49 protein-coding genes and 1 pseudogene (1 of these 50 only partly in view) are annotated in these 57671 nt (G+C 30.1%); 8 read left to right on the forward strand and 42 right to left on the reverse strand.

The annotated features are described in order from the left end of the window. Positions 1-197 carry the start of an aldo/keto reductase gene (locus P3X86_RS07915; RefSeq protein WP_483292127.1) on the reverse strand. Its footprint begins 940 nt before the window's first position, so 197 of the gene's 1137 nt are visible here — the first part of the coding sequence; the start codon lies at positions 195-197; its stop codon lies beyond the left edge, outside the window. Positions 198-556: 359 nt separating this feature from the next. On the opposite strand from P3X86_RS07915, the gene P3X86_RS07920 reads away from it, so the two are divergent. After that, the gene (locus tag P3X86_RS07920; RefSeq protein ID WP_483292128.1) at positions 557-799 is read left to right on the forward strand and encodes a FeoA family protein; all 243 of its coding nucleotides are present in this window, start codon (positions 557-559) and stop codon (positions 797-799) included. A 23-nt stretch (positions 800-822) separates the two neighbouring features. Further along, positions 823-2962 (forward strand): annotated as a pseudogene (feoB, locus tag P3X86_RS07925) (ferrous iron transport protein B). Between the two features lie 416 nt (positions 2963-3378). Here the strand turns inward: feoB and P3X86_RS07930 are convergent. Further along, complete coding sequence (locus P3X86_RS07930) at positions 3379-3822, reverse strand: metal-dependent transcriptional regulator (RefSeq protein WP_483292129.1); 444 nt, start codon at positions 3820-3822, stop codon at positions 3379-3381. 163 nt (positions 3823-3985) lie between these two features. On the opposite strand from P3X86_RS07930, the gene P3X86_RS07935 reads away from it, so the two are divergent. Further along, the gene (locus tag P3X86_RS07935) at positions 3986-4534 is read left to right on the forward strand and encodes a manganese efflux pump MntP (RefSeq protein WP_483292130.1); all 549 of its coding nucleotides are present in this window, start codon (positions 3986-3988) and stop codon (positions 4532-4534) included. A gap of 158 nt (positions 4535-4692) precedes the next feature. Beyond that, complete coding sequence (locus tag P3X86_RS07940) at positions 4693-4908, forward strand: alpha/beta-type small acid-soluble spore protein (RefSeq protein ID WP_483292131.1); 216 nt, start codon at positions 4693-4695, stop codon at positions 4906-4908. A gap of 93 nt (positions 4909-5001) precedes the next feature. Here the strand turns inward: P3X86_RS07940 and P3X86_RS07945 are convergent, their stop codons facing one another. The 16 genes from P3X86_RS07945 to mnmA all read right to left on the reverse strand — a co-directional run bounded on the left by P3X86_RS07945 (position 5002) and on the right by mnmA (position 24025). After that, positions 5002-5508 carry a ferritin gene (locus P3X86_RS07945; protein ID WP_483292132.1) on the reverse strand — a complete coding sequence of 169 codons (507 nt, stop codon included), beginning with the start codon at positions 5506-5508 and terminating at the stop codon, positions 5002-5004. A 72-nt stretch (positions 5509-5580) separates the two neighbouring features. Further along, positions 5581-6261, reverse strand: coding sequence for a L,D-transpeptidase family protein (locus tag P3X86_RS07950; protein WP_483292133.1), 681 nt, complete (start codon positions 6259-6261; stop codon positions 5581-5583). Positions 6262-6427: 166 nt separating this feature from the next. Further along, positions 6428-6781 carry a hypothetical protein gene (locus P3X86_RS07955; RefSeq protein WP_483292134.1) on the reverse strand — a complete coding sequence of 118 codons (354 nt, stop codon included), beginning with the start codon at positions 6779-6781 and terminating at the stop codon, positions 6428-6430. A gap of 16 nt (positions 6782-6797) precedes the next feature. After that, on the reverse strand, positions 6798-7814 hold the full coding sequence (locus P3X86_RS07960) for a 3-oxoacyl-ACP synthase III family protein (RefSeq protein WP_483292135.1): 1017 nt from the start codon (positions 7812-7814) through the stop codon (positions 6798-6800). A 115-nt stretch (positions 7815-7929) separates the two neighbouring features. Continuing rightward, positions 7930-8766, reverse strand: coding sequence for a 4Fe-4S binding protein (locus P3X86_RS07965; RefSeq protein WP_483292136.1), 837 nt, complete (start codon positions 8764-8766; stop codon positions 7930-7932). Then, positions 8759-8890 (reverse strand): CD1871A family CXXC motif-containing protein, encoded by a 132-nt coding sequence (locus tag P3X86_RS07970; protein ID WP_483292137.1) that lies wholly within the window; start codon positions 8888-8890, stop codon positions 8759-8761. The genes P3X86_RS07965 and P3X86_RS07970 overlap by 8 nt, the downstream gene beginning before the upstream one ends. 1 nt (position 8891) lies before the next feature. Then, positions 8892-9518 (reverse strand): TlpA family protein disulfide reductase, encoded by a 627-nt coding sequence (locus P3X86_RS07975; RefSeq protein ID WP_483292138.1) that lies wholly within the window; start codon positions 9516-9518, stop codon positions 8892-8894. A gap of 371 nt (positions 9519-9889) precedes the next feature. Then, positions 9890-11662, reverse strand: coding sequence for a peptidoglycan D,D-transpeptidase FtsI family protein (locus P3X86_RS07980; RefSeq protein ID WP_483292139.1), 1773 nt, complete (start codon positions 11660-11662; stop codon positions 9890-9892). Between the two features lie 145 nt (positions 11663-11807). Then, positions 11808-12638 (reverse strand): YjjW family glycine radical enzyme activase, encoded by an 831-nt coding sequence (locus tag P3X86_RS07985; protein ID WP_483292140.1) that lies wholly within the window; start codon positions 12636-12638, stop codon positions 11808-11810. Then, positions 12631-14118 (reverse strand): YjjI family glycine radical enzyme, encoded by a 1488-nt coding sequence (locus P3X86_RS07990; protein ID WP_483292141.1) that lies wholly within the window; start codon positions 14116-14118, stop codon positions 12631-12633. The genes P3X86_RS07985 and P3X86_RS07990 overlap by 8 nt, the downstream gene beginning before the upstream one ends. Before the next feature lie 64 nt (positions 14119-14182). Further along, positions 14183-15445, reverse strand: coding sequence for an NAD(P)/FAD-dependent oxidoreductase (locus tag P3X86_RS07995; RefSeq protein WP_483292142.1), 1263 nt, complete (start codon positions 15443-15445; stop codon positions 14183-14185). An 88-nt stretch (positions 15446-15533) separates the two neighbouring features. After that, positions 15534-16274 (reverse strand): TIGR03915 family putative DNA repair protein, encoded by a 741-nt coding sequence (locus P3X86_RS08000; RefSeq protein WP_483292143.1) that lies wholly within the window; start codon positions 16272-16274, stop codon positions 15534-15536. Continuing rightward, positions 16271-17566: a putative DNA modification/repair radical SAM protein gene (locus tag P3X86_RS08005; RefSeq protein ID WP_483292144.1), complete on the reverse strand. Its 1296-nt coding sequence runs from the start codon at positions 17564-17566 to the stop codon at positions 16271-16273. Before P3X86_RS08005 ends, P3X86_RS08000 begins: the two co-directional genes overlap by 4 nt. Positions 17567-17673: 107 nt before the next feature. Next, positions 17674-19797, reverse strand: coding sequence for a methyl-accepting chemotaxis protein (locus P3X86_RS08010; RefSeq protein WP_483292145.1), 2124 nt, complete (start codon positions 19795-19797; stop codon positions 17674-17676). A 180-nt stretch (positions 19798-19977) separates the two neighbouring features. Beyond that, positions 19978-22233 carry a methyl-accepting chemotaxis protein gene (locus tag P3X86_RS08015; RefSeq protein WP_483292146.1) on the reverse strand — a complete coding sequence of 752 codons (2256 nt, stop codon included), beginning with the start codon at positions 22231-22233 and terminating at the stop codon, positions 19978-19980. A gap of 733 nt (positions 22234-22966) precedes the next feature. Beyond that, positions 22967-24025 (reverse strand): tRNA 2-thiouridine(34) synthase MnmA, encoded by a 1059-nt coding sequence (mnmA, locus tag P3X86_RS08020; protein WP_483292147.1) that lies wholly within the window; start codon positions 24023-24025, stop codon positions 22967-22969. A gap of 150 nt (positions 24026-24175) precedes the next feature. Here mnmA and P3X86_RS08025 point away from each other — a divergent pair, with 150 nt between their 5' ends. Further along, positions 24176-25525: a chitinase gene (locus tag P3X86_RS08025; protein ID WP_483292148.1), complete on the forward strand. Its 1350-nt coding sequence runs from the start codon at positions 24176-24178 to the stop codon at positions 25523-25525. Positions 25526-25623: 98 nt separating this feature from the next. Here the strand turns inward: P3X86_RS08025 and P3X86_RS08030 are convergent, their stop codons facing one another. The 4 genes from P3X86_RS08030 to P3X86_RS08045 all read right to left on the reverse strand — a co-directional run bounded on the left by P3X86_RS08030 (position 25624) and on the right by P3X86_RS08045 (position 29820). Continuing rightward, positions 25624-25818 carry a hypothetical protein gene (locus tag P3X86_RS08030; protein ID WP_483292149.1) on the reverse strand — a complete coding sequence of 65 codons (195 nt, stop codon included), beginning with the start codon at positions 25816-25818 and terminating at the stop codon, positions 25624-25626. Between the two features lie 61 nt (positions 25819-25879). Further along, positions 25880-28447 carry a sulfatase-like hydrolase/transferase gene (locus tag P3X86_RS08035; RefSeq protein ID WP_483292150.1) on the reverse strand — a complete coding sequence of 856 codons (2568 nt, stop codon included), beginning with the start codon at positions 28445-28447 and terminating at the stop codon, positions 25880-25882. A gap of 25 nt (positions 28448-28472) precedes the next feature. Continuing rightward, positions 28473-29321 (reverse strand): metallophosphoesterase, encoded by an 849-nt coding sequence (locus P3X86_RS08040; RefSeq protein WP_483292151.1) that lies wholly within the window; start codon positions 29319-29321, stop codon positions 28473-28475. A 19-nt stretch (positions 29322-29340) separates the two neighbouring features. After that, positions 29341-29820 carry a YaiI/YqxD family protein gene (locus tag P3X86_RS08045; protein ID WP_483292152.1) on the reverse strand — a complete coding sequence of 160 codons (480 nt, stop codon included), beginning with the start codon at positions 29818-29820 and terminating at the stop codon, positions 29341-29343. A 260-nt stretch (positions 29821-30080) separates the two neighbouring features. Here P3X86_RS08045 and P3X86_RS08050 point away from each other — a divergent pair, with 260 nt between their 5' ends. Further along, positions 30081-30209, forward strand: coding sequence for a hypothetical protein (locus P3X86_RS08050; protein WP_483292153.1), 129 nt, complete (start codon positions 30081-30083; stop codon positions 30207-30209). A gap of 44 nt (positions 30210-30253) precedes the next feature. Here P3X86_RS08050 and pbp4b read toward each other — a convergent pair whose 3' ends face one another. Beyond that, entirely contained in the window at positions 30254-31897 is a 1644-nt protein-coding gene (gene pbp4b / locus P3X86_RS08055; RefSeq protein ID WP_483292154.1) for a penicillin binding protein PBP4B, read from the reverse strand. 109 nt (positions 31898-32006) lie between these two features. Further along, positions 32007-33590, reverse strand: coding sequence for a DEAD/DEAH box helicase (locus tag P3X86_RS08060; protein WP_483292155.1), 1584 nt, complete (start codon positions 33588-33590; stop codon positions 32007-32009). A 540-nt stretch (positions 33591-34130) separates the two neighbouring features. Here P3X86_RS08060 and arcA point away from each other — a divergent pair. Continuing rightward, positions 34131-35369 carry an arginine deiminase gene (gene arcA / locus P3X86_RS08065; RefSeq protein WP_483292156.1) on the forward strand — a complete coding sequence of 413 codons (1239 nt, stop codon included), beginning with the start codon at positions 34131-34133 and terminating at the stop codon, positions 35367-35369. 61 nt (positions 35370-35430) lie between these two features. On the opposite strand, the gene P3X86_RS08070 is transcribed toward arcA, so the two are convergent. The 16 genes from P3X86_RS08070 to P3X86_RS08145 all read right to left on the reverse strand — a co-directional run bounded on the left by P3X86_RS08070 (position 35431) and on the right by P3X86_RS08145 (position 55515). Next, the gene (locus tag P3X86_RS08070; RefSeq protein WP_483292157.1) at positions 35431-35901 is read right to left on the reverse strand and encodes a GNAT family N-acetyltransferase; all 471 of its coding nucleotides are present in this window, start codon (positions 35899-35901) and stop codon (positions 35431-35433) included. Between the two features lie 156 nt (positions 35902-36057). Then, on the reverse strand, positions 36058-36792 hold the full coding sequence (locus P3X86_RS08075; protein ID WP_483292158.1) for a hypothetical protein: 735 nt from the start codon (positions 36790-36792) through the stop codon (positions 36058-36060). A gap of 275 nt (positions 36793-37067) precedes the next feature. Further along, complete coding sequence (locus P3X86_RS08080) at positions 37068-38756, reverse strand: S8 family serine peptidase (RefSeq protein ID WP_483292159.1); 1689 nt, start codon at positions 38754-38756, stop codon at positions 37068-37070. A gap of 318 nt (positions 38757-39074) precedes the next feature. Beyond that, positions 39075-40727, reverse strand: coding sequence for a S8 family serine peptidase (locus P3X86_RS08085; RefSeq protein ID WP_483292160.1), 1653 nt, complete (start codon positions 40725-40727; stop codon positions 39075-39077). A gap of 244 nt (positions 40728-40971) precedes the next feature. Further along, positions 40972-42627, reverse strand: a complete 1656-nt coding sequence (locus tag P3X86_RS08090; protein WP_483292161.1) for a S8 family serine peptidase — start codon at positions 42625-42627, stop codon at positions 40972-40974. Positions 42628-43131: 504 nt separating this feature from the next. Next, positions 43132-43260, reverse strand: a complete 129-nt coding sequence (locus P3X86_RS08095; RefSeq protein ID WP_483292162.1) for a hypothetical protein — start codon at positions 43258-43260, stop codon at positions 43132-43134. A gap of 110 nt (positions 43261-43370) precedes the next feature. Then, the gene (locus tag P3X86_RS08100) at positions 43371-44699 is read right to left on the reverse strand and encodes a helix-turn-helix domain-containing protein (protein WP_483292163.1); all 1329 of its coding nucleotides are present in this window, start codon (positions 44697-44699) and stop codon (positions 43371-43373) included. Between the two features lie 483 nt (positions 44700-45182). Next, a complete protein-coding gene (locus P3X86_RS08105) occupies positions 45183-45281 on the reverse strand; it encodes a MetS family NSS transporter small subunit (protein ID WP_483292164.1) in 99 nt (32 codons plus the stop codon). Beyond that, positions 45281-46789: a sodium-dependent transporter gene (locus P3X86_RS08110; RefSeq protein WP_483292165.1), complete on the reverse strand. Its 1509-nt coding sequence runs from the start codon at positions 46787-46789 to the stop codon at positions 45281-45283. Before P3X86_RS08110 ends, P3X86_RS08105 begins: the two co-directional genes overlap by 1 nt. Before the next feature lie 482 nt (positions 46790-47271). Next, entirely contained in the window at positions 47272-48942 is a 1671-nt protein-coding gene (ilvD, locus tag P3X86_RS08115) for a dihydroxy-acid dehydratase (RefSeq protein ID WP_483292166.1), read from the reverse strand. Positions 48943-49119: 177 nt separating this feature from the next. Beyond that, entirely contained in the window at positions 49120-49845 is a 726-nt protein-coding gene (locus P3X86_RS08120) for a response regulator transcription factor (protein ID WP_483292167.1), read from the reverse strand. Further along, positions 49838-51403 carry a PocR ligand-binding domain-containing protein gene (locus tag P3X86_RS08125; RefSeq protein ID WP_483292168.1) on the reverse strand — a complete coding sequence of 522 codons (1566 nt, stop codon included), beginning with the start codon at positions 51401-51403 and terminating at the stop codon, positions 49838-49840. Before P3X86_RS08125 ends, P3X86_RS08120 begins: the two co-directional genes overlap by 8 nt. A 511-nt stretch (positions 51404-51914) precedes the next feature. Next, on the reverse strand, positions 51915-52832 hold the full coding sequence (locus P3X86_RS08130; RefSeq protein ID WP_483292169.1) for a class I SAM-dependent methyltransferase: 918 nt from the start codon (positions 52830-52832) through the stop codon (positions 51915-51917). A gap of 195 nt (positions 52833-53027) precedes the next feature. After that, positions 53028-53810, reverse strand: coding sequence for an ABC transporter permease (locus P3X86_RS08135; RefSeq protein WP_483292170.1), 783 nt, complete (start codon positions 53808-53810; stop codon positions 53028-53030). 12 nt (positions 53811-53822) lie between these two features. Continuing rightward, complete coding sequence (locus P3X86_RS08140; RefSeq protein ID WP_483292171.1) at positions 53823-54617, reverse strand: ABC-2 family transporter protein; 795 nt, start codon at positions 54615-54617, stop codon at positions 53823-53825. Beyond that, positions 54601-55515 carry an ABC transporter ATP-binding protein gene (locus tag P3X86_RS08145; protein WP_483292172.1) on the reverse strand — a complete coding sequence of 305 codons (915 nt, stop codon included), beginning with the start codon at positions 55513-55515 and terminating at the stop codon, positions 54601-54603. The genes P3X86_RS08140 and P3X86_RS08145 overlap by 17 nt, the downstream gene beginning before the upstream one ends. A 188-nt stretch (positions 55516-55703) precedes the next feature. On the opposite strand from P3X86_RS08145, the gene P3X86_RS08150 reads away from it, so the two are divergent. After that, positions 55704-56558, forward strand: a complete 855-nt coding sequence (locus P3X86_RS08150; protein WP_483292173.1) for an aminoglycoside 6-adenylyltransferase — start codon at positions 55704-55706, stop codon at positions 56556-56558. A 377-nt stretch (positions 56559-56935) separates the two neighbouring features. On the opposite strand, the gene P3X86_RS08155 is transcribed toward P3X86_RS08150, so the two are convergent. Together P3X86_RS08155 and P3X86_RS08160 are read right to left on the reverse strand one after the other, a co-directional pair. Then, positions 56936-57076: a hypothetical protein gene (locus P3X86_RS08155; protein ID WP_483292174.1), complete on the reverse strand. Its 141-nt coding sequence runs from the start codon at positions 57074-57076 to the stop codon at positions 56936-56938. A gap of 254 nt (positions 57077-57330) precedes the next feature. After that, on the reverse strand, positions 57331-57642 hold the full coding sequence (locus P3X86_RS08160; RefSeq protein ID WP_483292175.1) for a cupin domain-containing protein: 312 nt from the start codon (positions 57640-57642) through the stop codon (positions 57331-57333). Between the last annotated feature and the right edge of the window lie 29 nt (positions 57643-57671).

Here is a 57671-nt window from a genome sequence, read left to right on the forward strand (position 1 = left end):
TCTTCACTCTTTTCGCCATGGTAGTTATAAGCTGTATCAACATAGTTTAGTCCGTTATCTATTGCATAATAAAGCATTTCTTTAGATTTCTTTTCATCTATTACAGAATTATCATTGTTTAATGTAGGCAACCTCATCGCCCCAAAACCTAATTTTGAAAGCTTAATTTCCGTATTACCAAATTTGCTATACTGCATTAGATCACACCCTTCTTTTGTTTTAAAAAATCTATTTTTCATTTTATATTAACATCATCCATTTGTAAACCAATTTATATTTACAATTTAGAGTTTAATAATATGTATATTGCTTTTTATGAAAGCTCTCCTCTGATTTGTTAATATTATATACATTATATCAAAAAAGCCATTTTAAATACATAACAAAGAAATTTAGTAACAATTTTTAAATATTAATCATAATATGAAATTATCCTAAAATATTCGTGGAAACTTCAATAAATATATTGTAGTTTCATATTAATGATTTTGAGGTTAGTATTAATTTAACGTCCAATTGTTAGCCTAGGCTAACAATTAGAGCTGGAGGTGAAATATTGAATAAAAATGAAATACCTTTATGTAGCTTACAAGTAGGAAAAAAAGCTATGGTTAAAAAACTGATTTGCCAAGGCTTATCAAAACGAAGATTACTTGATTTAGGAATTACTAAAAACACTACTATAAAAGCTGTTAGGAAAAGTCCTTCTGCTAATCCTATTGCTTATAATATAAGAGGAACTATTATTGCTTTACGTAATCAAGAAGCTAATAACATTTTAGTTACACCTATAGATTGAATTCTGAAACTAAGGAGGTAATTATGGGCTTAACAAGTAAATCGAGTGGTTTTTCACTGCTAAAAGAGAAATTTAACCTCAAACTAAGCTATGATAATCAACCTATTATAGCACTAGCTGGAAATCCAAACACAGGTAAAAGCACTTTGTTTAATTATCTAACAGGGCTAAACCAACATACTGGCAACTGGCCAGGCAAGACAGTGTCAAACGCCCAAGGATATTTTACCTATAATAACGTTAAGTATTTGTTAGTTGACCTACCAGGAACTTATTCATTGTTAGCAAATTCAGCTGAAGAAGAAATAGCTAGGGACTTCGTATGCTTCGGAGAACCTTCTATAACTATTGTTATAGCTGATTCTACTTGTCTTGAGAGAAATTTAAACCTTACCCTTCAAATTATGGAACTTACTAGCAATACTATATTGTGCCTAAATTTAATTGATGAAGCTATAAGGAAAGGTATACACATAGATTATGATGTTTTAGAGCATGATTTAGGTATACCCGTTATACCAACAGTAGCACGTAGCGGTAAAGGGGTAGATAAACTACTACTTACTATAGACAATATGATAACAAAAAACATCACTACCAAACCATATAAAATAACCTATGACGAAATTATAGAGCAAAAAGTAAGTACTATTGAAGCTAAACTCAAAAAACACATTGGTAATAAATACAATACTCGTTGGTTAGCACTTAGAATTATTGATGGAGATAAACACATTGTCGATTCTATCGGAAATATTATTTTAAATAAAACTATAATGTAAAAGAGGTGATTAATTGTCTAATAATGATTTAAATCTTATACATAAAGAACTCTATAATGATAATAATGATTATGGTGATATGATAGTATCCACCATATACAATAAAGCTTCTCAAATATCTAAAAATGCTGTGACCGTGGATGGAAAAAGCAAACCTCACTTAGAAGACAAAATAGACAACATACTTACCAGCAAACTACTTGGCTATCCAATAATGTTACTTCTATTAGGTTTAATTTTTTGGATAACCATTGAAGGAGCAAATGTCCCATCTGCTATGCTAGCTAATTTGCTATTTTCACTTGAAACAAAAATATCATCTCTTTTCACTATGTTAAGCGCTCCAAGCTGGCTACATGGTATAATTGTTCTAGGCATATATAGAACACTAGCATGGGTTGTATCTGTTATGCTACCACCTATGGCTATATTCTTTCCTATGTTTACTCTACTAGAAGATTTGGGTTATTTACCGAGGGTAGCTTTTAATTTAGATAATGCTTTTAGAAAATCAGGTACTCATGGAAAGCAAGCTCTTACGATGAGTATGGGTTTTGGATGTAATGCTGCAGGCGTAATTGCTTGTCGCATAATTGACTCTCCTCGAGAAAGATTAATAGCTATACTTACTAATAATTTCGTACCATGTAACGGTAGATTTCCTACTCTAATAGCTATATCTATGATTTTTTTAGGTCTATATTCTTCTAAGTATGGTTCTATGATGGCATCTCTGTGTCTAGTTGCAATGATTTTAATAGGGATAGTGGTAACTTTACTGATCTCCAAGTTTCTATCAGTTACCTTTTTAAAGGGCATTCCTTCGTCTTTTACTTTAGAACTTCCACCTTACAGAAAGCCACAACTTGGTAAGGTTATTGTACGCTCTATATTTGATAGGACATTGTTTGTATTAGGTAGGGCAGTAATGGTAGCTGCACCAGCAGGAGCAATCATTTATATAGTTGCTAATGTTACGATAGGAGATATTAGTTTGTTAAATCATATCGCAACTTTTTTAAATCCATTTGGAAATTTACTTGGTCTTGATGGAATTATACTTATGGCTTTCATACTTGGTCTACCAGCTAATGAAATAGTTTTACCTATTTTAATAATGTCTTATATGTCTAAAGGTGCTATGCTCGAATTGGATAATTTAAACTCGCTAAAAGATTTATTACTCTCAAATGGTTGGACTTTTATAACTGGATTGAACTTCATGCTGTTTTCTCTGCTACATTTTCCTTGTGGTACTACTCTGCTTACTATAAAAAAAGAAACGAATAGCACTAAATGGACTGTATTCGCTTTTGCGCTGACTACTACAGTTGCTATTCTTGTGACTTTTGTTATAAATACTATCTATACTTTACTTTAAAGGTATTACTTTGGATAACGCTTTAGGATTAAGACATACGGTTTTTTAATGGTTTATTACTTATTGATGAGAATCATATCCTTATTTCCTATGGACTTCAATAAGAGCTTGTTTCTATTGATTATATAAAAACGTTGTTGAAACAAACTCTTATAGTCGCTTCATCGGAAAAACGGATATGCTTCTTTTTGGCTTAATTAGTTATCTTTTATTATTTTAGATTATCTTTGTGGCCCCTATTTTATTGGTTTAACCTTGGTTAGATGATGTCTTTTTAAGCTCTGTTCTTATATTTATATGCAAATTTATTATATTATAAAAGTCTGACCTCACTGTTCTAAGCAAAAAACAAAAGCCACACTCAAAAGCATGACCCGATTTTAATTTATTTCTTCAAAGCAATAACAAGTATGTATTTACTCTTCTACTTCATTTGATAAAACCTCTAATTTACTCTTATACTCGTATGATTTGTAGAGATTGTAAATCCTAGTATTGTCCTCAAAAAAGGATACTAACTTTTCAATACATTTTATAGTTTCTATAGTAAAATAATGTTCCATTGCTTCTGCTTCTTTGATAGCATCACTTTCAGATCCTATTATTACAATAAAACTCTTTAGTAATTTGTTTCTTTCACATAAAAATTTCCCTAAAGCAATCCCTTTCTGCTCTATTTTTATCCTTTCATAAGGCTTATAGTCTATATATCCATTTTCTTTAAGTTTTCTTAGTCCTTTTACTACAGAAGGCTTGGATACTGACAATACTCTGGCTATATCCATAACTCTAATTTCTTTCTTTGTTATTGACATTCTATATACTTCTTCTAAATAATCCTCTAGACTTGGGGATAACATAATCTTTTTACTCCTCATATACTTTTTTAACTACAATATATTTATTCATATAATGCTTCAATTATTCTAGACATTCTGTTATAAATATGTGTTCTTTTTCTATATACTGTTATATAATATTACTTGCGTTAGTATAACAAGTATATTAAAAGGAGGACTGATTTTGACTATCTTCAATTTGTTATCTATTTCTACTGCATTAGCTTTAGATGCATGTGGAGTATCTTTTTCGATTGGTCTAAACAAAAAAATAAGTACATTAAGCGCTAAATTTTACATATTTAGCTTTGCTATATTTCAGTTTTTATTCGCTTTTATTGGAGGCTTTTTAGGTTTAGCATTTAATAGATATATATTTTCGTTGCCAACTTCCACTGGAGGAATAGTGCTTATAATAATAGGGGTTTTTATTTTTCTGGGATTATTCTCTAAAAATGAATCAATAAAAATTGCAAATTGGTACATGATTATAGGTATGGGAATATCTGTGAGTATTGATGCTTTATTAATTGGTTTTTCTGTATTTAATTCATTTGATATATTTTATTTGTTTCTTTATAGCTGTATTATAGGTTTAATTACAGCAGTATTGTCTTCTCTTTGTTTTGTATTATCTCATTATGTCAAACATTTACCTTTTATAGAAGATAAAAACGATTATATTAGTGGCATTATTTTGATCTTGATTGGAATCAAAATAATTTTTTGTTAAAAAATTTCAATTTATCATAAATATTTTATTTTTTTTATAAACTGTTTTCATTTCTATGTAAACCAAGTAGTAGATAATATTACTTGGTTTATCTTTTTGCATAATTCACATAATATTAACGTAACACAAATAAAAAAAACTTGAAAGGAGACTTAAACATGACTTATAATGGTTCAGGAAGAAATGGTATCGTTGTTCCAGAAGCTCGTCAAGCATTAAACCAAATGAAAAATGAAATAGCTAGCGAACTAGGATTAACAAACTATGACTCAATGGATAAGGGAAATTTAACTGCTAGAGAAAATGGTTATGTAGGTGGATACATTACTAAAAGATTAGTTGAGCAAGCTCAAAGAAGTTTAAGCGGTAAATAATTCAGGGCTTTAAGTCTTTTATGAGTATCTTAGGATAGTAATATCCTAACTATAAAAACAAAGATAGGTGAAATCACCTATCTTTGTTTTTTGTCAAGCAGTAGGTGGTGTGAAAACTCTTTGGCCTAACTGAGTGTCTAACATAAATATACCGTGACTGTTGTCTTTTAGCCTACTGAGTTTCTTAATTATACTCGTCATTGTTGCTTCTTCTTCTACTTGTTCATCTATAAACCATCTCAACATACTACTTGTTGCATGTTCTCTTTCTCCATTTGCTATATCCATCAGGTTATATATCCTTTTTGTCACTGATTTTTCATGATCTAATGCTTTTTTAAATACATCTAGTATTGAATCAAACTTATTTTCTGGTCCTTTTAATGCTCTTAGTACTACTCTTCCTCCCATTTCATTTACAAAATTATATAGCTTCATAGCATGGAATCGCTCTTCTTCTGCTTGCACTATAAAGAAATTAGCAAAACCCTCCAAATCTTGATCAGCACAATATGCTGCCATAGCTAAATATATGTGTGCAGATTCAAATTCATAGTTAATCTGTTCATTTAATTCATTGAGTAATTTTTCCGTTACCATTTTAATCTCCTCTCTCTGTTATAATATTATTTATATTTATATTTACCCAAAATATAAATGTTTAAACCATTCTTAATCTACTATATTTATATCTAGCATTTTGTATATATTGTAATTAATCCAATCTGTTTGTGGCGCATTTTTATCTTCTAAAAATTTATGTAGTGATTTTTTTAAGCTATCTCCATATATTCCATCTAATGAACCGAAATAATATCCTTTTCTCTTTAATCTTTTTTGTACTTCCAATACATCTGATCCTCTATCTCCGTGTTTTATTGTTCTAAAACCATTACTAAAAGCACCATAAATGCCTCTAAACAATACTACTGGTGTATTATATGCTACAATGTCATATAATTCTTCTATATCCTTATTCCTCATTCTCACGCATCCATGAGAAGCATTATATCCTATTGTATAAGGTTTATTTGTACCATGAATACCATATTGACCCCAAGGGACATTAATCCTCATCCATCTTGTTCCAAAGCCTTCGCCCCATCTACTCTTCTGAATTATTCTAAATGTACCTATTGGTGTTGGTGTTTTATATTTTCCTGTTGCAACTGTATATTGCTTTAACAGGATATTTTGTTTTCTATCCATAAGATATAGCTTATTTGCTTCTATATCTATAAATATGCTTAAATTTTTCTTATCTAATTTTTTTTCATCTAATACAACATTAAATTGTTCAGTACTTTTATATGATTTCATCAAAGCATTTTTTATGATTTTATCTCCAAGCATTACAACTATCATACTTAATATAAAGCAAAAAATTAGTAATCTCTTTCTTATATAAACACCTCCTCTATGTATTTTGTCACAGTCAGTTATTATATTCTATTCAGTGTGTTATAAATTTATAATAGCTATCTGTCTTACAGATAGCTATTTTTAGTATTGTTCTTTATTATTTTAAATTATCAAGAAAATCTTCTGCTTGTTTATTACTATTAACTATATTTCTATTTTTGACTGACATTTTATTTTGTAAGAAGTCTGTTTTAAGTTTATCTAATACAACAACCGAAGCTTTTATACCTTTTATTTGTCCATATTCTCTTATTTGTTTAAAACTATGATAATCTTCTAAAACTGATATATCAGCATCTTTTAGATTTGCTAAAACTGTAAAATGCTCTTTCAGTTTATCTATAGCTATCTTCACATCGGTATTATAATTTTTTAAATTCTCTTTTTTTAGTTCCCCTATTATTTTTATTAATAATCTGTTTTTTCTTTTATCAATACTTATATCATACAAATATATTCCCTCATTTCTAGCAATGCCATTTAAGGACAGCAGCAATATGATTAACTCCTGCTCCTGATGATGTAATTAATACGTTATCTCCATCTTTTAATTTGCCCTCTTCTCGAGCTTCATATAAGTTTATTGGTATACATGCTGAAGCCATATTACCATACTTTGTGAAAGTTTGATGTGATTTGCCTTCTCTTACATCTATGGCTTCTCTCCAAGCATCATGCGCCCAATGGCAAGGTTGATGAGATAAAAATAAATCTATATCTGGTCCTTTCACCTCTGCTTTTTCTAGCGCCAGCTCACAAATTATTTTCATGTCTTCAACTGATGATCTACCTACTTCTCTCATCTTTTTAAAGTTGGTTGTCATAAGTGGTAAACTTGGTGATTGTTTATAATGTACTCTTATTTTATCGTTATGTGGCATTCTCTCTTTAACTGTAAATGCATCGTGGTAATATCCATGTGAATTACAACTTGATGCTATGTAGCCTCTATTATCAGGAACTTGTCCAACTATTACTGCCCCTGCACCATCTCCAGCATACGGTGATAGATAGTCTGAATAATCCATTAGTTTTGAATGTATTACCGATGTAACAATAAGTATATTTTTAAACTCTTTCATTGCTATCAGATTTGATGCAAGTGTAATCATAGTAACAAAGCTCGAACAACACGTATCAATATTCCATGCACCCGCATTTTTTAGTCCCAATTTGTGTTGCACAAGACTTGCATTCCCTGGAACTAATTCATCCTGTAACATTGAATGAACTAGAACTAAATCAATATCGTCTTTTGACAATCCTGAATCCTTTATTGCGTTTTCTCCTGCTATAGCTTCTATATCTGAAGGTAATAAATCTTCTGGGAAGACTCTTCTACTTTCTATTCCTTCAAATTTCATTGCTTTATCATTGGGCAAATTAGCTATTTTGATATTATCCCAATATTCATTCGTTCTAACTTCATCTGGAATGTACACTCCTATTCCTATAATTCCTCCCGATGCTAACTGTTTCTTCATATTTCCACCTCTTTTGTTTAATTTTGTTAAGTAGTAACTTTATTTTATCATTTTAGTTATTTTTTTTCAAATGTTTGCATAAAAGTTTGAACAAAAAAAGAAGCTATCATAGCTTCTAATGTCTTTTTTTCTTAAATTTATCTAATTTAATAGCATCACTTGGACATGCTTTAATACAATCTCCACACCTTATGCACTCTTTGCTATTTGGCGTCTCATGTGTTTTGATATCCATCTTACAAACTCTATAACATTTTGAGCAATTTGTGCATTTATCTCCATCTATTCTGTATCTATACATACTTAAAGGATTAAACAAACCATATATTGCACCTAATGGACATATAACTCTACAAAATGGTCTGAAGATTATTATACTTGCTATAATTGTAACTACTAGTAATCCTATTTTCCAATAATATAATGTTCCAATACTCATCTTTAAGACTGGGTTTGTATATACTAAAGGCAATCCAGCTTCTAATGTTCCTGCTGGACATATGTATTTACAAAATGCTGGGTCTCCCATCCCTACTCGATTCACAAAAAATACTGGCAAGATTATTACAAATACTAATAAAATAACATATTTAACATATCTAAGCTTTGCTGGTAGCTTCATTTTGGGTGACGGTATCTTGTTGAGTAAATCTTGTATTAACCCAAATGGACATAACCATCCACACACAAATCTCCCTAATATAGCTCCAATAAATATCAAAAAACCAAATATATAAAAACTCATTTTATATTTCATGCTACCAAGTACTGCTTGTAATGAGCCTATTGGACATGAGCCTACGGCTCCTGGGCATGAATAACAATTAAGCCCAGGAACACAGCCCTTTTTTAAAAAGCCTTGATATATTTTCCCCTCGTAAAAACCTTTAAAATTGGAATTTGTAATGATAGCACTAATCACTTGTACAATCGTTCTGTTAAATTTAGCCAATACCTATACACTCCAAACATATATTTATTGATTTTATGAAAACTGTACTTACTTCACCTCTAAAGACACCTAAAACCATAAAAGCTATCCCAATTATTATGAGTATATTTCTAGTGTTTTTCATTTTATTTTATACTCTCCGCTAATTTATCTATAATAACCTTGTATTCTTCATAAGTTGCGCTTCCTACTTTAAATGTATCTAGGACTTTTCCTTTTGCATCTACAAATATTGATGTAGGCACGTATTGAAAATCTTTTAAAACTTTATTCATTAACACTTCTTCCACTAATATATTAGTATACTTTACTCCTGCTTCTTTTACTATTTCTTTTGCTTTATCGGTGTTTTCATCTTTTTTAACATCTGCTACTATTCCTATTATATTTATATCTTTTTTCTGACTATAATCGTATAGTTTTTGAAGATCAGGCATTTCTTCAATACATGGTGGGCAGAATGTACCCCAAACATTTATCATTGTAATTTTGCTGTCTTTAAATATCTCATTTGTAATCTCTTTTCCATCTAAATCTGTTGTTTTGAAATCTGGAATAGTTATCCCTGCAATAGGGTTTTTAGCTTTATCTTTTTGCTCTTCTTTATCACTATCTTTTTTATCGTTAACGTCTTGCTCTTTGTTTGTATTGTTCGCTTCTTTACCTGTTTGTTCTTTGTTAGTATCACCTGTACATCCAATCAATGACAGTATAAGTAATGCAGTAACTAAAATGACTATAATTTTTTTCATTACAACAACTCCTTATTATATTATTTGGCTTACCACTGATTACTTTAACTTTTATAATATATTAGCTTAACATATATCTTTGCTAGCCATTGTTATATAATTATACCAACTTTGTAATCATTTACTTGGTCCGCCATATTATAGCTATGTGTAAATTTTATAATTTTTCTGTAACTATTTCTAATATTTCTTCTAATGACTGTCTTATGGCATTGTTATATTAATCTATTTTATTTGATATTATTATTCGTATGTGTATCAAATAAGATTAATGCACTTTTTTTGATCTTCAAACTTAAAAATACTTATAAATTTTGTCTACGTTGTGTTATTTATTCTTTGCTACAAGGTAAAATACATATAAATAGATACTATTTGTTAAGATAATTCATAACTTTTTCTATTACATTAGCAGTTACTGGAGCTGCTATAGTTCCTCCATGATAATCATCAGCTTGAGGTTCATCTATTATTACTAATATAGCTATTTGTGGGTTTTCTGTTGGTGCCACCCCTATAAATGAACCAATATAGTATCCATTACCATATTTACCATTAACAAACTTTTGAGCAGTACCTGTTTTACCTCCAACATCGTAACCCTGCACATAAGCCTTTTTACCTGTTCCTTCTTCTACTGTATATCTTAAAAATTCTCTCATCTTATCTGATGTTTCTTTTGAAATAACCTTTTTTACTACCTCTGGCTTAAATGTATATGTAGCTTCTTCATCACTATTTTCTACTCTTTCTATTATCGCTGGCTTCATTAGATTTCCACCATTTACTACAGCACAAAATGCATTTAACATTTGAATGGGTGTCACACTTAAACCTTGACCAAAAGACATAGTTGTAAGTTCTACATCATTTATCCCTTTTACATCTTGAATAAGACCTTTTTCTTCTCCTGGCAAATCAATATTCGTCTTTTTGCCAAATCCAAATGCAGATATATATTTACATAATCTCTCTTTTTTTAGCTTCAATGCAAGTACTGTAGATACTTCATTACAAGAGTTTGCAAAGCCTTCCATTAGTGTTTGTACTCCATGTGGATCATAGTATCTCCAACATTTAATATTGCCCTTTACCTGTTTAATAAAACCATCACATACAAATGTTTCGCCCTTTTCTACAACATTTTCTTCTATAGCACTTGCCCATGTAATAAGTTTAAATACTGATCCTGGTTCATGTATTCCAGATATAGAATAGTTTTTCCACATTTTGTATAGCGATTGTACTTTATCTTCCGCATTATTTATTTGACTAATTCTTTCCTGACTTAACTTTACCCATGGCTTGTCCATATCATAAGCTATCTCAAGTCTTTTGTTTGGATTATAATCTGGCTTGTTTGCCATAGCTAGTACCTTTCCATTGTTTGGATCCATTATTGTAATTGATACCTTTTTTGCTTTATTAGTAACTAATGCTTCCATGGCGGCTTTTTCTGCTATACGCTGTATTCTTTCATCTATTGTTAATACAACATTTTCACCTTCTTGAGGATCAAAAAGCTTTGTGTCTCCGTAAGGTAGTTGGTTTCCTCTTCTATCTGTTATCTTTATACTTCTTCCAGGTATTCCTCCTAAGTAATCTTGAGCGGATCTCTCTATGCCATATTCGCCATAGTTATCTCCGTTCGTATTTCCAAGTATACAAGCTGCAAAATTATTACCTGGATAAAATCTTTTGTACTTCTCATCTACTGTCAATCCTCTAATATTTTCTTTTGCTAGAAGATCTACTTGTTTTTTTTCCACCCATTTTTTTATTGATACCCACCTTTTATCTGTTTTAAGCATATTTATTACATCTTCTTCTTCTAATTTAAGTATACTTGATAACTTCTTAGCATACTCCAGTATTTTATCTTCTTTCAAATTATCAGTTTTGCTGTATCCTATGTCATAAAATCTCTTTGTTGTCGTTAATATCTTTTTGTTTCTGTCATATATTATACCTCTCTTAGGGACTATTTTTATATCTTTTGTTAATTGTGTTGTTGCCATCACTTTTAAAGATTCTCCCTTGATAAGTTGTAAATAACCAAGCCTAGTAACTATTGCTAATATTAAAAGCAAAAACATTATAGACATGATAAAAACTCTCATTTTAATGCCTTTAATTGCTTGCATTTTCCCTCTCCCTCTCGTAGCTTACTATGTTATATTATTCTTCATTTTTTATACTAATCCCTCTTTTAATTTAATAAAAAGAGCTACCTTTAAGAATACTCCTTAAGACAGCCCCTATATGGTTCTTTTCTAGTTATATGTGTAATCATGTTATTATTATATTCATACAACCATTTTTCTTAGCAGTTTCGGCTAATTCATTCATATACCGAGTAGACGGTGTATAGCTATTCAGCTTTTCCTTTCTTACTCCCATCTGTCTGTACTTTATAAGTTTATATCTGACATTTTCATGTCCAGCTAAAATCTTACTTACCTTATTTACTGTAGCTTTATTATCTAATATATCAGGTACTATAACTGTTCTAACTTCATAAATTTTATTTTTTTGTAATAGGAATTTAAAATTCTTTAACACTACGCTATTATCTACCCCAGTTAATTTTATATGTTGATTATTGTCAAATGATTTTATGTCAAGCATGACTTTATCAACTATATTCATAAGCTCTTGTTCCCATAGCGGAATCGAGCCATTTGTATCTATATAAAATGTGAGTCCTAATTCTCTAACTTTCTTGCCTAGCTCTGTTAAAAACTCTATATGCAATGTACACTCTCCACCTGATACAGTAACTCCAGATATAAAATCTTTTACTTTCTTTATTTCTTCTATTATTTCTAACTCTGAATAAAATCTAACCCTTGGATCACTATTTCTATTGCAATTAATCACACATTTTCCGCACTGAGTACAATTATTCTTATCATATACAATCTTTCTATTTATAACCTTTAGCGCTCCGTATTCACACTGCGAAACACATCTTAAACATCCTGTACACATATTTATAGTCTCTGGATTATGACAATATAGACAATCAAAGTTACATCCCTGCAAAAAAAGTGCAAATCTATTTCCTGGACCATCCACACTACTAAATGGTATCATTTTGTTAACGGGTGCTTTACTCATCGCTTCTCAGCTTTCTATCTAAAACTTTTTGATTTTCTACTGACCCTTTTCCTAACACAACGGTATCTCTTAGTACCTGCTCACCTCTTGATAACTTCTCTATTTCTGATCTCTTAACTAAATAACCTGTTATTCTTACTACATCACAATCTGAGCTATAAACCGAGAAATATCTCATACCTTTGTTAAACGCACCTTTCATAATATCGAGTACATATTGAGTATTATCTTTGACTGTACTATCAAATGCATATATATTACCTATTCCAGATGGAAAATACTTGTGAAAAGGTGCTTCAACGTTTATTTGCTCAAATAACTCTGGCTCATCACCTATTGGGATTCTACATCCTGGTGATATACCAAAGTCTGTATCTATACCTACTTGTGCATGTAAAAGAAATTTGCCATTTTTGCAATATTTATTGTGATGATTGTTTACTTCTTTTTCTAATTTTTCTATTACTTTAAGTCCAAGTTCTGATGCTTTTTCACTATGTCCAAATTTCTCTTTTATATCTGTCACTTTCAATAGTGTATTTACACACTCTGCAAGACCAAACATACCAAACATAGCCGTATATTCTTCTCTATTAATAAAATTCTCTCTAACTAAAAATGTAGACTCAAAGTATCCACTTTCCTCTACTAGATATCTAACTCTTTCATCCATGTAACCACACATACTGTTTACTGCTTTTGGTAAATGTTTTTCAAGAAAATCTTCTACGCTTGTCGCTTTTTTAGCCAAACTTGCTAGATTTAGTCTTGTCAGTGTATAGCTACCTCCACTAATATTAAGACCATTATAACAACTAGCTATACCATAGTTTTCTCCTAATTCATTGCTGAACATCTCATGATTTGCAAAACTTGGTTTGGCTGTTACTAAGGCTGTTTTTATACCTTCTATAATGAATTGCTCATTTGTTTCTTTGCTTACTTTCATAGTTATGTTTGGTATAGAATCCTGTAGCTCTCTTTCTGCCTTCAATATTAATCTCCCTGCTTTAGTATCTTGCGGTCCAATATTAGCGTGACAAAATGAGTCTGTGAGTGTTCTATCTATATGCATTAAAAACAACTTTATTGCTTGATATGCTTCTTCCTCGTCCTCTATATATGGATCTAATAACGTATCTATATTGCCTATATACACAGGGAATGATGTTATTGATGGTACATGTTTATAGAATATAAGAAGTGTATTAACTGCCTCGTGTATATTACTTGGCACATCTAGTTTTAAAAACTTACAGCCTTCTTTCATTAGTTTCTCATAATCAGGTAATATATACCTTGGTCTATAAGGTGCATTACCTTCAAACAATGTACATATAATCCCTTCTTCTATATACCCTTTTGTTTTTTCATCTATATTAAGAACATTTATAGAATTTTCCGCTTCTTTTGCCAGAGCTAATACTTTTTGTTCATATGTCAATATATTATCTTTAATGATAGTCTCAACTTTTGTCATAATTTTAACCTCCAAATTTATGCTGTTATATATATTGTATTATCATTATCATTAATTATCAACCCTATCTATCGAAGCTAAATAATCCCATATCAGTTCTATCGTTATCATAATACAGCTTTTTAATCATTTTAGCCCCTAAAGCTGAATATAAAATCCCATTAGATCCATATCCTAAATTAAAATAACAATTTGGATAATCTTCATATTCTCCAATATAAGGCAAACCATCTGATGTCTCTCCAAATATACCACTAAATTTATACTGTATTTTAATATTAGTTATATCAGGAAACATAGACTTTAATATTGTCTCTAATTTGTTGTACTTATCTTTTGACAATAGGTGGTCATGTGTGAGATTTGATGCTCTACTTCTCTCTCCTCCAATATCTACATCTTCGCCTCCTATTATAATTCTATTATCTTGTGTACTTCTGAAATATGTATATGGTTTAGCTGTATTTCTTATAATGCACCTGTTATACCAACCATTAAAGGATAAAACAGGCTGACTTACTATAGTAAATGTCCTAGATAATATTGCTGTTCTCTTTTTGATAAATTCTCTTGACTCATAGCCCATTGCAACTATTATTTTGTTACACTTAATCGAAAATCCATTTTTTGTATAGGCTATAGCACCTTTATCATCAGAAACAAAGTTGACTATCTCAGTATTTTCATATATTGCACCACCACGTTCTTTTACTTTGTTAATAAGAGCTTTTGTGAACCTGTAAGGATTTATTTCACCAGAAGATCCTTTAGTATATATACCTGCTTTTACGGGGAAAGAAAACAGTTTTCTTGCAGTATCTTCATCTATATACTCCACATCAAATCCATACTTTTTTCTAAGCTCGAATTCTTTTTTTAACCTTTTTATATCTCCATTTTTATTAGTATAGTAAAAACAATCTCTATAGTTGAAGTGACAATCATCTTCCAAATCATTTACTATTTGATTTATGTCATGTAGAGATTGCTCTGTTAACTTAAAGGCTTTTGCGGCATTTTCTTCTCCTCTCATTCCTTTTAAGCCAACAAAATCTGTATCTATTTCATACTGTAATATAGCTGTTGATATGCATGTACTTTTGTATCCTATTAAATTTTTATCTACTACAACAACTTTACTATTTCCATCTGCAAGATAATATGCACTTAAGGCTCCTGTAACTCCTGCTCCTATAATTAATACATCACATTCAATATTTTCGCTAAGATATTCAAATTTTTCATCGATTGATTTTGTATATGTCCAAAATTTATCACCTGTAACATATTTCATGAAATAACCTCCAACTCTTAATATAACGTTCATTTCTACATCCTAGTTAATTTATTATACACTTCTTATTTTTCATTTATATTAAAAGTTATATTCATTTTAATTATATTTTAAAGATGATTTATTTTTCTATTAAATTACTCCAATATTTTTTGGGCATGAAATTCATTTGTAATTTTGGATTTAACCTTCCTTTGATTGCAGTCGATTTAAAATATCTTTTCCATAAATCTTGATATATTAACTCTTTTTCATTATAGAGTCTTTTATTTAATTCTTTATCAACTTGAACAATATTAAATACATTATCACTATAAAACGATGCTATAGATCTTTTTTTATCATGTATTATCCATCTCTCATATTGCAGTCTCTCTGCAAAATGAGATGATAGTATAGTCAATATATTGTACTCTACATCTATTGGAGCATATAATACATTTTGTGAAATTTCTCTAAATCTAGTAAGCCCAAGCATTAAATGGATTTCTCTTGCTACTTTCCTGTAAATACTATCAATTGCTAATACATCTGTGTTTGATAAATTACTGTCAACTTCTTTACCAATTTTAAACGCTAGCTTTATATAGTTGTATGCTATGGTATAGGAGTTATCAAGTTCAGAAATAAAAGCATAAAAAACTTTTTTAAGTGCATGACTAGACACTTTATCTTTTAATGCTTTCATAACTTTTTCTGCTTTCTCATTATCTGTTTGTATTTTGATTTTCTTTACAAAGAATTCTATTTGAGCGTTGTCTTTTGGTAATATTTTATCTGGCTTTTCAGAGTTATAGTATGCATCGTAAACTGCTGTAAGTAATCCCTCAAATGTTTTTTCACAAATATAATATATTATCATATAGTATGCCTACTCTCTATATTATTTTGCTCAAATATATTAGAATATATGGATGAAAATGATATCTGTAAAGAGTTATCATCTTTGCGCCTGTTTTTTGATAAAATTTTCTGTTTGATAATGCTAGTATCAAACGTCTTATCGCCATAAAATTTGCCATTACATGTTATAAAATATTTTGCTCTTTTCAGAACGATCCCGAGTTTTTTTAAATCATCATAACAAAGATTACTATATCTTCTAGCCATCATTATTCTTCTAGCTGATTTTACTCCTATTCCAGGTATTCTAAGTAATTCTTCATAACTCACTCTATTTATTTCCATAGGAAACGAGTTTATGTTAGCAAGTGCCCAATCACACTTTGGATCTAAATCTATATCAAAATTAGGTTTGTTATCATTCAGCAGTTCATCTGCTTGATATCCATAGAATCTCAATAGCCAATCTGCCTGATATATACGATGTTCTCTGAGGAGTGGTGGTTTTGTGATACTAGGTAGAGTATGATGACTTAAAACTGGAACATATGCTGAGTAGTATACTCTCTTTAGAGCATATCTATCATATAAAGCTTCTGATAATTTTAGTATTTTAAGATCATTGTCATCAGTAGCTCCGACAATCAGTTGAGTTGTCTGTCCGGCTGGTGTGAATTTTGGTGTTGACCTAAACTTAGCTCTCTCTTCTTTATATTGTACTATTCCATTACGGATTCCCTCCATAGGTTTCAATATTTCATTTTTTTTCTTTTGAGGTGCTAATAATTTTAAACTCTTATCTGACGGTAGTTCAATATTTACACTCATTCTATCAGCATATCTACCTGCTAATCGTATAAGTTTCTCATCTGCACCTGGTATCCCTTTTAGATGTATGTAACCATTGTATCTATATTCTAATCTAAGTATCTCAACAGTTTTTATCATAAGCTCCATTGTGTGATTGGGATTGACTATCACTGCTGAACTCAAAAACAATCCTTCTATATAATTTCTCTTGTAAAAATTAATCGTCAAATCTGCAACTTCTCTTGGTGTAAAAGATGCTCTTTTTACATCATTTGAGCTTCTATTTACACAATATGTACAGTCATAAATACAGCTATTTGTGAACAATATTTTAAGCAATGATATGCATCTACCATCATCTGCCCAACTATGGCATATCCCGCTCTTTTGAGCATTTCCTATGCCAAAGGCTTTGTTTTTTCGATTACTCCCACTTGAAGAGCAAGATACGTCATACTTCGCTGCATCTGATAATATCTCTAATTTTTCCGTAATATTCATAGACTGTCACTCCTATAATATATTTGCATAACAAAAGGATAAAGTTTATTAAACTTTACCCTATTATTTTACCATATCTTTATATAATTATGCAAACATTTGTTCGTCTAGCTACTTAATTTAAAATCTGCTACCACATTCATCAATTCATTTGCTAGGTTAGCTAATTCTTCACTAGATTTTGATATCTCTTGTATTGATATTGATTGTTCATCGCTATTTTCACTAACTTTCTGAGTTAATCCTGCAAATTGTTGTGTTATAGACGATATATTTTGAACTGAATCAATTGTATTAACTTTATTATCGTTTAGTTTATTCATTATCGAAATCATAGTTTTGATGTACTGTATAACAGACTGAGCTGATTCCTCGACATCTTTAAATGCACTCTCTGTATCAACTAATGATTTTGAAGATTGTCCTAATATAACATTTACTTCTTCTACGTTGTTATTCACAACTACTATTTGATTTTTCATGTCTGATAATATTCCCGATATATCGTTTGTTGCTCCCTCTGTCTCTTCTGCAAGCTTTCTAATCTCATCTGCGACAACTGCAAAGCCTCTACCTGCTTCTCCTGCTCTCGCTGCTTCTATTGATGCGTTAAGCGCTAATAAATTTGTTTGACTAGCTATTGAATTTATTGTCTCTAATATACCCATTATAGAATGTGATTTTTCTTCAAGCTTCAATACATCATCTAATAATCTTTTTTCTATTTCTATGTTTTGTGAAAAATCATTTTTAAGTTTGTCTATTGTTATTGTACCATTTTTACTCGTATCTATAACTGAACTAAATTTGTCATTTACTGCTTTTGCACTATCATAAGCCTCTTGAATATATTCTCCTAACTCATCTAATTGCTCTACTGCAATTTGTGTTTCAGTAGCTTGCTTTGTAGAACCTGCCGCTATTTCTTGCATACTAGCAGATACCTCCATTGAAGATGCAACTGTCTGTTCTGATATTGCTGTTAGCTCCTCTGATGATGCTGCTACATGCTCTGATGATTTTACTACGTTATCTATAACTTCACTAATATTTTGGGACATTTTATTAAAAGCTCTTGTAAGCTGTCCTATTTCATCTTTTCTTTTTAATATCTTATTTGGAACTTTATTTGTAAAATCTTTATCAGCTAACTGGTCAGCATGTTTTGCAGAATCAACAATATAGGATGTAATCCTCTTGATATTTAGTGATACAACTAATCCTATTATTATTATCCCTATTGCACATCCTATTGCTATTACTAATAACAGGGATTTGGATTCTCCCTTCATCTCGTTCATCGGTACTATGGCTGAAAAATACCATGTATTACTGTCTTCTCCTAATCTAATTGGAAAGTAGTTCTTAAATACTTCCGTACCATGCTCTGGCGAATAAAATGTATCATGAAATTCTTGTTTTTGTTTTATTTTATTTAGAAATTCTTCTCTTTTTGCCTTAGCCGACTCGCTTTCCTCTTTGTTTTCTATAAATTCTGAAGATTTTTTACCTACTAGTTTAATATTTTTATCTGCTAATATAAAGCCTTTACTTGATATTATACTACCATGTCCAGTCTCTAGTAATACTACTTTTTCATTAAGTGATTGTAAATTATCTATTGCCATATCTATCCCTGTAGCACCTACGAATTTTCCATTTATAATTACTGGGCAACCTATGTTAATTATCTTAGTCTTTTTACCGTTTATATCAACATATTTCGGATCTGATATATATACCTTTTTTTGTGCTCTCATTTTATTATAAAAATCTTGATTAGTGTATGGTGTGCAATCTCTATATGTAACCTTATCGCCAAGCCTTGTCCATCCACCTGTAAATTTACCAATTTTATTGTACGCTTTTGATGTAGGATTTTTTCTTTCCACTCCTACAAAAGCTGGTATATCAAGAGCCAACCACACATTTAGATATTCTTTGTTTTCATTTAAAACACTTTTCATTATTTCTAATAATTGCTCTTCATTCAGAAATTTTGATTTATTAGTGCCAATAAACGTATTTCTCATGTTGTAAGAAACTTCAAGTCCTTTGTTAACATATTCCTTAATCGTATTTGCGTAATATTTACTTGTTAAGTCTGCCTCTACCATTGCTTCTTCCATTTCTGCATTATAAACATAATAAACTACAAATGCAGCTATAGAAATGAAGACTATAATTACGCTCCCTAAAATTGTCGTCATCATCTTACTTCTTAAGTTCATAGTTGCCCCCTCCTATAAACAATATAGTTTCTTTTCAATATATCAAAAAGAACGTTCAATTTCAACCACATATTTACTTAATATCTAAAAGCTGCATTTTATTAATTTATTAGTTTTTTTAATAATTTGTAGATAATTTGCTATATATATCATTATATCATTATTTTTTACAAATCTACACTATTTATTTTCAGAATCTTCTTTATTTTCTATAATAATTTGTTCTTTTTCACTTATGTTCTCTTCTCCTTCAAGCGATTGATCAATGCAGTGAGCATCACTTTCTATTTCACTTTCAGTTTCTTCTTCAATATTTTTTTCTAATTCTACATTATTTTCATATTCTTCACCTAACTCAAATTCAGATATTATATCATAAACTTTACGAGCTAAACTGTTTAATTCTTGTGTGGCAGTTGTTATCTCTTCTATAGTTGCAATATGCTCCTCTACACTTGCGCTAACTTCCTCTGCTGACGAAGCAAATTGTTGTGATAGAGAAGATATATTTTCTATAGAACTAACTGTTTCATCTTTATGACTTGTTGTTTTGTCCATGCTATTATATAATTTTTCCATAAATGATATCATATCATTAGTTGATCCTTCTACTTCTTTAAATGCAAACCCAGTTTCTTTTAATGCTCCCTCTACTTCTTTTACTATTTTTTCTGTTTCATCCATATTGTCAGTCGTAATATCCATCTGTTTTTCCATATCAGTAACTATATTTACTATTGTACTTGTCGCTTGCTCCGTTCCTTCTGCTAATTTCCTTATTTCATCTGCAACTACTGCAAAGCCTTTTCCTGCTTCTCCTGCTCTTGCAGCTTCTATTGATGCATTTAATGCTAATAAGTTTGTTTGACTTGCTATATTGTTTATTGTTCCAACTATTTCCTCTATTGCTTTGGATTTTGTTGATAGCTCGTTTACTCCTTCTATAGCTATGTGTATTGTCTCTACATTTTTATTAAATAATTCTTTTAGTTGATTCATTGCTGTAAATCCATCTTGGCTTGTAAATATCAGATGGTCAAATCCTTGTCTAACCATTGAAACATCTTCCATTGAACTTTCTATTTCTTTTTTTAGTTCATCCAATACAGAAACTGAATTGTCGACTTCTCCTGCTTGGTCTACTGATCCTTTAGCTATGTCATCTATTGCAAGTGCAACTTCTTGTGATACTTTTGAAACTTGCTCTGATGCTTCTGCTAACTGTCCTGATGAAAGTGCTACTTGTTCCGCTGATGATTCCATACTTGAAATTAATGATCTCATATTAATTGTTAATGTACTAAATGCTTTAAATAAAATACCTATTTCATCTTTACGCTTTATTAATTTTTCATCAATGTCCTTTGTAAAGTTTTTGTTTGCCATATTTTCTGCAAAAGCCGCGCATTTTTTTATGTATTTACATACTGAATTAATGTTAATATAAATTATGATTGCAATTAATACTAGTCCAAAAGTACATATTGCAATTAGTGTATATAATAAAAATTTAACATTCTTAAAAATATTATCTTCAGGGATAACTGCACTAAAAGTCCATATTCTTGATGTTTTACCTATTTGGATTGGATAGTAATTAACCAATACCTCTTCATCTTCGTCTGGTAGTACTACATAGTCAGATTTTATTTCTCCATCTTTCAGTTCAATGAGTAGCTTTGTTCCTTCTTCTCCTTGCAAATCACTAGCTATAGTTCCTATCTTTGATTTATCTTTATGTGTAAGAAGATTTCCCTTGTAAGTGATAATACGTCCATATCCTTCATATAAATTCATATTAGATGTTAATTCTTGTAATGAATCAAGATATAAATCTACACCGGCTGCTCCTATAAACTGACCTCTTTTATAAATAGGCGCACTAAATCTAACTACATATTTTTCGCCATCTCTTGTTTTTATTATAAATGGTTCAGATACATAACTTTGTTTGTTAATTTTAGGTACGTTATAAAAGTCCTCAGTCATGTAGTTTGATGTGGAAATTAATTTGTTAGTACCATTTCTTTTTGTATACATTGGTATGAATCTTCCTTTTGAATCATGTCCAAATAACCCTGCATATTCTGCATCTTTGCCATCAAAAGCATTTGGTTCCAATACTGCCCAGGCATTTACAAAATCATCGTTTTCTGTAATTATTTTTTCTAACATTCTAAGCATATGATAACGGTTCCCATTTCCTGCTATCACAGATGATTCAAATATGGTTGATAAATCTTCTGAAATTATCGATCCCTTTTGCATAAAAGATTCGATTTTATAAGAGTATTTTTCGCAAGCTAGTCCAACTTCCTTTGCTACAGACTCTCTTTGTGTATTAAATGTTTGAAATAAAGTAAATGTTATTATTAATCCAAATACTAATACCACACTTCCTAGAATAAATGTCAGTAATTTTGTTTTCATTTTCATCTGCATCTTCCCCTTCATGTACATGATTTTAAAAACCCCACTACCTTACAATAGTTTGTAAATACGCTAATTATGCGTATAAATGTTTATGTCTTTTACAATTTACCACATTTTCCCCTGTAATTCAACCACCGTTCGTTAACATAGGTCATTAGTCCTATTTCACTATTTCAACTTGACTTTTCAGCTTAAATAGTTATAATATGTATATTTTGTTAACAATAAAATTGTTTTTTCATATTATATATTGACAGTAATATTAAATTAATAAGGGAGGTAGTACTTGTGGCAAATGGTCTTTTTGATAGCTTGTTCAGTGGTGGATATGGAAGTAGTTTACTGTTCTTCTTCCTGCTACTAGTAATAATTTTCTGCGGATGCGGTTGTGGATATGGATGTGCTGAGTAAGCACAAATATTCTCAATTAACTAATTAATAATTTAAATAGAGGTGAAGAAAAAATGGCTGATGGTAAATGTTATGAAGGAGGAAGCGAATTATTATTTTTCTTCCTATTACTTGTAATTCTTTTCTGTAGTTATTGCTAAAACTTAATATTTAAGCTGTGTAACACTTAACTTTATACTATAGTAGATGACAATAGTTCAAACCCAAAGTTTAACTAATTGAATTTATCTAATGGGTTTATTTTATTAATTTAATATAAACAGTGGTCAAAAACAAAGAAGGGTCAAACTCTATGTGCTTCTGAGTTTGCCCCTTTTATTTGTTACTAAATGGTATTTGATATAACTCCTCCTCCTATAAGCTCTGCTTCATTATACAAAACAACAGATTGGCCAATTGCTGCTGCTCTCTGTTTTTGTTTAAACTTTACTATTAGATTGTTATTCTCCAGATAAATAGTAGAAGGTATTGAATAACCCCATTGACATATCTTTGCTACCATGTCAGTATTGTTGTAGTCTGTTTTATTAGAAATAAAATTAAAATCAGATGCTATTACACCGTTTACATACGTCATATTATCACTACCTAAAACTATTTCATTTTTGTGTACGTTTATATCTATTACGTACATTTTTTTATTGTATTTATGACCAAGCCCTCTTCTTTGACCTATTGTATAATTAAATATTCCGTTATGCTCTCCTAATATATTTCCCTCTATATCAACAAATGACCCTCTCTTATTTTTATAGCCATACATCCTTTGCAAATACCCTCCGTAGTTTTTATCGCCTATAAAACAAATACCAACACTGTTTTTTCTCTTGTAGAGGTCACTATCTATTTCTTTTACCAATTCTCTTACCTGTTCTTTTGACTCAAACTTACTTAATGGATACTTCAGATGTTTTAAGGTATCTTGTGTTAAGTTGTACATTAAATATGTCTGATCTTTATTATTTATCTTATGCTTTAGTATCTTATATTCTTTTAAATATTCATCATACTTAATGTTTACATAATGGCCAGTCGCTACATAGTAAGCATTTAATCTCTTAGCTTCATTTATAAACTCATCATATTTTATATACTTATTACACTGAACGCATGGATTCGGGGTTCTACCACTTGAGTATTCGTGTGAAAAATAATCTATTACTCTTTCTTTAAATAGTTTAGTCAAATCAACTATGTGATGTGGTATATCTAATACTTTAGCAACATACTCAGCATCCTTTAGCGTTGTGTCAGTTAAATTACTATGAAGCTTCATTGTAAGTCCTATTACATTGTATCCTTTTTTCTTTAATAAATATGCTGTGGCGGTACTATCTACACCACCACTTAACCCAACTACTACTATATTTTTGTCTAGCTTCATCTAATCATCCTTTTTTAATCTTATTTCATTATATATTATCATCTCAATATACTTTTATAGTATTCATTTTGTAACACTAGATTTCTAAACGGATATATTAATACTATAAGATATTATGTTCAAAATCATTATGCTTAGGAGGTTTTTTCATTGTACTACTATTATCTGTATCCATATATGCCTTACTATAGATATTTTGTAAATCAAATGTATAACCCATATATTCCATATTCTAATATACCACCTTTAAATTATCAATATCATCCATATGGAATGGAGCTAAATACTTATTATGATGATTTATTACCTAACTATACAATTTTAAATAATGTTGTTATTCCTGATTACTCTAAAGTTGATGTTGGTCGAGGTAATCGTTGGCCAAATGAATGTTTTGTTCCTTATGTATCTGTCCCTTATAACTTTGAGAAGAGTTCGATGACAACAAATTTACCTTATTATAATCTAAGCTATGTTGTGTCAGAAAATAGTACAACATGCAAGCCTTGTTGGAACGGTAGTTTAGACATAAATGATGAATCTGTTATTAAACAAATTAAAGAAATCAGAAATATGGGTGGAGATGTAATGGTATCTTTTGGTGGCTATGCCAACACCCCTATTTGGGCAACTGCTCCTGATTCCAAGGCTTTAAGAAAACAATACGAAATGTTTATTAAGGCTTACAAATTGACCCATATAAATATTGACATTGATAACAAGTGGGTTAGAGATACTGCATCTCTAATTAGAAATTTCAGAGCATTGAAACAACTCCAAGAATCTTTGTTTGTTGAAAGATATAGTCTTTCAATATGGATAACTCTTCCTGTTTTACCTTCTGGTCTTACTTCTGATGGATTACAAGTTGTTCAGCATGCATTAGATCAGGATTTAATGATAAGAGGTTATAATATTAAGACTATGAACTTTGGAAAGAAAGCTGCTCCGAGTATCGTTGACAAGATGGGGCAATACTCTATACAAGCAGCAGCCATCCTTCATAAGCAACTCAAGAAAATATATCAAGACAATCAGTTTTCTCACTCTGATCAGCAACTATGGGGTATGATAGGAATAACTCCTATGATTGGTGTAAATGATGTTCCTACTGAAAAATTCTATATAAGCGATGCAAAAATTGTAATGGATTTTGCAAAGCAAAATAAACTAGGTATAATTTCTATGTGGTCACTCAATAGAGACCACCCTTGTTATAGCGGTCCAAGTGAAACTGTATACGGTTCATGCAGTAGTATCGAACAAACAGACTATGAGTTCTGTAAATTATTTAATGATTATAATCATTCTCCAGACTTCCAAACTGGAAAAGGACCTAATAGAAGAAAATCTGAGGATATAAGAAGATGGAGTAAAGATAGAGAATATGTACTTGGTGATAAAGTAACTTATAGAGGCTTATTGTTTGAAGCTACTAGATACTCAAAAGGTGAAGCCCCTAGTAAAGATGGCTCTGGTTCTTGGAAAGTACTTGGTTAACTCTATCTGATAGCGGGATGTCTTTTGTGATATCCCTTTAATTTTTTTATAGAATATGGTTTAAGTTTTAGTTACCTTTGTACGACTTTAGCAACTGATTAATACCTAGATTTAAATGAATATCCAGAAGGCTTTTTAGTGTTTGAATTATTATTAAGCATGTTAATTAAAACTTGTAACTGATATACAACAATAAATAAACCTCCAAAAATAAAGCCTGCTATACCTAGTTTCATTCCAAGACCTAGTAATCCAAAAAATATCGTTGATATTACGAACAGTATAATATACATCTGCTCCTCCTACTTACTAATATTATCTATTGTATTTCTCTAAAACTCTTAAGTTTATTATTTATCCTCTATTTTCTAAATCCTTTGGTACTAAATTATCTGTGTAAAACCCATCTATTCCATTTTGCTCAAAAACTTTTGCATCTTCTATATTGTTGATTGTATGTGTGTAAGTGTATACACCTAAATCTCCTAGCTTTTTAGGTAACTCTGTTTTAGCCTTTTCAAGTGGCATCGTTATAGCGTATATGTCATGCCTATTAACAAAATCTATAAGCTGTTCATCACTGTAATTTGACATGTATAGCGTCAATATAATATCTTTATAACCATATCCTTGCACTGCTATATATTCATCTAAAGAATATATTTGTGGTATTATATTGCCTAATATATCTGGATATTTTTTGCTGATTATCTGCAGTGCTTTTATGTTGTCTTTTTTTACGTCTGTTATGATTTTTGCATCTTTATGCTCTCTTATCCAATCTACTAAGCTTTCTAAATCAAGTTGATGCCAATCGTTAATCATTGTGAAATTTTTGTATTCTTCATAGCTATATATGCCTGATTCATGATTGAAAAATTTTTTGACAAACCCATCCCAGCTATGAAGGCAAACTAATCTTTCGTCTGTGGTCCATTCAAAATCTAGCTCTATAAGCTTAAAATTGTTTTTGTAACTATTGTTCAATGCCTCTAAACAGTTAGTGTAAGACTGTCCTTTTAAGCTTCCCCCAGCATGTGCTATGAGATTTGGATTATCTTTTAAGTTGCTTAATTTGCGATTGCCTGTTTCTTGTTTTGTTCTTGCTAGATCATTTTTTAATATATAATTAGATAGGTTTATATCTTTTATTGCTTTTTTATAATAACCTCTACAAGTGTTAATATCTAAATCGCTATTATCATCATAATTCCAAGCTTTGCTATGCTTATAGATTCCATCTCTTGACATATTAAATACCATACCGTCTTTTATGAATGATCCCTTCAACATATATGTTTGTTGAGCTACAAATCCACTTTTAGCGTTTACTAAATCTTGTCCTAGCATCAAACCTTTTTTATTTTCTAACCCAAATAAATTTAATATCGTAGGGTAAAAGTCTAGTTCACTACCTACTGTAGTTATTTTTTCATTAATTCCTGAATTGGGTACGTGTATTATTAATGGTATTCTCATCATTTCGTCAAATTTGTATTCTTTGCCTAAATATTTGGTAAGCTTTTCTTTATTTGTCTCATCAAGTAATGATAGTCCATAATGATCTCCATATATTGCTATAACAGTATCCTCATAAAGCCCTTCATCTTTTAGATTTTGTATAAACTCACCTATAGCTTTATCTACATAGTTTATTGATTGAAGATATTTACCAAATAGAGTTCCTTCATCTTCTTCTTTTAGAGTTATATCTATAGTATCTTCTGGCATTTCATACGGTGTATGACTCGTTAATGTCACTAAAAATGCATAGTATGGGTCTTTTAATTGCTTAATATAGTCTATAGATTGACCAAAAAACTCCTTATCATTTACTCCAAACCCTATAGGTTTGGTAGTTGTATAATCATCGCTATCATAGAATTTCTGAAAACCTTGTTTTGGATAAGCATTTTTTCTATTCCAAAAGTCCCCCTTATATCCATGCATAGCTGTAGTGCTATATCCAATATCCCTTAATAACCACGGCAATCCATAGTATTCATTATCCTGATATTTAGTGTATGTTTGTCCATCCATTGCAGGATATAATGAATTATGTGTTGTAAATTCTGCATCAGATGTATTTCCTCTGCCTAATAACTGATAGTATCTATCAAAATAAAAGCTATCTTTTGATAATAATCTATTGAGGTTTGGAGTTAACTCTTGATTATTGTACTCTCTTCCTATTACAAAATTTTGTAAGCTCTCTACTTGTATCACTATTAAATTCTTGCCTAATGCTATCCCATTATATTTATCATCATTGTCATTTTTCTTTAGCATAGATAAAGCATAAATCATTTCTTGTTCATTTTCTATATTATTGCTGTCAGATATAATATTTACAAACAAGTCATTTGCATGATAAGTGAAAAATTCTTGTTTTCTAAAACTGATATTTTCACTTGACTTATCAACAATTACTAAAAATGATATCCACATTAAACATGCAATTAATGCAGGTAATTTCGCTTTTTTTAGCCCTCTATAAATATAACTTTCTTTGGCTCTGTTTTTGTACTTCATTATCAAATATATCAATATAACTGGTATGTCTAAAAGTAATACAAAATACTTAATCTTAAGTAGATATTTTATACAATCAGTTACTGCTCCTAGCTGACTTGTTTGTGCTACAACTACTATAGATGTAAGCTGATTAAAATAATTAAAAAATACTACATCTGCAAATGCTAATACTGAAAATAGTATATAAAATATAAAGAATATGGAATCTCTTAACTTCTCTTTCAATAAATCTAATAACATAAATACTGCTATTATAAATAGTACTCCAGCTACTACAGATGCTATATTTGAACTGTAGCCTATTAACCTATAAAATATAGTTAATTTTATTGCTCCTAATAATGATATTAAAATCAATTCTATAGTTCTAATGTTAGATTTGTACATAATAATTCTCCTTGATACTATTGTTTTATTTTGCTTTAAGTGAAACTACAACCAATTCTGGTCTGTTAAATATCCTTAGAGGCACGATACTATTTCCTAATCCTCTTGATACTATCAAATGAGAATCCCCCATTGTATGCACCCCTTGTGTAAGCTTTGGAAACCATCCCTGATTAGGTGCAAGTAAACCTCCTACAAATGGTAACCTCACTTGCCCACCGTGTGCATGTCCAGCTAAACTTAAATCAATATTGTTTTTTGAGTATATATCAAAATTCTCAGGTCTATGAGTTAATAGAACCTTAAAATTTTTATCGTCTTTTTTTATAGCTTCTTTTATTCTTCTGCTAGTTATATCCTTTAGTTTTTCCTCTTGTTCGTGTTGTTTGGCTTCAAATGCTGGGTCATCTATCCCTGCAATGGTTATGCTATCACTACCTCTGCTTATTTTGTGCGAAGTATTTCTCATGACTATAACCCCACTATCTAGTAGCTTTTTTTCTAATGAAGTAAATTTCCCTGACCATCCTTCATGATTACCTGTTACATAGTAAATAGGAAATTCGTTATTAAGTCCTCTTATGAGCGTCATACTTTTTTCTTCATCATATCTTCTTCTATCAATAAAGTCTCCTGTTATTACTACTATATCTGGTTTTTCTTCTCTAATTTTTTTTGTTAAGGTTTTATTATCTTTACCAAACACCTTACTGTGCAAATCTGACACTTGCACAATCTTGAATCCATCAAATGATTTGGGTAACTTTTTACTGGCTATTATTTGCTTTGTGACTACTATATAATTATTCTCAAAGTATAAAAAAGCGCATATAAATACTATCGCTAAGCCAATAATGAGTTTTTTTGATTTCATAATTAACTCCTTTTTTAAGTTATATTCTTTTATTTATGTTTTCTTGACATATTCTTTTAAATTCTTCTTTAAACTTCTCGTTGTTTTCTTTTTGTCTTTTTTTATGTTTTTTAAATTTTTGTTTGTTTTTTCTGCTTTCTAAAGCAATATGTCTTTCAAATAACAGTCTGTCTATATTTTCAGTGGTATAAACTCTGCCATTTTGATCTATAGCAAAAGCTTCTTTGGACAGCGCCATAGCCCCTACTCCATAATCTCCTGTTACTACTATGTCTCCTTTTTCTATATTGTTTACTAATACTATATCTACTGCATCTTTACCCTTCCCTACTGTAATTACTTCGCTGTAGCCATCGTTTAAAACATGGCTAGTGTCTATATACATTATCACTTTTATGTGAAAATTTTTTGCTATATTAACTATTTCTTTTTTTACGGGACATGCATCTGCATCAACCAATACTTTCAGTTTAATCACCTCATTTACATATAATATCATATTATCATAACATCGTATATAAATAGACTCATTTGTCAATAAATCTTAATGAAAGTTTTTGTAAAATAATTAATACTTCATAGGTATTTATTTATATATTGTTATTCTGTAATTGGATTAGATACATAACATAATACAACTCCACTTATCATAATAGCTTCAGCCAAGCTTTTTAGCACAATTTAAAATTCACTTAATTTGGGAACAAATTTCGGATTGTCAGTATCTAAGTTATATAATAAAATGAAAGGAGAATATGAATGAAAAAATTACTTAAGCAAAAAAAAATCAACTCATCTTTATTAGCATGTAAATGCAACTGTGCTTGTGGTGGCGGTATGCCAGAGGACCATGTTTATGTAAGAGGCTTTTTTACTTGGCCTAAATAGTTTTTAAAAAGGGATGCTATGTAATTTACAGCATCCCTTTTTTATTATTTGCTATTTTCTAGCAATGCTTCATATATCATTGATACTATGCTTCCATATTTGCCGGTTTGAAATCCATCACCTAAGAATTTCCCATCTTCTATTTGTGAATGTTTCTTATTTGTAAGTAATACTATAGCTAAATCATGTCTAGGGTCAATTACTGTCAATGTCCCTGTCCAGCCTGTATGTCCTATTGCTAAATTACTAGCATATGGTCCAAACATCCATATTCTATTCATATTTGCAGCTCTATTCCATCCTACGCCATATACGTTACTATTGTATGACGGTTTAGCAAATTGATCGCCTACATTTGCATCAAATATCTTAACATCTCCGTATCCACCTTTGTTCAATATTAATTGACATAATACTGCCAAATCTTTTGTAGTAGAAAATAAGCCTGCATGACCTGATACCCCATCCATACTATAATAAGCTTTCTCGTCATGAACTTCTCCTTGAAGTGTATGTTTTCTAATATTCTCAAAATCTACACTTCCTGCTCTAGTATTGCCAAATATTTCTGTTGCTGCGAATTGTTTTTCCTGTAGCCCCTTTTTAGTTGGATTAAACATTGTATTCTTTAACCCTAATTTACTATATATATTTTCTTCTACGTATATATCTAAAGGCTGACCTGTTACTTCTTCTATAATATACCCTAATACCATAAAATCTAAATCACTATACTTCGTTACTTTTCCTACTTCATTTATTAGTGGCAATTCACACATTAATTTACATGTTTTTTCTTTATCTTGCGAATAGAACTCTTCACCTAAATCATTGTCTTTCTTGTAGAATTTAACACTAGGTGCGAACCCTGATGTATGGGTCAAAAGGTTTAATACTTTGATTTTATCCTTGCCATTTTGTTTAAAATCAGGTATATAAGTGTGAACATATTCTTGTAAATCAATTTTGCCTTCACTAACTAGCTTGTACAAAGCTATGTTTGTAGCGTACATTTTTGTATTTGAAGCTAAATCATATATTGTATCTATAGTTGTCTTTTCTGGAGCGTCTATAATTGTTCCTTGATCGTATTTCTTCTTGTATCCATAAGCAGTGTTTTTGATTATTTTTCCATCTTTCATTACAAGTAATACTGCTGATGGAAATCCTTCTTTTATTTCATTGTTTATGTACTTATCAATATCTCTTAGTATATCTGTATTAAAGCCAACATCCTCTGGCTTTCCATATGACAATGTTGGATACTCTATACTTACATTTAAATATGTTCCTTCAGGTTTAACAGACAATACCTTCAACGTATTATCACCATTTCTAGTGTATTTACTAATATCTATCTCTATAGGTTTTTTATTTTTTAGTTTCTCAGCTGGAACTGATATTTTATTTCCATTAACATATATCTTCACACTTGTTGCTCCATAGCTCTCAATAATCATATTTCCCTGTCCTTTGTAGCCTTTAAATACTCTTCTGCTTCTTGCTAATGTTCTACTTGTTGGATCTTCTTCTGGAAATCTTTGTGAAAATTGTGATGCAAACGTTTTCTGTGTTGATACACTACTTGTAGCATTATCATTACTTAAGCAAAATCCTGTAGAACTAGTCAACAGTATAAATAATGATAACAAAATTGCTAAATGCCTTGAAAATCTTGATTTATTCATTATAGTTCCTCCTAATATGAAATTTTATTTCTTTGTTATAATTATATTATGGTATTTTATTTCTTTCAAGAAAAATATTTAAGGATGTCTTATTCGACATCCCCAATTTCTATTTTTTATTAGCAGGCTCTATATTAATTGTCTTTCCTTTGATCCTATTGTCTTTCATAGCTTGTAATACTTTATTTGCATGTTCTTTAGGAACCTCTACAAATGTAAATTTATCATATATGTTAATTGCGCCAACTAAGCCTCCAGCTAACCCTGACTCTCCTGCTATTGCTCCTACTATATCTTTTGGTCTGATTTTATGTTTTTTACCTATATTAATAAACAATCTAACCATGCCAGGCTCAGCTCCAGTATCCCCAAAATCGCACTCTTCTTCAATATTTTCTTTTCTATTTTTAGAAACAATAATCTTGTATAATGCTGCTGCGACATCAATAGTATTGTACTCATCTACTAAAAGCTTCTCTATGAAATTTATTTCTCTTGTTATACTTTCATTCTCAATAACCTCTTTAACTTGCTTTAGTATAACATTTGCTTTTGCTTCTTCTACATCACCAATTGATGGTGGTGATTGTCTTTTTATCTTTGTTTTAGTATATTTTTGTATATCTCTAAGCTTGTAAACTTCTTTACCCGAAACAAATGTATAAGCTACTCCTTGTCTACCAGCTCTCCCTGTTCTTCCTATTCTATGAACATAGTATTCTTCATCTTGAGGTACATCAAAGTTAAACACCATCTCAACATCGTCTACATCTATTCCTCTAGCCGCTACATCTGTTGCTACTAATATCTCTATATCACCTTTTCTAAATAAACCCATTACTCTATCTCTTTGTCTTTGCTTCATATCTCCATGTAATTTATCAGAAAAATATCCTCTACTTTGTAATTGATCTGATACTTCATCTACTCTCATCTTTGTATTACAAAATACTAATGCTAGTTTTGGATTATTTATATCTATTAATCGCGTTAACATTTCTAACTTTTTACTCTTTTTAACTTCGAAATAATACTGCTCTATACTTGGAACTGTGAGTTTCTTATGCACTACTTTCACAGTTTGGGGATTTTCTTGATATTCTTTTGCTATTTGGAGTATGCTCTTTGGTAATGTTGCTGAGAAAAGAACTGTTTGTCTGTTTTCTGGAGTATCTTCTAATATATTTTCAATATCTTCTCTAAATCCCATGTTTAGCATTTCATCAGCTTCGTCAAGTACTATCATTTGTAAGTTTCCAACTTTAAGAGTTCTTCTTCTCATATGATCTTGAACTCTACCAGGAGTACCTATTATTATCTGTGGCCTCTTTTTTAGAGCATTTATCTGTCTTTGTATCGGTTGTCCTCCATATATTGGCAATATTTTTATATCATGTAGATATTTTGCCATTTTCCTGATTTCATCTGCTACTTGTATTACTAGCTCTCTTGTAGGACATATCACCATACACTGTATACTTTTATCTTTTGTATTTATTTTCTCTAGTATTGGAATTCCAAACGCTGCTGTCTTTCCTGTACCAGTTTGTGCTTGCCCGGTTACATCTCTACCTTCTAATATATATGGTATAGATTTTGTTTGAATTGGGGTAGCTTCTTCAAACCCCATATCTTTAATTCCTTTAAGTAATTTTTCGGATATGGGTAATTCCTCAAATTTGGTTGTTTTCATACATTTTTCCTTTCTATTGTTTATTATTATCTATTATCAATTATTAGACACTACTATATAATATCTTAATACTAATTTATATACAAGCAATATATTTTCTCATATTATCATAATGTTATCTTTTATAATATCTTTTGCATAATTAAAGTATATATTCACTGACTAAAAATTAAAAACTCATAACTAAGATAATAAGTAATATATGAGCATTTTTTGTTTTAATTTTATATTTATTAAAACAATTTATTATATTTTTAATTAATAAATATTAATTATATCGCCTTTTAAAAACAGGATAGCTTTGGTTTTATTACTCACTATAGGTTTGACAAATTCATAAAAAATAACATTGTATTATAATTATTCTTATAATTCATTTTTATGCATAATTCTTTCTTGACAAATTATCTCAATTTGATTTATAATCTATCTGAAATATTTGTCTTAATTAAAATAATAGATTATTTAAATTTTGATTTAGATTGAACGCATATTTATAATGTTATATGATAAAAAATTCACCATAAGGGGGAAAATTAATTGACCTGTAAAAACAGAGAATTACATGTGTACTCTGAAATAGGAAAACTAAAAACCATTTTACTTCATAGGCCTGGTAGAGAAATCGAAAACCTTACTCCTAGTTTAATGGAAAGATTATTATTTGATGATATACCTTATTTAGAGGTAGCTCGAAAGGAACATGACGCTTTTGCTAATATTCTAAGAGAAAATGGTGCTGAGGTATTGTATTTAGAAAATCTTGTAGCAGAATCAATAAAAAATAGTGATGTTAAAGATATGTTCTTAGACCAGTTCCTTTTAGAAGGCAATGTTAGAGGTAAAGGATTAAAAAAATGTTTGCTAGAATATTTTTCTCAGTTTAAAGACAGAGATTTAGTAGATGTACTGATGGCTGGTATACGAGTTACTGATTTAAAAAAATACACAGCTATTTCATTGGAAGAAATGACATCCTCGGATTATCCTTTTGTGCTTGATCCAATGCCTAATCTATATTTCACTAGAGATCCTTTTGCATCTATTGGCCGTGGAATTACTCTAAATCAAATGAGAACTACAACAAGAAATAGAGAAACTATATTTGCCAAATACATTTTTGAATACCATCCCGCTTTTAAAAATAGTAATATCCCACTTTGGTATAATAGAACAGAAAAATTATCTCTTGAAGGTGGAGATGAATTAGTTTTAAGTGACAAGGTACTTGCTATAGGAATATCAGAAAGAACTGATGCCGGTGCTATAGAAAAATTTGCTTCGTCAATTTTATATAGTGATGAAAGCTTTGAAACTGTGCTAGCATTTGACATACCAAAAACACGAGCTTTCATGCATTTAGATACTGTATTCACAATGGTTGACTATGATAAATTTACTATTCATCCAGCTATAGAAGGTCCTCTTACTGTATTTTCTATAACAAAAGACAACAATTGTGATGGAGGACTCAAAATTGTTAAGGAACAACTTGCTTTGGAAGATGTTCTTAAAAAATACTTAGAACTTGATAGTGTTACTCTAATTAGATGTGCTGGTGGTGACCCTATTGACTCTGCTAGAGAGCAATGGAATGATGGTTCAAACACATTAGCTATAGCTCCAGGTGAAGTAATAGTTTATTCTAGAAATCACGTCACTAATAAACTATTACAAGAGCATGGAGTAAATATACATGTCATGCCTAGTTCAGAGCTATCAAGAGGTCGCGGTGGGCCAAGGTGTATGAGCATGCCTTTAGTTCGTGAGAAATTATAATTTAACTAATAAAACTAGAGGTGTAATTTTCGAAAATTACACCTCTTTGTTGTATTTCTTATTACACTTGACTACTTATCTCTTTCTCGTATAGATATAGGTAAAAATCGTCATTTTTTGATGGTTTTATTTTCCATATTCTTTTATAACCATGTCTTTCATAAAATCTATGATTAGCTATGTTTAAATAAGGTGTATCTAAAGTCCATTTTTTTATCTTGTTATATTTTTTTTCTATAAATTCTATTGCTTTAGTTCCTATTCCTTGATTTTGATACTCTGGAGAAATAAAAATTGCACCTAATCTAAAATGTCCATTTTTTAAATCATATAAATTTATGCCACCAACTATGATATCATCAATCATTATTTTATAATACAAACCACTATGGAGTTTAGACGTATGCCACTTTATAGAATTTATTCCAGGTGGTAATTGTCCATATTTCTTTAAATCATCATCAAAAGCTTTTATTGAAATATTCCTTAGTATTTCGACATCATTTTTTTCTACAATGTTAAAGTGCACCATATAATCACATCCTTTTTTATTATATATCTATTATATAGTTTTACGCGACGTCAATTTCAAGACTATTTTATAACTTGTATAAGAATATAATAAAAGGACTATCCCGTCTTGAGACACTCCTTATCTACCAAAGTATTCTAATATTAAATAGATTATTTATTTGAAAGCAATCATATTATTTATGCTATAATCGCTAAAGTTTACAAGTATTTTTGCCTTTTTGTTATTATCAAACTTATTAGTTATAATTATTTCGCCCTGTTGCTTTAAGTCTAACAATAATGGATTATATACCACTATACTATATTCTTTATTGAATTGAAATAAAAGTCCTTTGTCTTGCATCTTTTTGTTATTTTGAAACAATTCTACATTGTATGAATCTGCACTATTATTTTCAAAACCAATCTTTATGGAAATAATATCCTTAGGATATAATACCCCTTTTTCTTCTTTAATTATATTTAAATTCACAGGCTTTTCACAAAAATATAGAGTATTAGAATACTCCATAATTTTATACTGCGGCGTTTGTAAATATGCTTTTGTAACTGATGTTTCTCCTTTTTGGATATTGTTAATTAAAAATCTTTTCTCGTAATCATTAACTTTCGCAAGTAGTATAGTACTTTCTATCTCTTCGTCTGATAATTTGTACATACTATCATAAACACTCTCATTATTTTGTGTTTGAGGTTCCTTGCTATCAGCTCTTTCAGCCTTTTCTTTTTGCTCAATATTTAGATTTCCTTCATCAATGCTAGTTGCGTTTGCTTCATGGTTTTTTTCTTTATCTTTACTTTCTAGATAAATATATGTCCCCATAGTTACTATAGCTACAAAAATTAATGAACATATCCCTAGCAAAACATAATTATAAGAATTTTTCATAAATTAAGTCTCCTTTTTTGCATTAATATTCCAATACCATAGTAATAGTTTATAATATATGTTTGATAATTTCAAGCTAGTATATTACATCATGGATCTACTTAACTTTCTTAAATATATTTTAATTTTTCTTTGACCGTTAATAACTGGGTTTAATACATTTCTTTTGCAATCCTAATATAAAATATGAGCCTATTGTCCCATAAAAAAATGGCTAAGCTCTTTCTTTGAGCTTAGCCATTTTAAATAAGAAGCTATTAGGTGTATTTAAACTTCTATTGATCTTGAGTAATTGTTAAGTTACTACCATTGCAACTTAAATCAAAGTAATAATCACCTTTATCCTTAGCGCTGGTTACTTTTATTTTGTAAGTTCCTGTAGTAGTTGGTATATATTGTATGGTTCTTTGTCTAGTAGCATTATTTTGAGAAGCTACTACTGAGCCACTTGGATCTATTAAACTAATATCAAAATCAGGAGATCCCCAGTACCACCAACCTGTCCAATCAGGTATAATTAATGTTATTGCTATAGGATAATTTGTTCCGTTAACTGTAAATTCATAAACGTCTGTTTTACCAGTACCAGCTAAATCTTCTGCTTTATGCATATGATCTGGTGTAGCTAGATTAGTACCTGAAAAATTACCTGCTTGTTTTATAGCTTCAAATCCATCTAATCTTCCATGACCGTATTCGTTATCATGTCCAGATTTACCCCAGTCTATAGCTGTTGAAGTTACAATATCTTTGATTTGAGTTGTTGTTAAATTGGTATTAGCATCAATCATTAATGCTATTGTTCCTGCTGTAAATGGAGTAGCCATACTTGTTCCTGTATAACTTACATAACCATTAGTTGAATTTGCTTTAGGTGCATTTATATTTGTTCCAGGAGCTGCAACATCTGGCTTTAATCTATTATCAGCTGTTGGTCCTCTACTTGAATGATATATCAATGCAAATCCTTTCTCCCCAACATCTATCATATTACCTACGGTTATAACTTTACTTGCTGCTGCTGGAGAACCTACTGTTTTGCTCTTAGGTCCTGAATTACCTGCCGCTACAACTACTGCTATACCTTTATCCATTGCTTTATTGCATGCTAGTGAAGATGCATCTTGACCATTAGAACTTCCTGATGAGCCAAGGCTCAAGCTGATAATATTGATACCATAAACATCTTTGTTTGTTATGCACCAGTCTATACCTGCTGTTACATCACTCATACTACCAGATCCATTTTTATCAAGAACTTTAACTCCTACTAATGCTGCCCCTGGAGCAACACCTTTATAGTTTGAATTCCCATCTCCTTCACCTGTTGCTATACCTGCACAATGAGTTCCATGCCCTTGATCATCATATGGCGACGTTTGATTGTTTACAAAGTCTTTCCAACCAATTATTTTTCCACCATCTAAATCAACATGGTTACCATCTATACCTGTATCTATAACTGCTACTACAACATCATCTTTTGAGTAGCTACTACTTCCATCCATATTTCCATCAACGCCAAAATCAGTTCTTGCTTTCTCTGTTCCAAACCAATAATTTGCTTTATCCATGCAAGTTTTTACTTCTGCATCATACTCTATACCCTCAATCATATTTGATTCTTTAAGTTCTTCTATTTCCGCTTTGCTTAATTCAAGTGCTACTGCAGGTATGTTTTCAAAATCATACTTAACCTTAGGGTCTGCCTTTAATTTAGCAACTTCACTATTACTGTCTAATACATTCATTTGATCTTCTTTGTATACAACTATTACAGGAATTAAATCATCTGCACCAGCCTCTTCCATAGCACTAGCTAGATTTTCTGTCAATTTATCTCCATTTTCGTCATAAAGTTTAACTACTTCTCTTTCCTGCTCATTGTTAGCTAATCCCAATGAACTAAGAGCAAAAATAACTAAAACACACATAACTATTGATAAAAATCTCTTATTAAACATATTTCTCCTCCTCATCACATATTTTATAATTTATTAACTATCTCTATGGCTTATCTAAGGTAAAAAATTGATATCTATAATCTTCTATTATAGATACATCGGTATCACCTCTTTCAAATTATTATCCATATGTAAATGATTTAGTTTATTTAGTTATGTGTTTAGTAAATGTATTGTTGTATCTTATTTACTTTTAATATATATTAATCCGGACAAGTTGTCAACCATTATTTTAATTTTTTGTAATATTTTAATATTATTATTTTATATTTCCAATAAAAAAGAGGCCTAACATCTAGACCTCTTATTTTTACAATACTATTGATCTTGAGTTAATGTAAGATTCTCTCCGTCACAACTTAAATCAAAAATATATTCACCACTTCCCGAGCTTGCTTTTACTTTTAATATATAATCCCCTGTAATTGTAGGGTTGTATAGTAACGTTCTCTGCCTTATACTACTATTATGAGATGCTACCTCTTTTCCATTTGGATCTAGTAATACTATATCAAAATCTTTTGAACTATTAGTCCAATTACTTATTATCAAAGTTACTGCTATTGGGTATTTTGTGCTATTTACTTTAAATTGGTATATATCTTCTTTTCCACTGTTTATATCTTCTAATTTATACATATGATCTGGCATTTCTATATTAGTGCCTGTTAGATTACCTGCTGATTTTATAGCTTCATATCCATCTAATCTTCCATGCCCATATTCTATATCTTTACCTGGTTTGCCCCAATCTATTGCTGTATTGTATAGTATCTCTTTAACCCCTGCTGATGTTAGTTTTGGATTAGCATCTAACATCAATGCTATTGTTCCTGAAACAAATGGTGTAGCCATGCTTGTCCCTGTCATAGTTGCATATCCATTAACTGAATTCGTCTTAGCTGCTGTTATTAATCTTCCTGGTGCTACTATATCTGGCTTAATTCTATCATCAGCTGTTGGTCCTCTACTTGAATCATAATACAATCCATAACCTTTTTCTCCTACATCTATCATATTACCTACTGTTATACAATCTGAAGCTGCTCCTGGTGATCCAATAGTATATTTCTTTGGACCTGCATTACCAGCTGCAACTACTACATTTATCCCATTTTTTACTGCTTTATTTACAGCTAAAGAAGCCGAATCATTTCCATTTGAGCTTCCCCATGTTCCTAAGCTCATACTGATTATATCTATCCCATATACATCCTTATTTGTTATACACCAGTCAACGGCTGCAGTTACATCACTCATGCTTCCTCCGCCATATTTGTTAAGAACTTTAAGCCCAACCAATGCTGCTCCTGGAGCTACTCCTCTATAGTTTGCATTTCCATCCCCTTCACCAGCTGCAATCCCTGCACAATGAGTTCCATGTCCTTGATCATCATATGGTGTAGTCTTGTTAGCTACAAAATCTTTCCACCCAATTACTTTTCCTCCATCCAAGTCTACATGCTTACCGTCTATACCTGTATCTATTACTGCAATTACTACATCATCCTTTGAATACGAGTCTTTTCCATCTCTATTTCCATCTAAGCCAAAATCAGTTCTTGCTTTTTCTGTTCCAAACCAATCTCTTGCTGTATCCATACACATATGAACTTCTGTATCATATTCTATATTCTCTATTGATCCAGATTTTTTTAACTCTTCTATTTCATCTTTACTTAAACTCAACGCTACTGCAGGAATATTTTTATATTGATATTTGATCTTTTTGTTATCTTTAAGCATCATTACTTCTTTATTTGATTCTACAAATCTATTTTCTTTATATACTATGATCACAGGTATTAACTCTTCATTTTCTGCTTTAGTCATTATATTTACTAAATCCTCAGTTACTTTATTATTGTTTTCTTCAATCTTTATTCCACTAGCTACAACATATGAACTCATTGCCGAAAAAATTAAAACACACACTAAAAAAATTGATAACTTCTTGTTTTTTAAATACACTAATATCACTCCTTATTATTTTACTTTCATCCATTTTATTTGTTTTATATGCAACCACCATAAAAATCAACTCATCAACTCACCTCTTTCTTTTAAATATGTACACTTTTAGATTTTTATGGATTAAAATCAAATATAAGGAAGTGCTTTTATACTATAATACATTAAAATAATTATTTTGTCAAATATTTACAAAGCAAAATCAGGCTAAAATAGCCTGATTTTGATAAAATATAGTATTTTTTTATTGATCTTGCGTAAGTGTTAACGTTCCTCCATCGCAACTTAAATCAAAGAAATAGTTACCTGTTCCTTTTGCAGATTTAATTTTTAACTTATAATTACCTGTACCAGCGCTTACTGGATAATACAATATTGTTCTTTGTCTATTATATGAATTGTGTGATGCTACCTGACTACCATTTGGTCCAATTAGTGTTATATCAAAATCAGGATTCTGATATGATACATAATCAGGAATTATCATTGTTATAGCTATTGGGTTAGAAGTTGAAGTAACATTGAAAGTCCATATATCTTCACTACCAACTGCTGCTAAATCTTCTGCTTTGTGATAATGATCTGGAGTATCTATATTTGTTCCTGTTAATGAACCTGCACTCTTAATTGCTTCATATGCATCTAGTCTACCATGTCCGTAATCAACATCTTTACCTGACACTCCCCAATCAATAGCTGTATTTCCCATAGTATTTTTAATTTGACTTGGTGATAAGCTTGGATTTGCATCTAACATTAACGCTGCTGTACCTGCTATAAATGGAGTCGACATACTTGTACCAGTTTTGTTTGTATAGCCATTAGTACTATTACTTTTTGCTGCATATATATTTGTTCCTGGAGCAGTTATATCTGGTTTTATTCTACCATCTTTTGTTGGTCCTCTACTAGAATGATAAATAAGTCCAAATCCTTTTTCTCCAACATCTATCATATTTCCAACAGTTATAGCATCTTCTGCTGCACCTGGTGAACCAATAGACTTTTTGTAAGGACCTGAGTTTCCTGCTGCTACAGCAACAGTTATTCCATTAGCTACTGCGTTGTTTACTGCTAATGATGCCGCATCTTGTCCATCAGAGCTTCCTCTTGTACCAAGACTCATACTAATAATATCTATTCCATATACATCTTTGTTAGTTGAGCACCAATCTATTGCAGCTGTAACATCACTCATACTACCTGAACCCCAACTATTAAGAACTTTAACACCAACTAGAGCAGCTCCTGGAGCTACACCTTTATAGTTTGCATTACCATCGCCATCACCTGCAGCGATACTAGCACAATGAGTTCCATGACCTTGATCATCGTATGGAGTTGTCTTATTTGAAATATAGTCTTTCCAACCAATTATCTTACCGTTATCTAAATCAACATGATTTCCGTCAATACCTGTATCTATAACAGCTATAACTACATCGTCTTTTGAATACGAGCTACTACCATCTCTGTTTCCGTCAAGACCAAAATCAGTTCTTGCTTTTTCTGTTCCAAACCAATAGTTAGCCTTATCTAAACACATTTGTACTTCTTGGTCAAACTCTATGTGTTTAATCATATCTGAGTTTTCTAGTTCTTTAATTTGTTCCTTAGTTAAACTAAGTGCTACACCTGGAATATTTTGATATACATGCTTAACATTTGAATTTGATTTTAATTCTACTATTTCATTACTAGAAGCTGTCATTTCATTGTCCTTATATATTACGATAACTGGTATCAGTTCATCTGTCTTTGCTTCTTCCATGATATTACATAAATCACCCATAAGTTTTGTTTCTGGTTCAAATTTCTCTTTCGCCATACCTAAAGAGCTAAGTGATAAAACCACCAAAACACACATTACTAATGATAAAATTCTTCTTCTACTAAACATATGTTTCCTCCTATTTTTTATTATTTGTATTAAAACATAACTTATATTGCATGGCTATAAAAACATTTTAATCACCTCTTTCCTAGATTTAATAAGCTATGTAAATATAAATAAGTAAAAACCTTTACATTTAGTAAGTGTTATATTTTATTTTATTTACTATTAGTGTATAACTTATGTTTTTAGTTGTCAACTATTTTATGGATATTTTGTAATATTATTGTTGTAAATGGTAAAAAAATGAGCATCTATAAAGATGCTCCACGTGATAAAATAATAATATACTAAATTAGTTTAATATAGGGGTAACTATACTTTTGTTATTGATAATTTTTGTTATATTTAAAATATTCTGAATATTTAACTCAGTCATCTTTGCTATTTTTCCTACTCCATCCACTAGTTCACTTCCAATTTCTTAACTTAATAAATGTACTGCAAAATACTGTATATGATGCTGTGTAAATATCATTGATTATTTTTTTTAGTTTACATGTATTTTTTTTATTTATGACTTATTACCCAAGGATGAGGGACTATTGGTTCGTGATCTCCATCATTAATAATTACACTAGTGGCCGAACTCAATACAACTATCGATGTAACTAATGCTATAATTTTTTTAAGTTTCATGTTCCTACCTCCTTTTTTAATAAAATAAGACGATTGCTATAATTATTATATTAAATTCTTTTAACATTTGTGTCATTTCCCGCTTTAGCAATCGTCAATATGCCATTATTCTATTTTAAATTCATTAAAGCTAGACTACTTTCTAATATTTCTACAGCTTTATCCTTGTCTTTTGTAATATAGTAATGGCTAGCCTTTAGCAATATATCTTTTACTCTATTTTGATTGTCTTTTTTATCTTCTGTTTTTATAATTGTCTGTATATCATTCAGTAATTCATTTATACTTTTATTATTCTGACTATATAAATAACAATTCAATAATTCATTATAGATATCTATTACTAACGATAGCTTTCTTTTTCTTTTTGATTCTGCTAATGCTTTTAATAAACTCTTCTCCGATAGTTCATAATCTCTTATTTCGTAATATGTCTTACCCAACAACAAATATATTTCCTCTATATATTCATAATCTGTATCTAGTCGTATCTGTAAACTTTTATTAATGTAATCTGCTGCTTTTTCTTTTTCTCCTATTTTTGAGTGAAGATTGCTTATATTCATATACGCTAATGCAACAAAACCTAATTCTTCTTTTTCAATAGCAATTGTTATTACATCTTCATATATTTTTTGTGCCTTTTTATAATCTAGCTTCTTGAAATAGCAACTTCCTTCTAAAATTTTTAAATCTAGCATTTGGCTAATAGTATAACTTAAATTCATTTTTTCTTGATTTTCTATTAATACTATAGCAGCGTCGTATATACCAAGATAATAATAAGCTAGAGCATTGTTGAAATAAACACTTTTCTCTATGTTTTTATCATCTATTTTTTTATTATCTAATATAAATAATATATGGTTATTTAAATTTATAACCTCATGATAGTTTTTGGTCCATAATGAACACCTTGCAAGTTTTTGATATAAAACAGCTGTTTTTTTATAGTTTGAAGTCTTTATAGTATCCTCTAGTGATTTTATGTAGTATGTTCTACTGATTTCATAATCATTCTTTTGATAATAATAATCACCAACTGTTTCATTGTACTCAGATTTTTTTTCTATAATATCCCATTCTAATAATATATTATTAATCTTCTTACATACATTATTAAATTCTCTATCATCTGTTTTTTTTATAGTTTTAATATATCGGTCTAATAAAACTTCTGCCTGTTTCTCCTCATTTCTCATCAAATAATCTACATCTAAATCTAACTTAATATTTTTAACTTTTGCCCAATAGTTCATACTTTCTACTATAATGCCTGCTGTATCTTTAACTAGTTTTGTTTTTCCATTTTCAATATAACTGATTAAATTTCTGGTTATTTTTCCCCCTGTGATTTCATATTGTCTGAGTCCTAAGTAACTCCTAATCCTTCTAATTTTTTCACCTGGAGGTAATATAACATCTTCTAAGAAATACATTTTCAAGCCTCCTGTTTAGAAATCTTTGCTGATTAATTTATTTGTTATTATATATATATTTTGCTCAAGTAAATATAATTACATTTTCATAAATATATAAGTAAATAATATTCAATTTTCCATTTACTAAATTAATCATCATTATGTAAATTCAACAATTTTTTCTAAATCCCTTTTTTTATTAGTGAATATTTATTCTTATCTCTGATATATATATATAATTTACTTAAAATAATTCTTTGTTGTTGCTAAAAGTTAAATTAAAAAAGCAAATATACTTAAAGTATATTTGCTTAGATTGATGGCAAAGTCATCAAGATAGCAGACTTTAGTAAAAGTTCAATTTCAAGGCGTGTTAAAATTGAGTAGCACAGCTTACTTAGAGGTAAGTGAGCAACGGAAATTTTAACAACAACGCAGAAATTGGGCTTTTGTCTACGGTCTGAGCAAATATACTTAAAATATATTTGCTCAGTATATTTGCTATTTTTGATTTTTAACTGCTATTCTAAGACAAACTATAAATCCACCCCAAAGTATACTTATAGCAGTTACTCCAAAAATTATTGCACTAGTGCTCATTATAGATCAGCTCCTTTTGAAATCATATTTTGATAATCATCACTACCTTTTGTTTTAGCAAATATGATTGAAAATAGAGTTATCAATAATAATGTTCCTCCACCTACACCTAGTAGTTCTTCTCTTGTGTAATCTCCATATCCCTGTGTAAAATCTGTATATGCATTAAATAGGAACATTATTGAAAGTAATAATGGAGTCACTACAGTCAGCGTTACATTCCACCATCTACCAACGCTAAAATCTGATATCTTATTAACATAGTTGCGTGTTTTTTCTAAGTTTATATACCATGCTATTACTATAAGTTCTATCAGTCCTGCTACAGCTATAGCGTACGTATTAATAAAATGATCAACAATATCTAATAGATGTATTCCTGCTCCTGTAACGAACAGCAAGGATATAACAAAACCTATAAGGGTTGCAATGTTCAATACCTTTTTTCTTGATATATTATACTTATCTGCCGTACCTGATACAACAACCTCCATTATAGACATACTCGAGCTTAAACCTGCAAATATTAAACACGAGAAGAATATAGCTCCAAATAATCCATTGAATCCTGGTAGTGCATTAATCGCCTTAGGAAACACTATAAATGCTAAACCAATACCACCGGCACTGACTTCTTCAACTCCTACTCCTGCTTGAGTTGCCATATATCCTAATACTGAAAATACGGCTATACCTGAAATAATACTAAATGAGCAGTTTCCAAGTCCTGTCATAAATGCATTGTTTACTATGTCAGTATCTTTTGGTAAATAACTAGAGTATGTCATCATAATCCCAAAACAAATACTAAGAGAATAAAAAATCTGTCCATAAGCAGCTATCCAAACTTTTAAATCTGTAAGTTTGGTGAAATCAGGTTTGAAAAAGTAATCAAGCCCTTTCGATGCTCCTTCTAATGTGACTCCTCTAACCGTAATTATTATTAAACATACTATTAATAATGGCATAAATATTTTATTAGCTTTTTCAATTCCTGACTTAACTCCACCTCTTAAAATTACGTAGTTTATTAACCATGCTAATACTAAAGTTATTAAGGTAATAGTATTAAGTCCTTCGAAATGAAATGCGCCTTTACTTACATTTAAAAAATTATTAAAAAAGAATTCCTTAGTCTGCGTTCCCCATTCACTAGTTAAAGAAAATACCAAATAATTCATCGACCAACCTATAATAGCAACATAATAAACTATTATTCCAAAAGAAATCATTGTTTGAAACCAACCAATAACTTCAAACTTGCTCTTTATTCTTCCAAATATACCTGGAGCAGATGTCTTTAACCTATGTCCAAGTGAAAATTCTAATATCAATATTGGAATACCTGCAGTAAACAATGCAAATAAATATGGTATTAAAAATGCTCCTCCGCCATTGCTAGCTGCTACATAGGGGAATCTCCAAATGTTCCCAAGTCCTATTGCTGACCCTATTGCTGCCATAATAAAACCCATACGTGAGCCCCATTGACCTCTTTGATTACTCATATAATTCTCCCTTCTCTTTTATTGTGTGGACTTGTTCTTTTGCTTAAAGTTTCAAATTTCTATTATCTATCTACAAATAATAGCAATTTAAATATATTTTACATGATAAATATGTGTAAATTGTGTGATTTCGGATTAAATGTTGCAAAAATTTAATTTTTTTAAATCGATTTATTTTCTTTTGTTTTATTTTGATTATATTATTCCTTTTTTTTCTTAATTATATAGTTGTCAAACATAATTAATTATAGCTTATTTTGTAAATTCATCTAGGTTTTTTATATTTTTTAAACATCCTGATATTTTCAATCTACACATTTTTTAAAATATCCATTTAGTGACATATTATTTCCTGAGCAATAACTTTAGATTCAACGTATTAATTATTTTGACTATTTTCACCATAAAGTAATCTATAATCTATAATTTCATCACTCAGGTAATATATATGTGCATTAAAGTCTATTTATCACATGGTTTCTTTACAGGTTAGAAAAAACTGCTCCTGTGCTCGCTGATGTCACCATTTTACTATATCTATATAAATAAGTTCCTTTTTTAGCTTTACACGGTGGTCTTTTCCATCCCTTTTTTCTATTTTCTATTTCATTTTGGGTTAGCTCTACTTTTAAACTTCGATTTTTTATATCTATCTCAATTATATCTCCTTCTTTAATAAGTGCTATTAATCCACCTTCACTTGCTTCTGGTGAAATATGTCCAATGCATGGCCCTCTAGTTCCACCTGAAAACCTTCCATCTGTTATAAGCGCAACTGATTTATCTAAACCCATTCCTGCTATTGCTGCCGTTGGACTTAACATCTCTCTCATACCAGGTCCTCCTTTCGGCCCTTCGTATCTTATTACGACAACATCTCCATGAGTTATTTGCTTGCTTAATATTGCATCATATGCAGATTCTTCTGAATCAAATACTCTAGCCGGTCCTCTGTGTTTCATCATTTCTGGTGCTACTGCCGATTGCTTTACTACAGCCCCATCTATAGCTAAATTACCCTTTAATATAGCTATACCTCCTTCTTTAGCATATGGATCTTCTATTCTTCTAATTACAGAGTTATCTAATATATCTGCATTTTTGATATTTTCTCCTAACGTTTTACCCGTAACTGTTATTGTATCTTTTATCATAAATCCACCTTTGGTTAGCTCTTTTAGTACTGCTGATATACCTCCAGCATTATCTAAATCATGCATACTGTGTACACCTGCAGGACTTATTTTTGTTATATTTGGAACTTTTCTACTAATTTCATCAAATTCATCTAATGTTAGATTTAACTCCGCTTCATTAGCTATCGCTAGTAGATGTAATGTGGTGTTTGAAGATCCGCCTATTGCCATATCTAAAGCTATAGCATTCTTAAAAGCTTCTTTGGTCATTATATCTCTAGGTAAAATATTATTTTTAACTAAATCCATTATTGCCAAACCAGCTCTTTTTGCTAACTGTTTTCTTCTCCCAAACGGAGCAGGTATTGTTCCGTTACCTGGTAAAGCTATCCCTAAAGCTTCCGCTAATGAATTCATTGTGTTTGCTGTAAAAAGCCCTGCGCAGCTACCACACGTTGGACAAGATCGCGTCTCGATATTTTTAAGCTCTTCTTTACTCATTTCTCCACTTACATAAGCTCCTACTGCCTCAAAGGATCCACTAATTAAATCTACCGTTTGCCCTTTATGACTTCCCGTTAACATAGGTCCACCACTTATATATACTGAGGGAATATTTAGTCTAGCTGCTCCCATTAACATACCGGGTACTATTTTATCGCAGTTCCCTATAAGAACTAATCCGTCAAATTTATGTCCCATTGTCATAGCCTCAATGCTATCTGCTATTAATTCTCTTGTTGAAAGTGGATAATTCATTCCACTGTGATTCATCGCTAATCCGTCACATATTCCTATAACTGGAAACTCTATAGGCGTTCCTCCTCCTGCACTAATCCCTAATTTGACTGCTTGTGCTATCTCATTTAAATGAAAATGTCCTGGTATTATCTCATTGTGTGCATTAACTACTCCTATTAATGGTTTTTCTAAATCTTCTGGTAGATATCCCATAGCATATAGTAGTGAACGATGTGGAGCTCTCTTTGCCCCTTTAGTCAGTTCATCGCTTCTCATAGTACTCCCTCCTTTTGTCGATTTTTAATAGTTTATAATAGTAAAGTTATAAAAACAATATAATATGATGCTAAATTGTATTAAAATGTTGTTAAGTACTATTAAAATATTGACTAGAACTTCTTTTTCTGCATTCTCAAATAAAAAAACTGAAACATTACTTAAATAGTAACTGTCTCAGTTTTCCTTATCTGTTATTCTTTTTCTATAAACACTTGGGATTTCACCAGCATATTTCTTAAATATAACAGTAAAATAACTTATATCTTCATATCCAATTTTCTCTGCTATTTCCCTTAGTGACATATCTGTGTTTTTAATTAACTTAATTGCTTTATCTACTTTGATTTTATTGACGTAATCTGTAAAGCTTTGTTTGGTATATTTTTTAAACAATCTTGAAAAGTGGTAAGAACTAAACCCTATATAATCTGCTACCTCTTTTAGATACAATTTTCTATTATAGTTTTTTTCTATATATTCTTGAGCACTTAAAATCAGTTTTTCGTTTGGATTTAAACATCTTTCATATTCTACATTATTTTTTAAATTACGTTTTATGAAATTTATTAATTCTTTTGGCGGTATAGGCTTAAGTAAATAATCCTTTACTCCCAATCTTATCGCTTTCTGAGCATATTCAAACTCGTTGTACGCAGATAATATCACTATTTTTTGATTTGGATACAATTTAAGTATCTTATTAGCAGTATCTATACCATTCATATTCGGCATGTGTATATCAAGCATGATAATATCAGGTGTAAACTTTTTCAGTTTTTCTAATGCCATAAATCCGTCATATACGCTTTCTATATGAACATTTATATCCTCATTCTCTAGTACGTATTTTATATATTCACTTGTCATTATTTCATCATCTACTATTAGCAATCTAAACATTCTTCACCTCATTATCATATGGTATAGTTATAATTACTTTCATGCCATGTTCTTTAAGATTATTTATAATTATAGTATAATCATTACCATAGTAATATTTCAGTCTGGTTTTTAAATTTTTCAGACCAAGCCCAGTATTTGTTTTCGCCTGATTTTCTATTGTCTCATTGTTTAGCCCTAAACCATTATCTAAAACCTCTATGCGTATTTTGTTATTTATCAATTTACACGTCACACATAGTTTCCATTCTTTATCTGTATATTTAAAACCATGTTTTATTGAGTTTTCTACTAGAGTTTGAATAGTCATAAATGGTATTGTGCTATTACGTAGTCTATCGTCTATATCTAAACACAGTTTTATAGTTTTTTTAAATCTTTTATTTTGTATTAACATATAATCTTTTATATAATCAATTTCCTGACTTAAGAAGACTAACTCTCTTGATTTTGATAAGCTTATTCTAAGTAGGTTAGATAATGCAAATGTCACTTTGGCAGCCTCTTTCGATCTATCCATATATGCTAACTCCCCTATAACACTTAATGTATTAAATAAAAAATGAGGACTTATTTGTGATTCTATTAGCTCCATTTGTGTTTTCTTTAAAGCTTTTTCAAGCTCTAACTTTGCATGAGTTTGCTTAATTATCTGATTTGTCTTATCTTTGAATTCATCGTGCAATACTTGATTTATTCCAGTTTGGACTATGAACTTATTTATTGATTTTATGGAATCTATTATTGCATACATTCTTGCATTAGTTATAATCATTATATCTTCATAAGCCTTGATAAGCTCATCACTGTTTTTAAATTGCTTTAATTTATTTTTTATCTCATTGTTTTCATCGTTTAGTATAATAGGGCCACATAGAATATTACCAAAATGACTATTATCTATATATATTGGCGTTTTTATTTTTACCAAATTATAACAACATTTCTCAATTACGATATCATTTAGTTTATTTATGATTTTAGGATCATTAATACACTTTTTTCTATTATTATCAAAATACAAGTTACAAAATCTTGGAATATTGCTTGGCTCTGTGATTTTATTTCCACGAATATCTTCTATCACTATTCCTATATTTAATGCCTTTGATAGATCATCTTGTATTTTCTGTATTGCATTATAATCAATTTTTGAATATATCTCATCGTATTTTATATCACTATACAGTTCGGTTTTATCATATTCTTCATCCAACTTTATTCTTATAGGATTATAGACTATAATCATTTCTAATGGCACATCTGATGTATTTTCAAGATAATGGACTGAATTATGTTTTATATGGTGAACCGAACCACTTACTAATGGATATTCAATATCGTCTATTATATGTTTGCCTCTACCAGATATTACATAAAGTATTTGTTCACTTGTCAAATGGGTATGACTTGGGTCTTTTTTATTTGGTAAAAAGGTTACATGTCCTACCATCATTTTATTTATGTTATTGTATTCAGGTTTATTTAGCCACTTTATATAACCCCAATCAAATTTTTGCATATAAGTCTTTAGTTCATTTTTATTATTATGATACATTTACTAGCTCTCCTCTATAGCTGTTACTTAATCGAAAATAAAATTATATAATATCTATTATTATAATATCTATTCTAATAAAATGCTATTCAATTTCAAATCAGTAAATGTTTATTAGAAAAAAAAAGATGTTCATTAGAACATCTTAGATTGATGACAAAGTCATCAAGATAACAGACTTTAGTAAAAGTTCAATTTCAAGGCGTGTTAAAATTGAGTAGCACAGCTTACTTAGAGGTAAGTGAGCAACGGAAATTTTAACTACAACGCAGAAATTGGGTTTTTTTCTACAGTCTGAAGGATGTTCATTAGAACATCTCTTAGATTGATGACAAAGTCATCAAGATAACAGACTTTAGTAAAAGTTCAATTTCAAGGCGTGTTAAAATTGAGTAGCACAGCTTACTTAGAGGTAAGTGAGCAATGGAAATTTTAACTACAACGCAGAAATTGGGTTTTTTTCTACAGTCTAAAACTAAATATCAGTCGCCCAAAACATCAAAACTTAGTTTTATGAATTTAACATTGCTACTGCATAGTTAATATTCTCAAATGCATGGTAAAAATCAATTCTATTACTAAAATATTTGTTCTCTATCTGTGAAGAATTAATATGTTCGTAAATACTAAAATTAGCTTTAGCCAAAAGTTCCTTTAACTCATCATATTCAAAGCATGATTTCATTGGTTCCCCTGCTCCTGATGCTAGGGCAACCATATCTTTTACACGCTTTACTGGATTATCTTTATTAAATATACCACTATCAGGATAGTCAAAAACTACCATACTCCCTTTTGGAGAAATACTAGCTATACAATTTAAAATTTTATTTATCTCATCTTCTGTAAGATAATATGACACACCTAAAAGACTAAAAAACGTTAACTTAGTCTTATCAAAGCCATTATCTAAAAGTCTCACAGTAAGATTATCTTTAGTAAAATCAGTAGATACAAATTTATGATTATTTATAATATCCCAACCTAACTGTTTTAGTCTCTCTAGTTTCAGTTTTTGAGTAGAGCTATGATCTACTTCAAATACCCTTAACTTTTCCAATAATTTAGTCTTTCTAAATGCAAATGTATCAAATCCAGCACCAAGTATAACGTATTGTGTAACTCCTAATTTTAATGCATCTAACAACATATCTTCTGCGAATCTACTTCTTGCAAGAGGTGTAGGGGCTATCTGTGTTTGTATAACCCATTTTAAAGCTTCATCACTACTATACTTTTTAGCCAACTGGGGATTAAAAAAATTAATAGCTCTCGCCATATGAGATGATATTGCCTTGTATTCTTCGTCTGTCATCATTTTGTATGCTAGGGAATCATCGAAAATCTTTGGATTATCATCTTTTAGTGAATGATACGCCCTACCAAAGGCTGTAATTTTCGCAGTCATACTCGCTTTGTTTTTTTCCATACACATTCTCCTTTATGCTTTTATTTTTTTCTTGACATTTATCGCAAAATGTGTTATGATATAATTGGTTAGTTTTATTTATATTTTGCGATTTTTATATTATATCATTTGACATGTTTTATGTCAATTATTTTTATGCATATAAATAGGGATGTTCCATGAGACATCCCTATATCTTTTTCTTATTTCCACTCATTATGAACCTTGCTCTATGTTGTTTGTACTAACTCTCCATAGTATAGTTATACCTGCTAATAAAGCCATCACCCAAACAAATTGTATCAATATTTGAAATAAGATATCTGACATTTTTGACTCTCCACAAAATATCTTAGATGGCACATAGTATATATATGGCATTGGTGTGAAATACGCAACTTTTTGTAATGCAATAGGCATAAAATCAACTGGCAAAACAAACCCTCCAATTAGAAATAAAGAGCTTATGACTGCATCTCTAAACGATATAACCTTCTTCATATAGTATGTTAAACTTCCTATAACGTATTGGATACCAAAAAGTATAATATATCCAAGGATAGCACTTAATATCCCTAATAGCAATATTCCTGTTTTTATTCTATATCCTAAAAAAAACAACACTGATATTATAACGCTAAGCGATACTATAAATTTGGGCAAGAATATAGCCATCTTATTAGCAAATACATACAAAGGATAACTAATAGGTCTGATTAGCCAAACTATTATAGTTCCATCATTTATTTTTGTCCATAATTCATATGCCACAAACATAGCTGACACATAAGCTATTTGTAATGTTTGAAAAAATACAAAATAAATCACTAATGTATTCAATGTATAACCTATAGAATTACTTTTTGGCAATGAATTTCTCCAAAATAAGTATATAATCAAAATTTCGATTGGCATAGATACAAAGCTTAAAAAATAATCCATTTTAAACATACTATTATCTTTTATACTAAGTTTCATTGACATTATATATTTTTTCATTAAATCACCACCTTATGATCCTGTTGAATTATATCTACTCAGTGCTTTTTTCCATACCATATTGAACAATATTAGATTTATTACAAGTAATACAATCGCTATACATAAAAAGAAATATGGCCTATTATATTTGCCTAACAAAATTTTAGCTGGTACTGTAGATAAATATGCTAATGGAATAAAGTATGTAAAAATATTTATAAATGTCTTTGGAAAGACGTCTAGTGGATACTTTTTGGCTTGTTTAAATGAAAATACGAGCTCTCTTGCATAATATATTTTTCCAAACCAAAAAGCTAAAAGCGTAAACGTGCCATATAAAACATCAAGTGCAATAGTACCTATTATTAAACATAAAAAAGCAATCAGACTATTATGTAAAACAACGTTTCCTTTACCTACGCAGTACATCAGCATAGCAATAGATATCATAACTTGTGTTGAGATATAAAAAAAACTTGTCCTCTCCATCAGGAGTGTAAATATAGGATGAACTGGTCTAACCAAATATTTATCAAAACTTCCATCAAGTATCTTATATTCTAAATCACGAAATCCGAAACTCACTCTGCTTACTGCATTTGATAATACATTCATTGAAGCAAGTATAATTATCCCATATACACCCCAGTTCTTAAATGAAACACCTACGTAAAATACCGATATCCAAAAAACATATATAGTGCCTATCGAAAAAACAAGGTTCAAAAACTTCATCCCTATTTCAAAAGGAAACTGCAATAAATCAACATATGAAAGTATCTGATACCTTTTAAACAATCTAGCATATTTAGCTATAGTACTCATACACCATATCCTCCAAGCTTGGTTTTTCTATCTTGAACTTAATCTTTAACCCATATTTTTTATAGAGCTTGTCTATAAATTCTTTACTAACATCACTAGGAACATAAAATTTATAGTACTGAGGGTTTTCTTCTCTAAAATACTCTTCATTTCTTATATCATATTCGTTGTTTTTATCTACGTATATAACCGTATATTCTTCCATCCAAGTTTTAAAATCCAATTTGTTTAAATCTATTATTTTCTTACCTTTATTTATTAGTATTATTTTGTCACATATTTTCTCTACATCCATTAAATCATGTGTTGTCAATATTATTGTTGTCTGACTCTCTTTCGCTAGATTGAGTAATATCTCTCTAAAGTTATTCTTAGCTACTATATCTAATCCTATAGTAGGTTCATCTAGTATAATTAATTCAGGATGATGCAATATCGTCACTAACAACTCTATCTTAATTCTCTGACCAAGCGACATTTTTCTAACAGGTTTTTTTAGTATCTCATGTAAGTCTAATATGTTAGTATACATATCAAGTCTCTCTTTGAATATCTCGTCCTCTATACCGTATATATCCTTCATAAGATAAACAGATTCTATAGCTGGTATGTTGTACCATAGACTTGAGCGATTACCAAACATTACACCTATACTTCTCGCAAGTTTTCGTCTTTTTTTCCACGGTTCTAATCCTAAAGCAGATACCTTTCCTGAATCTGCTTTTAGAATTCCACACAGTAATTTAACAGTTGTACTCTTTCCTGCACCATTAGGCCCTATCAATCCGACTATAGATCCTTTTTTTATAGAGAAACTAATATCTTCAATACCTATGAACTTTTCTTTTTTATGCTTATAAAACTTTGCTACTGAATCAAATTTAACTATATCCAACAATCTCACCTACTCCTCTTTCCAAAGCTTACAACAATAAGCATAGCAATATTTTGGTTTATTTGTCAAGTTGCTTTAATTTATGTAAAATTATAATAAGTGTTGGCATTAAAATGTACAATCTAATGCACTTTGACAAAACAAGTACTATACTATAATATACTTATAATACATTTTAATAGGAGGTAAGTATGAAAACCGAAAATAAAATTCTTGATTTGATACTGCGCTATGCTAAGGAAGATGAAGATGTAAGGGCTGTATTAATGAATGGCTCTAGAGTAAATCCAAATATTGATGATGATGATTTTAGTGACTATGATGTTGTTTTCGCTGTAAACAATCCTGACAAGTACATAAAAGATACTAGTTTTATTAAGTTTTTTGGTAAACCTATAATGATACAGCAAAACGATATATTTATTAATAATCAGAAATACTATATATATCTAATGCTATTTGAAGGTGATTTCAGAATAGATTTGCAATTCTTTCCTGCTAAGCACATTCAAGCTAGAAACTATGACAGTCTAGAAATTTTGTTACTTGATAAAGACGATATAATCGACAACCTCCCAGCTCCAACTGATGCAATATATCGTGTCAATAGACCGTCGAAATACGAATTTGAACACTGCCTTAACAACTTTTTCTGGTGCATGAACAATGTTGTTAAAGGAATATGTAGAGATGAACTTTGTTATGTCAAATCCATGTTCGACATGGTTATTAGAAATAACATGATTAGTATCATTGATTGGTATATAGGAATAAATTATGATTGGAAAATAAACACAGGCAAGTTTGGTAAATGGCATAAAAAATTTTTACCAAAAAATATCTATGAGTTGTTTGAAAAAACATATGCCGGATATGATTATAATGATATATGGGATTCTATTGAATATTCTTTTGAACTAATTAGAAAGATAGCTAAACCTTTATCTGAGCAGCTAGGATATGAATATCCTTATGAGGATGATAAAAATATGTATGATTACGTAAACAGACATAGAGATTATCATCTTAAGAATTATTCTAACTAATTAATAGAATAAACTCATATAGATGTTTAAACCTAAACAATTGTTCTAAAATTAAAAACAGGAAAATCAACATATTATTAAAATTGAAATATTGCTTTATGATACACCATTAGAATCTATAAGAGGCTTTTTTAGTAATTAACAAAAATTTTTATTAGACAATCCCTCTTCTCTCTACAATTTATAGAATATCACTTGATTAATATACACTTTTGCCAATTGAGTTTTTTAATAAGTATGAAAAGACGAGATTGAGTATTGATATTATTTGACTACCCTATAATAAAAAGCTAGTTAGATTTGGTTAGTCTATATTTTATTTAAATTAATTCTTTTTAATTCTTAGTTACTTGAGCACTTTATTTTAATGTCAAATTTTATATTTGTATATATGGCCCGTTACCAAAATCTGCTCTTCCAGTATATACTGCTGAAAACTCACTTGGACAATCACATGGACAAAAATCTTTAGGCATAAATGTATCAACATAACTTATTTTTTTAGTTAGTTTTTTCATATTATTCCCTCTTTTCTCTAACCAAAATCTAACTACTTATAAGATTATTAACACTTTACTCTTGTTCCAATAGGAGTTTTCTACATCCAAATTTCCTACAGAATGGAAATGGAGCCAGAAGAGGTAGCGGCAATGGTATGGGTTCTAAAAATGCAAATGGTAACTGTCTAAGATATAGCAAATAATAAATACAGGAGCTGTCTAATCAGATAGCTCCTTAGTATTTTAAACATACACTATGGCTTATATACTATCTATTTAGGCGAAGGAGCCTTGATAACTATAAGCTCTAGTATATCTTGATGTTTGTTGCTAACATTCATCTTAGTATTAACTGGTATATTTAATATACTATCTTGCTTGTATTCATGTATTTCATGCTCGTTTAACCCTATTGATAAAGTTCCTCTTAAAACAGTCATGTACACATTTGAATTTGATAAATGCTCTGGAAGACCTTCTCCTTCATTAAAAATCATGTGTATATAGTGTATATTTTCATCCATGATAATTTTTTCAACTATTTTATTGTCACTACGAGACATTTTATAAACTTTTTCAACCATATGAATCACTCCCCTTCTCATTTAGTTTA

Source organism: Abyssisolibacter sp. ZYX002, assembly GCF_056892235.1.

Excerpts from the sequence above, each read along its gene's own strand:
- P3X86_RS07995 (WP_483292142.1), bottom strand. The coding sequence starts at position 15,445 with ATGAACGTTATATTAAGAGTTGGAGGTTATTTCATGAAATATGTTACA.
- P3X86_RS08120 (WP_483292167.1), bottom strand. The coding sequence starts at position 49,845 with ATGTTTAGATTGCTAATAGTAGATGATGAAATAATGACAAGTGAATAT.
- P3X86_RS07945 (WP_483292132.1), bottom strand. The coding sequence starts at position 5,508 with ATGGTAACGGAAAAATTACTCAATGAATTAAATGAACAGATTAACTAT.
- P3X86_RS08010 (WP_483292145.1), bottom strand. The coding sequence starts at position 19,797 with ATGAACTTAAGAAGTAAGATGATGACGACAATTTTAGGGAGCGTAATT.
- pbp4b (WP_483292154.1), bottom strand. The coding sequence starts at position 31,897 with ATGAATAAATCAAGATTTTCAAGGCATTTAGCAATTTTGTTATCATTA.
- P3X86_RS07930 (WP_483292129.1), bottom strand. The coding sequence starts at position 3,822 with ATGTTATCCCCAAGTCTAGAGGATTATTTAGAAGAAGTATATAGAATG.
- P3X86_RS07990 (WP_483292141.1), bottom strand. The coding sequence starts at position 14,118 with ATGACAAAAGTTGAGACTATCATTAAAGATAATATATTGACATATGAA.
- P3X86_RS08080 (WP_483292159.1), bottom strand. The coding sequence starts at position 38,756 with ATGTTTAATAAGAGATTTTTATCAATAGTTATGTGTGTTTTAGTTATT.
- P3X86_RS08095 (WP_483292162.1), bottom strand. The coding sequence starts at position 43,260 with ATGAAACTTAAAAAAATTATAGCATTAGTTACATCGATAGTTGTATTG.
- P3X86_RS08110 (WP_483292165.1), bottom strand. The coding sequence starts at position 46,789 with ATGAGTAATCAAAGAGGTCAATGGGGCTCACGTATGGGTTTTATTATG.
- P3X86_RS08060 (WP_483292155.1), bottom strand. The coding sequence starts at position 33,590 with ATGAAAACAACCAAATTTGAGGAATTACCCATATCCGAAAAATTACTT.
- P3X86_RS08075 (WP_483292158.1), bottom strand. The coding sequence starts at position 36,792 with ATGAAAAATTCTTATAATTATGTTTTGCTAGGGATATGTTCATTAATT.
- P3X86_RS07940 (WP_483292131.1), top strand. The coding sequence starts at position 4,693 with ATGACTTATAATGGTTCAGGAAGAAATGGTATCGTTGTTCCAGAAGCT.
- P3X86_RS08030 (WP_483292149.1), bottom strand. The coding sequence starts at position 25,818 with ATGTATATTATACTGTTCGTAATATCAACGATATTTTTTGGATTACTA.
- P3X86_RS08150 (WP_483292173.1), top strand. The coding sequence starts at position 55,704 with ATGAAAACCGAAAATAAAATTCTTGATTTGATACTGCGCTATGCTAAG.
- P3X86_RS08100 (WP_483292163.1), bottom strand. The coding sequence starts at position 44,699 with ATGTATTTCTTAGAAGATGTTATATTACCTCCAGGTGAAAAAATTAGA.
- P3X86_RS08035 (WP_483292150.1), bottom strand. The coding sequence starts at position 28,447 with ATGTACAAATCTAACATTAGAACTATAGAATTGATTTTAATATCATTA.
- P3X86_RS08090 (WP_483292161.1), bottom strand. The coding sequence starts at position 42,627 with ATGTTTAGTAGAAGAAGAATTTTATCATTAGTAATGTGTGTTTTGGTG.
- P3X86_RS07970 (WP_483292137.1), bottom strand. The coding sequence starts at position 8,890 with ATGAAAAACACTAGAAATATACTCATAATAATTGGGATAGCTTTTATG.
- P3X86_RS08070 (WP_483292157.1), bottom strand. The coding sequence starts at position 35,901 with ATGGTGCACTTTAACATTGTAGAAAAAAATGATGTCGAAATACTAAGG.
- P3X86_RS08125 (WP_483292168.1), bottom strand. The coding sequence starts at position 51,403 with ATGTATCATAATAATAAAAATGAACTAAAGACTTATATGCAAAAATTT.
- P3X86_RS08040 (WP_483292151.1), bottom strand. The coding sequence starts at position 29,321 with ATGAAATCAAAAAAACTCATTATTGGCTTAGCGATAGTATTTATATGC.
- P3X86_RS08105 (WP_483292164.1), bottom strand. The coding sequence starts at position 45,281 with ATGAGCACTAGTGCAATAATTTTTGGAGTAACTGCTATAAGTATACTT.
- P3X86_RS08045 (WP_483292152.1), bottom strand. The coding sequence starts at position 29,820 with ATGATATTATATGTAAATGAGGTGATTAAACTGAAAGTATTGGTTGAT.
- P3X86_RS08155 (WP_483292174.1), bottom strand. The coding sequence starts at position 57,076 with ATGAAAAAACTAACTAAAAAAATAAGTTATGTTGATACATTTATGCCT.
- P3X86_RS08005 (WP_483292144.1), bottom strand. The coding sequence starts at position 17,566 with ATGAATATTACGGAAAAATTAGAGATATTATCAGATGCAGCGAAGTAT.
- ilvD (WP_483292166.1), bottom strand. The coding sequence starts at position 48,942 with ATGAGAAGCGATGAACTGACTAAAGGGGCAAAGAGAGCTCCACATCGT.
- P3X86_RS07975 (WP_483292138.1), bottom strand. The coding sequence starts at position 9,518 with ATGAAAAAAATTATAGTCATTTTAGTTACTGCATTACTTATACTGTCA.
- P3X86_RS07985 (WP_483292140.1), bottom strand. The coding sequence starts at position 12,638 with ATGAGTAAAGCACCCGTTAACAAAATGATACCATTTAGTAGTGTGGAT.
- P3X86_RS08000 (WP_483292143.1), bottom strand. The coding sequence starts at position 16,274 with ATGATAATATATTATATTTGTGAAAAAACATTTGAGGGATTACTTACA.
- P3X86_RS08050 (WP_483292153.1), top strand. The coding sequence starts at position 30,081 with ATGAAAAAATTACTTAAGCAAAAAAAAATCAACTCATCTTTATTAGCA.
- P3X86_RS08130 (WP_483292169.1), bottom strand. The coding sequence starts at position 52,832 with ATGGAAAAAAACAAAGCGAGTATGACTGCGAAAATTACAGCCTTTGGT.
- P3X86_RS07980 (WP_483292139.1), bottom strand. The coding sequence starts at position 11,662 with ATGCAAGCAATTAAAGGCATTAAAATGAGAGTTTTTATCATGTCTATA.
- P3X86_RS07950 (WP_483292133.1), bottom strand. The coding sequence starts at position 6,261 with ATGCTTGGAGATAAAATCATAAAAAATGCTTTGATGAAATCATATAAA.
- P3X86_RS08140 (WP_483292171.1), bottom strand. The coding sequence starts at position 54,617 with ATGAGTACTATAGCTAAATATGCTAGATTGTTTAAAAGGTATCAGATA.
- P3X86_RS08160 (WP_483292175.1), bottom strand. The coding sequence starts at position 57,642 with ATGGTTGAAAAAGTTTATAAAATGTCTCGTAGTGACAATAAAATAGTT.
- P3X86_RS08135 (WP_483292170.1), bottom strand. The coding sequence starts at position 53,810 with ATGAAAAAATATATAATGTCAATGAAACTTAGTATAAAAGATAATAGT.
- mnmA (WP_483292147.1), bottom strand. The coding sequence starts at position 24,025 with ATGAAGCTAGACAAAAATATAGTAGTAGTTGGGTTAAGTGGTGGTGTA.
- P3X86_RS08015 (WP_483292146.1), bottom strand. The coding sequence starts at position 22,233 with ATGAAAATGAAAACAAAATTACTGACATTTATTCTAGGAAGTGTGGTA.
- P3X86_RS07960 (WP_483292135.1), bottom strand. The coding sequence starts at position 7,814 with ATGAAGAAACAGTTAGCATCGGGAGGAATTATAGGAATAGGAGTGTAC.